Below are 56,923 nucleotides of genomic sequence, written 5' to 3' on the forward strand. Positions count from 1 at the left end.
GAGAAAACTGTTACCCATGTGGTGAGCACAAACTGTTACCCATGTTGCGGCTGAAGACCTTCGGGCACCTTCCCCCGCAAGCGGGGGAAGGTAAAAGATTAAGCCACCGCCACCCGTTTGGTGCCGATCAGGGCCAGGCGCAGGCGGGTCGAGATCCAGTCGATGATGGCGACGGCGATCAGCACCAGGACGATGATGAAGGCGACGTGCTGAAACTCCAGCACGCGGATCTGTTCGGCCAGATGCATGCCGATACCACCGGCGCCGACGATGCCGATGATGCTGGCCGAACGCGTGTTGGATTCGATGAAGTACAGTACCTGGCCTGCCATGACCGGCAGCACCTCGGGCAGAATGCCGAAGCGTACGCGGTGCACGGCGCCGCCGCCGGTCGACAGCACGCCCTCGACCGGCCGCTTGTCGGCAGCCTCGATCGCCTCGGAGAACAGCTTGCCGAACGAACCGATGTCGGACGTCATCAGGGCCAGCACACCGGCGAATGGCCCCAGCCCCACGACATTGATCCAGATCAGCGCCCACACCAGCACGTCGACGCCGCGCAGCGTGTCGAGCGAGCGGCGCGTCAGGAAATGCACGACGCGACCGACCGTGGCATTGCGCGCCGCCAGGAAACCGATGGGAAAGGCCAGCATGGCGCCCAGCAGGGTACCCAGGAAGGCGATCGCCAGCGTCTCGCCCAGCGCCTTCAGGTAGATGAAGGCGCGCTCGAGCGTACCCGGGTCGGGCGGCAGCATCATGCCGAACACCGAAAACAGCTTGCCCAGGCCCTCGATCATGCGGGGATGCAGGAAGCCCAGACTGGCCAGGCCATAGACCAGCAACGCCACAAGCCCGCCGACCACGACGATGCCGGCACGATTGCGTCGCCACGCCGGTGCGAAGATCTCGGGATGGCGCTGGCGCATCGTCTCGATGCTGACGGGCTGCAGGCTCATGACGACGTCCCCGCGTCGATCAACCGGTGGCGGATACGCTCGGTGATGAAATCGATCACGGCCACGGTGATGATGATCAGCACCAGAATCGCTGAGACATCGGCGTAGTAGAACTTGCGGATCGATTCGATCAGGTCCTGGCCGATGCCGCCGGCGCCGACGAAGCCCATCACCGACGCTTCGCGCACGTTGATCTCGAAGCGCAGCAAGGTGTAGCTGACGAAGTTGGACAGTACCTGCGGCACGGCGCCGAAGCGCACGACGGTGGGCCAGGCAGCGCCGCTGGCCGCCACGCCCTCGACCGGCTTCATGTCGATGTTCTCGATCACCTCGAAGAACAGCTTGCCCAGCGCACCCATGGTGTGGATGGCGATGGCCAGCACGCCGGGCAACGGCCCCAGGCCGAAGGCGATGACGAAGATCAGCGCGAAGACCAGGTTGGGAAAGGTGCGGCAGAACTCGAGATAGCGGCGGGTGACGGCGCGCACCACGGGATGCGGCGACAGGTTGGACGCCGCCAGGAATGCCAGCACGAAGCCGCCGGCGGCGCCCAGCGCCGTGCCGACATAGGCGATCAACAAGGTCTCGCCCAGCAGCGACAGCCAGTGACCGAGACCCCAGTACCACTCGACCGGGTCGGTCCATACCGGCTGGCCGTTCTCCAGCAGGAAGATGCGTCCGATGTAACTGGTGAACTTGCCGATGTTGGCGGTCAGCTTCCCGAGATCGACCTCGGCCGAGATACCCGACAGAAGGATGCCGATGAAGACGCAGGCGCCGATCAGCAGGGCGCGCGTGCGCCTGATGCGAACCGCCTCGCGATAGCCCCGCTCCAGCATGTCGAGGCGGGCACCATCGGCGCCAAGGGGAGAGGAGGACAAAAGGCTCTGCCGGCACAAATCGCCGGGCCCACCGCAGGCAGGCCCGGCAGGTGCTGCTGTCAGCTCTTGGTCTTACGCAGCTGGTCGACGAACTTGATCAGGTCGACCACCGGCTCGTAGAACTTGTGGTCGACGGTCTTGAACTCGCGATCCTTGCCGTCCGACAGCTTGTCGAACGCAGCCTTGGCCTTGGTCGGCGCCTCGGCGAATGCCTTGCGGATGGCGGCCTTCAGGTCATCCGGCAGATCGGCCATGTAGGCGAAGGGCGAGTTCGCGATCAGGTCCGATTTGAAGATGATGCGGTAGTCTTCCTTTTTCACCATGCCCTTGCTGGCCATGCGGGTGAGGTTGGAGTCGGTATCCGAGTTCAACCAGTTCGCCGCCACATCGACCGTGCCCTGCTGCAGGGCCAGCACCGCGTTCTCATGGCTGCCGGCGTAGATCACCTTGCCGAAATAATTGTCGGGGTTGATCTTCATCTTGTTGAGCGCGAACCGCGGCACGTTGTTGCCGGACGTCGAATTGGGATCGACCAGGCCGAGGTTCTTGCCCTTCAGATCGTCGATGCTCTTGTAGGGGCTGCTGGCCTTGACATAGAAGACCGAGAAGTAGCCGACCGAGCCGTCGGCGTTGACGGTGGTGGCGAACGGCTCGACCTTGACGCCGGTGACATAGGCGCGGGCATAGGACGCCGGGCCGTAGCCGCCGATATGGATGTTGCCCGAGCGCTGGCCTTCGATCACCGCGGCGTAGTCGTTGGCGACCCGCAGGGTGACTTTCGTGCCCAGCTCCTTGGACAGGTACTCGATGAACGGCGCATAGCGCTCGGTGACGCCCGAGGCGTTCTCCGCCGGCACCACGGCAAACACCAGCTCCGGATACTTCGCCTTCCACGACTGCGCGTGCGCGGCACCGGCAACGATGAACGCGGCAGCGGCGGATGTAGCGAGCAGGAATTGGCGTCGGTGGAACATCAGGATCTCCGTTGATGGCGAGGGGTTCAGGATCACTGCGCGGCGATGCTGGAGGCGGCGATGGTCAGGGGCACCGTCGGCGCGATATAGGCAGCCATCGGCGCTGGTTCCGGCTCACCGATGACGTCGCCCGCTTCCAGGCCGTACAGCTCGCGGGCACGGGCGCTGGAGAGCGCGTTGGGGGCCTCGTCCAGCACCAGGCGGCCGGCCACCAGGCCGATCAACCTGTCGCAGTATTCGCGGGCGAGATCCAGGCTGTGCAGGTTGCACATCACCGTGATGCCGAGGTCACGGTTGATCGCCTGCAGGGCATCCATCACCAGGCGCGTGTTGCGCGGATCAAGGGACGCCACCGGCTCGTCGGCCAGGATGATGTCGGGCTCCTGCACCAGGGCGCGCGCGATCGCCACGCGCTGCTGCTGGCCGCCCGACAAGGTATCGGCGCGCTGTGCCGCGAGATGGGCCATGTCGAAACGATCGAGCGCCGCCAGTGCCGCCGCCTTGTCCGCATCGCTCCACAGTTTCAGCAGCGAGCGGCCGGTCGACATGCTGTAGGACCGGCCGATCAGCACGTTGGTCAGCACGTCCAGCCGGCCGACCAGGTTGAATTGCTGGAAGATCATGGCGCAACGCGCGCGCCAGGCGCGCAGCTGCCGGCCGTTCAGGGCGCCGACGTCCGTCTGGTCGTAGAGAATCCGCCCTTCCGAGATGGCCTCCAGCCGGTTGATCATGCGCAGCAGGGTCGACTTGCCGGCGCCGGACCGGCCGATCACGCCGACAAGCTGGCCCTTGGGAACGGTCGCGGAGACGGCGTCCACCGCCCGCTTCTCTCCAAAGCGCTTCGTCACCTGCTGCAGGCGGAGCATCGGCACCCCCGGGTTCGAGTTCCGTCACCGGTACGCACCTTTCACTGCCGACCCGTGACGGAAAGATTGCAGACAGGTTTCAGTCCACAGGGGTCCGGGGGATGGCCTTGCGGGTCTTCAAGCCCTGCGGCGCAGCAAAACGGCCTGGATCAGGACAACGACAGCAGCGATCTGGGCCAACCCCACGGCCGGCCAGATCTGGCCGATCGAGGCATCGAGCCATTTGTGCGGGCCAAACGACACCAGGGCGAGAACGACCGCCAGCAGGGAAACGACGGCGCCGCTCCGCGTGGCGGTGCCGCCCAGCACCAAGGCCGCCACCGCCATCGCGATGGACGCGCTGATGAACGGCCCCAGGGCGAACGGCGCGATCGTCAGCGGTGGATGAGGAACGGTGCGCGTGTAGAGGGCAGCCAGCATGGCAACCTGCAGCACGACGAGAATCGCCAGGGCGGCGCGATCAATGACCTGCGAGTCGGTGCGTTGCATGACCTGGTCTCCATAAACCGTACATACATGTACGATTTGACATATCCGTAAACTCATGTACGGATCCTGTCAAGATCAGGGAGCCTTGGACATGCGCGCCGAAAAACAGGAGGCCCGCCGCCGCGAGATCGAACGGGCGGCCTACGCGGTGCTGGCGGAAAAGGGTTACGAGGCGGCCTCGATGCTGGCCATCGCCAAACGCGCCGGTGCGTCCAACGAAACCCTGTACAACTGGTACGGCAACAAGCAGACGCTGTTCCGCTCGCTGGTGCAGGCCAATGCGCAGCAAGTGGCGGACCTGCTGCGCGACAGCATTGCGTCCGGGCGCGATCCGCTCGACACGCTGGCCCGGCTCGGCCCCCTGCTCTTGCGACTGCTGGTGAGCGACAAGGCGATCGCGCTGAACCGCGCCGCTGTCGCTGATGCGGCCGGTTCCGGCCTGCTCGGCAAGGCGCTGGCGGAGGCCGGCCGCAACACGGTCGCGCCGCTGATCGCGCAGGTGTTCGAACAGGCGCACGCCAGCCGCCAGCTCACCGTCGAACATTCCGGCGAAGCCGCCGACATCTATGTCAGCCTGCTGGTCGGGGACCTGCAGATCCGACGCGCCATCGGTGTTCTGAAGGGCTTGCGCGATGTAGAGATCCAGCGCCGCGCCGACCGCGCGCTGCGGTTCATGAAGGTGATCTTCGCCCGCAGTGAGCGATAGTCACGCGACTCTCGACACTATTCGGAAGAGTGTCTAGGTTGCCCCACGCGGCACGGAAGATTGTCAGCGACAAAGAGAGATGTATCATAACGGTCGGTTCGCGCCATTCGAGGCTCGCCTTGAATGAAGGCAGAGGAGCAACGCAGCCCCAGCCTCTATTGGCTCCAGCAGCCGCCCGCCGACTGGCGGGCGCGCCTTGCTGATTTGTCGAAGTCAACCCCGGGTGAAGCAGCCTGGGCCGAGGCTGTAGCACTCGCCAACTATCGGCTCAATTTTCAACTGACCAATGCGCTGGCAACGACGGTGGCGCGGCTATTCCGCGATGCGCCCGATCAAATCCTGCAAACAAGACCCGAGCGCCTGGCGATACTGTCATCGTCGACGACAACGCATTTACACGCGAGCCTGCGGGTCGGCGCCCTGAGACGGGGGATTTGGCTCGATGTCTACGAGACCGAATACGACCAGTATCGCCAAGAACTGTTGGACATCACGTCGCCGCTTCATGCCTTTGCACCGAGCGCGATTCTTTTTGCGCTCGATGCACGGCATGTCACCCGCGGCGTTCAAGACTGCGGGACGCAGAGCCAAACGACGCAGGTTCTCGATGAACTTTGCGAGACCATGCAAAGCCTGTGGCGCATCGCGCAGGAACGTTTCGACTGCCCGGTAATACAGCAGACCGTTGTTCCCTCCCTATCGTCGCTGCTGGGCAACAACGAGCACCGGCATCCTGCATCGCCAGCAGCCTTCATCACAAAATTCAACAGCCGGCTACGTGATCTCAGCGAAGCCGCGGGGATTGATCTCCTCGCCCTCGATGCACGTATCGCGCACGATGGCCTGATGGCGTGGCAGAATCCGTCCCTCTGGCTTCATGCCAAACAGGAAATTGCGCTACCCGCAGCCCCCATGTACGGGGACCTGGTCGGACGCCTGCTCGCCGCGCGGCAGGGTCGCAGTGCCAAGTGCTGCGTCCTCGATCTGGACAACACGCTTTGGGGTGGCGTGATCGGGGACGATCAGATGGACGGGATCATTGTCGGCCAAGGCAGTGCGCTGGGTGAAGCGTTTGCCGGCGTCCAAAGCTACGCGCTGGCGTTGCGCCAACGCGGGATACTCCTGGCCGTTTGCTCCAAAAACGACGAGCGCGTCGCGCGTCAGCCCTTCGATGCACACCCCGATATGATCCTGAAGCACAACCATTTCGCCTGCTTCGTGGCGAACTGGGACGACAAGGCGACAAACATCCGCACGATTGCCCGGCAGCTGAACATCGGGCTCGATGCGCTCGTCTTCGTTGACGACAATCCGTTCGAACGTGAACTCGTTCGCCGCGAGTTGCCTATGGTTGCCGTACCGGAATTGCCGGAGGATCCGGCTCTCGTGCCACAGTGCCTGGCCGACGCCGGCTATTTCGAAACAGCAACACTTACGGATGAGGATTTTCAGCGCGCCGCGTTCTATCGCAGCGATGCGGGCCACAGCCATGACACGGCATCGGCGACCGACCTGAATGGCTATCTCGCCGGTCTGGCGATGGATCTGAGATGGGCTCGGGTCGACCAGACAAGTCTTGGTCGAACCGTCCAGCTCATCAACAAGACGAACCAGTTCAACCTGACCACCCGCCGCTATACGGAGGCACAGGTACGCGGATTCATGTCGCAACCGAATATTCTGAGCCTGCAGTTGCGTCTGGTCGATCGCTTTGGAGACAATGGTATCATTGCTGTCGTCATCGGCCGGCTGGACGAACAATCGACAGTCGAGATCGACACTTGGCTCATGAGTTGCCGTGTCCTTGGCCGACAGGTCGAAGAGGCGACCTTGAACATCGTGGTTGAAGCGGCCAGGCGAATCGGTGCGAAACGGCTCGTCGGCATCTATCGGCCAAGCCAAAAAAATGGAATGGTCAGCCGTCATTACGAACGGCTGGGGTTTACGCCCCAGGGCGAACGGTCCGACGGCGTTGCGAGCGTTCTCGATCTCGATTCTTTTGTTCCCCGTGAGACGTTCATCCAGCTCAGCGAGGTTTCAGCGTGATATCGGACCGCGAGATCTATGAGGGCCTGGCCGAGATTTTTGCCGATGTTTTCATGCGCGATGACATCCCGCTGTCCGCCGCGCTGAGCGCGGCCGACGTCGCGGATTGGGATTCGTTCAAGCAGATCGAGATCGTCATGGCGACCGAGGAACGCTTCGGCGTCAAATTCACATCGGCAGAGCTCGACAACATGCGGCAGCTCGGAGACCTCGTCCGCATCGTCGCGGCACGCGGAACGCCCCCTTCGTAGGCGCGTTCTGGCCGATCAGCGACGCGCAAACACCGAAAAACAGGGTTCGTGCGGTGTTGGCGTGGTTTCATGCGCGATTTCCAGAGACGAAAAACCCAGAGCCCTCAGCGCATCGAGAATCGACGATCGGATCATCCACCGCGGCTCGTTGTAGATGCCGCCGCAAAAGTCCGGGTTCAAATGGACCTGCTCGTAATCGCGCCGGTAGAGCGTTATCGTTTGGCCTCTGAAGGTTCGCGTCTCCCGCACGGCCTCCCATCGCTTCAGGGCGGGATCGCCAACAGGAAATGCCGTCGGATCGAGATAGGTCGTCCACAAATACAAGGCGTCGGTTCGAGCAGCGACGGCCTCCAGAAAACGCAGCGGATCGGCCATGTGATAGAGCACGCCGCACGCGACGATCAGATCGTATCGGTCCTCGGACTGCTCCAGAAACGGCACGCAGTCCCCGAGAAGAAACCTGGCTCTAGGAAGACCGACGATTTCCTTGGTCACCAGGCATTTCAGAAAGGCCGGCTTGCTGGCTTCGATGGCCGTGATGTTCGCTCCCGCCCGATCCAGCAGATAGGTCTGTGCGCCTTCCAGGGGACCAAGCTCCAGCACATTGGCGCTCGCGACGGAACCGAACTGCGCCATCGCCCAAATGATGCGATCATCAGCGAAATTGACCCGGTTGCCGGCAATCAAACCGTATTCCGGCGGAAACTGACTGTTCCACCCCGGTATCGCGTCGATCGCGTTTTGGGCGCTGGGCGGTCGCGCTTCGTAGGTATCAAAAGGGACTTTCGGCTGCGTGACAGCGCCTTTGCCCTTCTTCCAGAACATTCGCAAAATGGCGTCACTCCCTCGGTCGATGTCGACGGACTTGAGATTTACGCGGCAGCAGCCACGCTTGAAGCATCAACCAGGCTCCTCACCTTGCGGCAGATGGCGAGCCAGTCCTCGAAGGCAATGTCCCAATCATTACCTGCCGTAACACCGGGGCGACGCAAATAACCAACGAACAGACCGCGATCGATCGACACAACCTCTCCGGCGCGACCGTCGGGGAAGCCCGCCGCATCCGCGGTGACGACTCTGGTGTGAAGAAGCTTGACCGGGCCGAACGTTTCGAGTGCCGCGTGAAGGGCGCGCAGGCCATCCATAGTCAGCGACTGACCTGTGAACACGAAAACCTTCCGCCCCTCCGCAAGGTCCGACAATAATTTGTCCTTCAGGTATGCAATCCGACGACACAGCTTTTTGTAGAGAACGTCCGGGTCCTGTTGGCCCACGAAGAGAAACGTATGCATCGCCAGGCCCCACCGGCGATCCTGAATAAAGTATTCATTCATGAAGGGGACCATTTCGGTCGTGGCCGGCTCGCCCATATCCTGGAACTGGCTGGCCAGGGCCGTCAGCAGGCTGCCCAATTGAACGTTGTTGAAGCGCAACAAGCCGAGTGGTTCGGCGCCGAACCGGCGCTGCACCAAACCAAACTCACAATTTTCGCCAAGGCTCTCGAACCCCAGCAGAAGCGACCGCGCGTCCTCGTCTGCGACGACCTCAATTTTCTGTGGTGCCACCGGCCCGGCCGCTGCAGACGCGTCAGGCTCGCCAACTTTGCCGTCCGCGAGGGCGAGATCCCGGGCATGCAGTGTGCGGCCATAATGCTCCCAGCCCATCTTGTCGCGGGGATATCGCCTGCGAAATTCGCTCCATAGCGCCAACGCCTCGTCCCAACGTTGTTGCGACGCAGTGCGCATCGCCTGCAACGCGAGGAACCCGCGATGACGGCGATGGCGCCGGGGTGCGGATTTCATAAATTGATCGAATTCATCGAAACGACTGAGAACAAAAAGTGTCTGCGCATACGCTGACATGGTTGATGCCGATGCGATCGGACGGTCGACCGCGCGCCGCCAGAGCCGTTCGCTCGCCGCCCAATCTCCCCGCATCTCCGCGATGCGAGCGGCTTCCCCGAGGACCGCCGCGTTGTTCGGGAACAGGCGCTGGGCTTCACCGATCACTTCTGACGCGTGGTCGAATTGCCCAAGCTCGCGGCTCAATCGCGCAATGCGACAGGGAATCCGTGGATTGCGACGCTTTTCCTTCCAGACTGCCATCCATCGTGCAAGAGCATCAGAAAGCCGGCCGTCTCTCTGAGCGTTCCAGGCATGATCGACGAGCAGTCCGTAGTGGGTCGGCTGAATGGAAAGCCCGAACTGCAGAACGACGTCCGCATCAGCTCGGCGATTCTGTTTGATCAGAACTCTTGCCGCGCCGCGAAGCCGGTAGGTGGCATACCACTTGCTCATCTGATCGCCGATGACCCGACGCCATGCTCCCTCCACCATCGCAGAGCTTCGAGCCGGTATCGCGGCCAAGATATCGGCTGCGGACCAAGACTTCATTCGACCGACCTACCCCCGAAAAATACCATGTCGCGCAACGACACCAATCCTGTTCGCCTCTCTCACATCCCGCCCAGGATCTTGCCACCGCCAGCCAATTTGTTCTCTGGACGAGAAAAGAGCGGCAATTTTGCACTGTCTCCCTCAACGTTGCAATCAGGTGGTCGACGTCGCGCGCGTCGCGACTTGGCCCGCCTGAATCTCCCGGATAATCGCGACCATCAGGTCGATCGGATCGGCCATCCTTTCCTCCACCAGAGAGGCCGTCTGATCCGTCGGCAGCCTGGGCAACCGGCGCATGACGATTCGACCCGATCTTTCGAAAGCCTGCATATCAGCGCACAAGAGCTCCCCCGCCGCCTTTGCCATGGCGTACTCCGTCATGTCGCGGGGGCGGGTGTCGACATATATCGATGACGGATAGAACATCGAAAAATCGGTTCCGTACTTTTGCCGGAGCGCAGCGTGCAGATCATAAAATCCTGACACATAGAACGCCAAAAACTCGTCCAAATACTTCTGCTGGAACAGCGACCGGCTTTGTCTAAAAATCTGCGGCGTTGCCATATAGTAAATCTGGTCCGGCATCCTCTCCAGGGATTGCAGCTGTCCATCAGCGGCAGCACGAACATCGTACCGCATGATCTCACAGCGGCCACCATGGCCCGCTATTTGCGCCTGTACTCCGTGGGCATCGGCTTCGCCGACAGAATAGGTCAGCGTGAGGTCTGCTCCGCCCACCGCAAGGATCTTGCCAATCAATTCGCCCAGCCCGCGCGTTCCGCCGATGACCAGTGCGGACGTGCCGCGAAATTCATCCCCAACCACCTTCGTTGCGATCTCATCCATGGTTGGCTGTGACGTTGGCGGGGGCAACGCGTGGGCATCGAGAGAACCGTGCCATCCCGCTCCTGTAATGGCGAGTCGGACCAACCGAAAGCGCGGATCAGCGTGCGTGACGCTGAAATGCAGGCGATTGCCATCGGCGTTTGCGGGAGAGGTCGTGGCGAACTTGAGGCTGCGGTACATGGAATGGCGGCCGGGACAGATCATGCCAACAATGAAGCTTGAACACGCAAGCCCGGCAATTCTCTCTCCACCCAGTGCGCGCGCGGCGTAGGGAAAAAGCCGCACCACCGCCTCGGCCGGCGAAAAGAACGGCGCGCACCCCTGGTAATCGACCATGTCGTCAAAAGTCAGCGATATCGGTTCCCTGGGTTGAAACGCCTCTCCTCTGTCGCACGTCTCAGGGCTTGGCACCGGATGGCCAAAAACCAGACGTACGGTCACCGCCGTCCGCCCCTCACTCAACACGTCGAGACGTATGCCATCACGACTGCGATCGACCAGTACGGCGGACGTGCGCACGCCAAGATAAATCATCTTCTCAAATCTGACGCTGATCGAAGCGACAGCGGGAAGATCGGGAACCTGCTGATACAGGCCATCGAGGGACCACAGCAGCGCGTGGATACCATGAACGACCGGCTGTCCGGCCAATGTTCGGCGGGCCGCCACGACATCCATGTGAATGGGGTTTCGGTCGCCCGAAGCGGCGGCAAACCGTTCCTGGTCAACAACGGTAAAAGACTTATCTGCGATCAGTGGCGCAGCCACACCATGCTCCGAACGAGACACCATGAGACGGGGCACTATACGCCCCGACGGGCGCCTCCACCAACGGCTACGCTTTCACTCAAACCGCAGGTTATATGGTCGCAGGTCCATGAAATAGAACGTGTAGGGCCGCCACTTCACCTGCTTGCGCACGGCGTAGAACTCGGCCGGCTGGTAGAGGACGGTGCCGGGCGCTTCGTCTTCCCAGGCGTCGAGCATGCGGGCGAAGAATGCGCGGCGGCGGGCTGGATCGGTCTCGCCCTCAAGAGCCGTACCGGCAGCATTGAAGGCCGCCACCGAGGTCCACGCCTTGCGGCCCTGCAGTGGACCGCCCGGCCCCCAGGTGAGCCACAGCGCGCCCGCCGGGTCGGGCAGTCGCGTCGAGTTCGACCAGTTGCCGACCTGCGCGCCGGATGCCTGCATCTGGCTGAAATTCTCGACCACCTGCAGGTCGGCGTTGATGCCGACGGCCTTCCACATCTCGATCATCACCTGCGCCGCTTTCAGCGCATTGGTGTAGTAGTGCGGCATGGTGCGGTAGGTGATCTTCTCGCCCTTGTAAGCGGCCTCCTTCAACAGCCGCCTGGCCTCGGCCGGATCGTACCGCGTCTGGCGGTCGGGCAGGTACATGGCGCCAAATTCCGGGAAGTTGTGGCTGCGCGGCACCACGGCAGTGCCATCCCACAGCGTGTCGACCAGCAGCTGCCGGTCAATGGCCAGCGCAAGCGCCTGGCGGATGCGCTTATCGCCCATCGCCACGCCGCGCTCGTCGAACGTCAGCATGTGGACGTTGGCCAACACCACCGAGCGCACCTCGACCTCGGGCTTGCGTTTGAGGATGCCGACCTGGTCCGGTGGCACGTTGGTGATCATGTCGACATCGCCGCTCTGCAACGCGGCGATGCGCCCGGCCAGCTCCGGGATCTTGCGAAACGTCACGGCGCGCGCCGTCGGCTTGCCGTCCCAGTAGTCGTCGAAGGCGTCGAGCACGATGCGGTCATCGGTGCGCAATTCGCGCACCTTGTAGGGTCCCGTCCCCACCGGCGCCCGCGAGAAGCCATCAAAGCCCAGCGCCTCGTAGGCGCGCTTGTTGACGATCCAGGCGCACCACGACGCCAGCCGCTGCTCCAGCAGCACGTCGGGTACCCGCGTGCGGAATCGCACGGTATGGGGATCGATGGCCTCGACCGATTCCAGGGACGGAAAGTAGGTCCTGGCTTCCGGCATCCAAGGCTTGTCGCCGAACATGCGCTGCGAGGTGAACGTGTAGACGACGTCATCGGCGGTGAACACATCGCCGTTGTGGAAGCGCACGTCGGGTCGCAGGCTGACGATCAATTCCTGCGGGCTGACGCGGGTCCAGCTTTTGGCGAGACCGGGTACCAACGCAGCCCCGCCGCCGTCAGGCGCGCTCAGGAAGTCGCGCCGGATCAGGGTGTCGAAGATCGAATACGTGACGCGCGTGCCGACGTTGCTGAGCTCGCGCGCCGGCTCAAGCGTTGGTGGCAGGTCGGCGACACCGATGGTCAAGGTTGGGCGCGGATCGGCCGCGGCGGTGGTGCCGAACACGGCCGCCATGAGCAGCACACAGGCGGTCATCAAGGTTCGCAGCATGCTTGTCTCCGCGTTTTTCCTCCCCACCGCGTGAGCGAGGGCTATCGCAGCGTGGGATCCAGCCGATCGCGCAGCCAGTCGCCGACCAGGCTGATCGACAGGGTCGTGAGGATGATCACCGTTGCCGGCGCCAGCAGGATCCACGATGCGCGCTCGATGTACTCGCGGCCGTAGCCCACCATGTTGCCGAGGCTGGTGAGCGGCGGCTGCACGCCGAGCCCGAGGAACGAGAGACCGGCCTCCAGCAGGATGATCTCGGGGAAGCTCAACGTCACCGTCACGATCAGGGTGCTGGCGATGTTGGGCAGGATGTGCCGGCCGTAGACGCGCCACGGCGAGGCGCCGAGCTGGCGGATGGCCGCGGCGTAGCTCTGCTCGCCGGCGGCGATCGCAAGCCCGCGTGCGATACGGGCATAGCGCTCCCAGCCGTGCAGGCCCATCAGGCAGATGAACAGGGTGAGGCTGTTGCCGAAGAAGGCCAGTACCGCCAGCGCGATGATCATGAACGGCATCGAGGCCTGGAAGTCGATCAGCATCAGCACGACTTCCTCGACGACACGGCGAAAGTGCGCCGCCACGAAGCCCAGCAAGGTGCCGATCACCGCCCCGATCGCGGTGGCGGCGAAGGCGATCAGCAGGCTGGTGCGGATCGAGTAGATCAGGCGGCTGAGCACATCGCGGCCCAGCTCATCGGTGCCCAGCAGGTGCGCCGTCGTGCCGCCGAACAGCCAGGGCGGCGCCAGGCGGGCGCGCAGGTCCATGCGGACATAGTCGTAGGGCGCCAGCAGCTCGGCGCCCAAGGCCACCACCAGCATGGTGGCGATCCAGGCCATGCCCGCCACCACCAGCGGCGGATAGGCCTCGAGGAAGCGGCGCAAGCGTCCTGCCCTAGCCGGCGTATCGGCCGCCGGCGTGGCAAGAGGGCGAATGTCGCTCAAGTCGATCTGTGCCACGTCAGCCTCACGTCGAGCGGTTGCTGCCGCCCGACGTGCGCAGGCGCGGGTCGATCCAGCCGTAGAGCAGGTCGACGGTGAAATTGGCCGTCACCATGCAGGCCGCGACCAGCAGCAGGATGCACTGCACGATCGCAAGGTCGCGGTTGGCGACGGCGACGACCAGCATGCGGCCGACACCCGGCCACGAGAACACGCTCTCCACCACCACGGCACCGGCGATCAACGTGCCGACCATGAAGCCGATCACCGTCACAGTGGGGATCGCCGCGTTGGGCAGCGCGTGGCGCCACACCACGCGGTGCCACGGCACACCCTTGGCCATGGCCGCCCGCACATAGGGCTGTCCCAGCACTTCGAGCATGGCCGAGCGCGTGAAGCGAGCGATGACCGCGGCACCGGCAGCACCCAGGGTGACGACCGGCAGGATCGCGTGGCGCCAGGTGTCGCTGCCGCCGCTGGGCAGCCAGTTCAGCCGTACGGCAAAGATCAGCACCAGGATCAGTCCCAGCACAAAGCTCGGCACGGCGTGGCCCGCCACCGACGCCACCATGAGGGCGCGATCGCCGAACGAATTGCGGTGCAGCGCGGCATAGATGCCGGCGGGGATACCGATCGCGAGCTTGACGAGAAACGCCGGCACCGTGATCGCCAGGGTCTGCGGCACCCGCTCCAGCACCAGGTCGAGCGCCGGCCGGCCATCGCGCATGGAGCGGCCGAGCGTGCCTTCGAAGATGTTGAGGAAGTAGCGCAGATACTGCTCCCAGATCGGCTGATCCAGGCCCCAGGCGCGGCGGAACGCCTCGATCGCTTCCGGCGGCGCATCGGCCGACATGATCAGCAGCGCCGGGTCGCCCGACAGGCGCAAGATCGCGAACGCGAACGTCACCACGAAGATGATGGTGAGCAGCGCGCGCAGCGACTTGGTCGACAGGTAGCGGATCATGACACCTCCTGGGAGCGTGGGCGTCCCGCCCGCTCTTCTCTCGGCGCTGCGCGCCGATGCGGGCGGGACGCCCGCGCTCCCAGGTGTTCTCGGCCAAAACTCATGGCGTCACTCCCCTACGCCGCTTCCGTCGCGGGCAACCCCGCATCCCCGTGCGCCAGGTGGCAGGCGACGCGGTGGCCGTCGGGCAGCGCGCGCAGTTCAGGCGTCTGCGTACGGCAGGCCGGCATCGCCACGGGACAGCGTGTGTGGAAGGCGCAACCGGTGGGCACGTCGACGGGATTGGGCGGGTCGCCCGACAGCAGCAGGCGCTGGCGTGCGCGCGCGGGCGATGCGACCGGGATCGCCGAGACCAGCGCGCGCGTATAGGGATGCTCGGGCTGTCGGAACAGCCGATCTGGCGTACCGTGCTCGACGATGCGGCCGAGATACATCACCGCCACCGCGTGGCTGATCTGGCGCACGACCTTCAGGTCATGGCTGATGAAGAGGTAGGCGACGTTGAAGCGCTCCTGCAGGTCGATCAGCAGGTTGATCACCTGGGCCTGGATCGACACATCCAGCGCCGCGATCGGCTCGTCGCAGGCAATGAGCTGCGGCTTCAGAATCAACGCCCGCGCCAGCACCACGCGCTGGCGCTGGCCGCCTGACAGCTCGTGCGGATAGCGGTCGAACACATGCGGCTTCAGGCCCACTGCGTCGAGCAGCGCCATGCCCTGGGCGCGCTGCTCGGCGGGGCTGCCGATGCCGTGGATCTCCAGCGGCTCGATGATCTGGCGGCCGACCGCGATGCGCCGGTCGAGCGCGCCCATGGTGTCCTGGAACACCAGCTGCAGGCGCTGGCGCTGCAGGCGCCAGGCCGCATCGTATGTCGCACCGACCGGCTCGCCGGCGAAGCGCACGGCGCCGCCGCTCAGCGGCAGCAGTCCCAGCGCCAGGCGCGCCGTGGTCGACTTGCCGCAACCGCTCTCGCCGACCAGGCTCAAGGTGCGACCCGGCGCCACCTGGAACGAGACGCCGTCGACGGCCTTGAGCGTGGCACTGGCGCCGAACCAGCCGCTCCGGCGCACGCGGAAATGTCGGCGGATGTTGTCGGCTTCGAGGAGCGGGGTCTTTCCTGGGAGCGCGGGCGTCCCGCCCGCATCATGAGCGGGCGAGACGCCCGCGCTCCCAGCAGTCTCAAGTCCTGTCTCCATCATGCCACCTCGCGCAGGCGGGTGCCTTGCGGTGCCTGGTCCGAGACCAGTGCGCCGAAGCGAACACACGCAGCACTATGGCCGGCGGCGACGCGGCGCGGCGTCGGCATTGATGTACGGCACTCGCCGCGTGCGTGCAGGCAGCGCGGCTCGAAGGCGCAACCCGGCGGCAGGTTCCACGGCTCCGGCACGCTGCCGGGGATCGGCTCGAGCCGGCGCACCGGCCCTTCCATCTCAGGCAGCGCCGCCAGCAGGCCACGGGTGTAGGGATGCGCCGGGTGCGCGAACAGGTCGGCCACCGTCGCGGTCTCGACGATGCGGCCGCAGTACATCACCGCGATGCGCTGGCAGTTTTCGGCCACGACACCGAGATCGTGCGAGATCAGCACCAGCGCCATGCCGCCATCGTCCCGCAGGCTGCGCAGCAGATCGAGAATCTGTGCCTGGATGGTGGCATCGAGCGCCGTGGTGGGCTCGTCGGCAATCAGCACATCGGGCTCGCCGGCGAGAGCCATGGCGATCATCACGCGCTGGTTCATGCCGCCGGAGAGCTGGTGCGGATAGTCGTTGAGCCGCTGGGCGGCGTTGGCGATGCCGACGCGATCGAGCAGTCGGCGCGCTTCGGTCCACGCCGACCGATCGTTCATGCCGCGATGGAGCACCAGTGCCTCGGCGAGCTGGGTGCCGATGCGGTGGACGGGATTGAGCGAGCTGGTCGGGTCCTGGAAGATCATGGCGATGCGCCGCCCCCGCACGCGCTCGAGCTGGCGCGCATCAGCGCCCAGCAGCGGCATCCCTTCCAGGCGCACGTCACCTTGCACGCGGGCGCGCGGCCCCAGCAGGCCGAGCGCCGCCAACCATGTGACGCTCTTGCCGCAGCCGCTCTCGCCCACCAGGCCCAGCGACTCGCCGCGCTCGAGCGCCAGGTCAATCCCATGCAGCGCCCGCACGACGCGCTTGCCGGTGTCGAAGTCGACAACAAGGTCGCGGATTTCGATCAGGGGCATGTGGGGCCTCCTCGATGTTTACCTTCCCCCGCTTGCGGGGGAAGGTATCAACAGCGCACATCACGTGCTCACGGCGCGGAAGTTGCGGGCGCGGAAGTCCATGTACTGCAGCGCTGACGGCTTCCAGTCGATGGTCTTGCGCTTGCCGTAGAAGATGACGTTCTGGTGCAGCACCGTGAACGCCGGATCCTCGACCTCGGCGATCTGCAGCATGCGGCGGAAGACGGCACGGCGGCGGTCCATGTCGGTACTGGATTCCAATTCGTCCGACAGCTTGTTGAACTCCGGATTGGTCCATTCGCCGACCTGCTGCTGCTGGCCGGAGGGACCGTGCTGGTTGACGATGGAGCTGACCGGATCGCCGAACGGCGCCGAGTTGGACCAGTCGCGCACGGCGCGCGGCTCGTTCTTCTCGAAGATCTGCTGCCAGTTCTCCTTCATCTGGATGCGCACGTTCAGCCCGACGGCACGCCACATCTCGGTCAGGATCTGCGCCGTCGGCACCTGGTTGGTGTAGTAGTTGTTCAGCACCCGGAACGGGATGGGCTCGCCCTTGTAGCCGGCTTCCTTGACCAGCTTCGCCGCCTGATCAGGGTCGTAGGCCGGCTGCGGCCAGTCGGCCAGGAACATGCGGCCGTAGTATTCCCACTGCAGGCCGCGCGGGATCGCGGTGCGACCACCCCACAGCGTGTCGACGATCAGCTTGCGGTCGATCGCCAGCGCCATGGCGCGCCGGATGCGCGCATCGGCGAGCTGCGGGTGGTTCTTGTCGAAGCAGATCAGGCGGTGGTTGGTGATCGTGCCGCCGACCACGTGATGGCGCGGGCTCTTCTCGATGACGGCGATCTGGTCGGGCGGGATGTCGCAGGCGAAATCGTACTGGCCCGACAGCAGCCCGTTCACCCGGCTCGACACTTCAGGCACCACGGTGAACTTGATCTGCTTCGCCGGTGGCCGGCCGCCCCAGTAGTCGTCGAACGCCTCGAGCACCAGATGGGTATCGGGCTTGAACTCGGCGATACGGTAGGGGCCGGTGCCGACCGGACGGCGCGCCCAGGTCAGCCAGTCCGGCGCCTCGAGCAGCGCGCGCCTGCTGACAATCTCCGACCCGAAGCGGCCGATGCGACCCTCCAGCGTCACATCCGGCACGCCGTTGACGAAGCGTACCGTCTCCTTGTCGACGATCTCAACCCGCGCCAGCTTGGGCCACAGCCGACGCGCGATCGCCTGCACTTCCGGCGGCGCTTCCTTGCCAGCAGCGCCGGGCTGTGTCGCGAACATGGTACCGGACTGCTTCTTCGGATCGGGATTGCCGAACATGTGTTCGGGCCCGAAGCTGAAGAGCACGTCCTCGACCGTCATCGTGTCGCCGTTGTGGAACTTCACGCCGGACCGGACCTTGAGGTCGAGAGTCTTGTCGTCGACGCGGCGCCATTGCGTAGCCAGCCCTGGCTGCGGCGACAGGTCGGCCTGGTGCTTGGCGTCAATCAGCGGCTCGAGGAAGCTGTAGATCATGCGGGCGCCGACATTGCTCTGCTCGCGCAGCGGCGTCAGCGTGTTGGTGTTGGTGTTCTGTTGCACGGCGATGGTGATGGACGGCCGGTCGTCGGCCTGCGCGATGGCAAAACGCGGCAATGCGCTCGATGCGGCGACAGCACCGATGCCGGCCAAGGTGCGGCGGCGAGACGTCTTCATCGTTGAGTCCTCCTGTTTGATCGAATCGTCATCCCGAGCGCAGCGAGGGATCTCCTGGAAATGGAGTCTCCCATCGCGGGAGATCCCTCGCTGCGCTCGGGATGACGGTGTGGTCTCATCCGCGCCGCGACTGCAGCCCTTCGGGGCTGGCGCGGTAGCCGGTCAGCGTGCGTTCGGCGAACGACAGCCGCCAGTCGAGCATCTTCTGGCTGTAGGTGCGCACCAGGCTGGCATAGCCGGGATCCTCGGCGCGGTTCATGAACTGCCCGGGATCCTGCCGCAGGTCGAAGAACAGCGGCGGCAGGGCGGCGAAGTGCACGTACTTGTAGCGTTCGTCCTGCACCACCGCGAGGCTGGCGCGGTCCATATGCAGGCCCAGCGCCGACTCCGCCTTGGAGTAGTAGACGTCGCGGAAGTCGTACTCGTAGTGAACTTCCGTGCGCCAATCGCCGGGTGGCACGCCGTCGACGACGAAGGGCAGCAGCGAGCACCCGTCGACCTGCGGCGGGATCTCGGCGTCGAGCCAGTCGAGGATGGTGGGCAGCGTGTCGATGGTTTCGGTGAAGTGGTTGACGATACTGCCGCGCGTCGTCGCGGCCTGCGGCCGTGGATCGCGCACGATCATGGGGATATGGAACGACTGGTCGAAGTAGCCGACCTTGCCCAGCAGGTGGTGATCGCCCAGCTGCTCGCCGTGATCGCAGGTCAGCACGATCAGGGTGTCGTCCCACTGGCCCGATTCCTGAAGATAGGCGAACACGCGGCCCAGGTGGTGATCGATCTCGCTCATCAGGCCGCAATAGGCGGCGCGCATCTGGCGCACCTCGGCGTCGGTCATGGCGCTGCCCAGGCCGCTGCCACCGTGGAAGAAGCTCGATTGCTGGATGTCGTTGACGTAGAAATCCAGCAGCGGATGCTGCTGTGCCTCTTCCTGCGGCGAGGCCGCGCGGACCGGCGCCGGCATGGCGGCCGGATCGTACAGGCGGTTGAACGGATGCGGCGCGACGAAGGGCGGATGCGGCCGATAGTAGCCCAGGTGCAGGAACCAGGGATTGCTGCCGCGACCGCGCAGATAGGTCAGCGCCCGCTCGGTGAACCACGCGGTGTCGGAGAACTCGGCCGGCACCCGCGCCGCCGCCGTCGTCGGACCCGGCGCGCCTTCCTTCGGCAGCCAGATGTCGGCGCGCTGGGCCGGCACGTCGACGCCATTGGCCAGCAGCCAGGCGAAATAGGCTTCCATGTAGGGCTCGAACGCGCCGACCGGCCGGAAACCCTCCATCACGTCGCCCAGCACCTTGAAGCGCGGATCATCCGATGTCGTGGCGCGTGGATCGGGGGTGGTGGTCGTGTAGCCGACCAGCGCCGGGTCGTAGCCGATGCGGCGCAGCATCTTGCCGAGATTGTCGTGGCGGGCATCGAGCGGAATGGTGTTCTGCACCGCCCGATGGTTCATCTGGTAGAGGCCGGTCAGCAGGCTGGCCCGCGCCGGCCCGCAGGGTGCCGCCTGGGTGTAGTGGTTGCGGAACGTCACGCCCTCGCGGCACAGGCGCTCGATATTCGGCAGCTTCAGAAAGTCGGCGCCCAGGCACGGCAGCATGTCGCCGCGCCACTGGTCGACCACGATCAGCAGGACGTTCCTGCGCGTCATTGCTCTACTCCTACTCTGCGGCTTCTGCGGGGATCGCCTCGGCCTGCTGGTGGCCGGGATAGTCGGGATCGAGCACGAACGGATATGGGCCGGCGAAGTCGTTGACGTAGGCCGTGTGGCTGACCAGGCCGGTGTACGGCGACCAGACATGGAGCTGGTACGCCGGCGGCTCGAGGTTGAACATCGTCGGACTGTGGTCAGGCTGCAGATCGAGCACGACCTGGTGCGCGGTGCTGGGCGCCACCGATGCCAGGGTGCCGGCCCAGCGCGTCTGGATCGGCCGGTGATGGTGGCCGCACAGCACCCGCTCGACGTTGGGGAAGCGTGCCACGATGTCGGCCATCTGGTCGCCGCCGCGGCAGTTGATGCGGTCCATGTCGGTCAGGCCGGTCAGGAACGGCGGGTGATGCATGAAGATCACCGTCGGCTCGCCCGGCTCGCGCGCGAGTTGCTCCTCCAGCCAGGCGAGCCGCTGTGGGCACATCAGCCCGTAGCCTTCGCCAGGGATCACGGTGTCCAGGCCGATCAACCGCACCGGCTGATCGTCGATCACATAGTGCAGAAACGCGCCGTCAGCCGGCAGATAGCCGTCGGCGTAGAAGATGGCGCGCATGTTCTCGCGCCGGTCATGGTTGCCGGGCACCAGGTAGACCGGTATCGACAGCGGCGCGAGCAGCTCGCGCAAGGTCTCGTATTCCTCGAGCAAGCCGCAGTCGGTAAGGTCGCCCGACGCCAGCACGACATCGGGCCGGCGCTCCAGCTTCATCAGCGCCGCGACGGCAGCGCGCAGCATGGCATTGGTGTCGACCCGCTCATAGGCCAGGCGGCCCGGCGGACGGACATGCAGGTCGGTGATCTGGGCAATGATCATGAATCGCTCCCTTGCTTGGTTCCCGTCATCCCGAGTGCAGCGAGGGATCTCCTGGAAGCAGTGTCTCCCGTTGCGGGAGATTCCTCGCTTTGCTCGGAATGACGGCGTGCTCCTGCGGTCACGGCAGCTTCAATGCCGTCTGATCGATGTAGGGCCGCAGCAATTCGTCGGCCTTGCGCTGGGCGTCCTTGACGGCCTGCTCAGCCTTCTTCTTGCCGTTCATGACGGCTTGCATTTCGTCTTCCAGTGCCTTGCGCACAGCCACGGTCTGGTAGGTCGCGAACCACGGCTGCGCGTAGGCGAGCTGGTCGAGCGCCACCTTGGCGTCGGGGTTGCGGGTGATGAAGTCCTTCATCTCGGCCGTGTCGTAGGCCGATTTGCGCGGCGCGAAGTAGCCGGTGAAGCGGCTCCAGCCGCCCAGCACGTCGGTGGACGACAGCCAGCGCACGAACTTCCAGCCGGCCTGCTGGCTTGCCTCGCTCTGGCCCTTGAACATCACCAGCGAGGCACCGCCGATCGGCACCGCATTGCGCACGTTGCGCGGCACGAAGGCAACGTCGTACGGCGTCTTCATGTTCTCGCGGATGAAGGAGAGCGAGCCGGTCGACAGCAGCACCATAGACGCCTTGCCGGCGAAGAACGCGGTCGACACGCCGCCCGCCTCGATCACGCCCGAGGGCATCACCTTGTGCTTGTAGACCAGGTCCTCGACCAGCTTGGCGGCGCCCAGCATCGACGGCGTGTCGTAGTAGACCTCCCCGCCGTAGCTTTCATTGAAGTAGCGGCCGCCGTTGGACATCGACAGCGCGCTCATCAGCCAGCCGAGATAGTCGTAACCGCCGGGCATCATGAAGCCGTGGCGCTCGACCTTTTCGCCGTCGCGCTTGGTGAGCTTCTTGGCGGCGTCGACAAGCTCGACCCAGGTCCGGGGTGGCTTGGCCGGATCGAGGCCGGCCTCCTTGAAATGCGTCGCGTTGATATAGAGCAGCGGCGTCGAATTGTGGAACGGCACGCCGTAGAGTTCGCTGTCGACCGTGGCGTTGGCGTGCAGCGCCGGCCAGAAGTCACCGAGGAACTTCTCGCGCGTCGTGCCCTCGGCGGCGAGGAACGGTTCGAGCGAGAGGATGTCACCGGCCAGCTTGAGGTCGACGGTGAAATTGGCGCTCATCAGCACCACCGACGGTGGCTTGCCGGCCTTGGCCGCGGCCTGCGCCTTGAGCTTGGTCTCGTCGTAGCTGCCGGTGTAGACGGCGGTGACCTCGATGTCCTTCTGGCTATCGTTGAACTGCTTTACCAGCCGCGTCATCTCGCGCGCCAGCTTGCCCTCGACCGGCACCGGGAAGAAAAACTCGATCCTGGTCTGCGCCCAGGCCACGCTCGACGTCAGCACCAGCGCGGCGGCAAGTGCACCAGCGCCCAGCCTGCGAATGACGTGCATGCCTCTCTCCATTTGTTAACCTTTGATTCCGCTGAACACGAAGCTGTCGACAAAGCGGCGCTGGAAGGCGACGAAGACGACCGCCAGCGGCGCCATCACCAACAGGGTGCCGGCCGCCAGAACGCCCCACTCCTTGGCGCCCTCGGCACCCTTGGTGAAGGTGGCGAGCCCGATCGTGAGCGTGTGGTTGGCAGGATCGTTGATCACCATCAGCGGCCACAGGAACTCGTTCCAGTGCGCCGTCACCGACACGATGGCGAACGCGATCAGCCCGGGCCGCGCCATGGGCAGCAGGACGTGCCAGACGATCGCCCACCATGGTGCGCCGTCGATCGCGGCGGCTTCCTCGAAGTCCCGCGGGATGCCGCGGAACGTTTGGCGCATCAGGAAGGTGCCGAACGCCGAGGCGAAGTATGGCGCCATGACGCCGGCCAGCGTGTCGTACAGGCCAAGATCGACGGTCGTGCGCAGGTTGGGCACGATCAGCACCGCCGGCACCAGCATCAGCTGCACCAGGAAGACGTAGAACAGAACGTCGCGGCCGGGAAACTCCAGCCGCGCGAAGGCATAGCCGGCCAGGCTGATGGTGACCAACTGCACGCCCAGCACGCCGACCACGACGATGATCGTGTTGACGTAGTAGAGGCCGAACTCGCCGCTCTCCAGCGCCAGCCGGAAATTGGCCAGGGTCGGCGTGAAATCCGGCAGCAGCGATGCCATGCCGGCACTGCCGGCGCTCTCGTGCCGGAAGGCAGCGACGAGCGTCCACAGGAACGGCGTTACCCACACGAACGCGACGGCGGCGACGAGAGCCGCCAGCAGCGCCGGGCCGGCGTGGCGGTCAAGCCTCACGACGGCTTCCCGCTTCCATGCCGCGCAACGATCCCAGCGACACCAGCAGCAGTACGGCGACGCTGATCACCGTCGCCGCGGCGGCCTTGCCGGTATCGAAATTCTCGTGCGCTTCCTGAAAGATGTAGAACAGCAGCAGGTTGGTGGCGTTGCTGGGGCCGCCCTTGGTCAGCACCACCACGTGGTCCACCGCGGTCAGCATGTGGATCAACGCGATGGTGATGACGAACGCCGTGGTCGGCCGGAGCGCCGGCAGGATGACGTACCACAGCCGCTGCATGGCATTGGCGCCGTCCACCGTGGCCGCCTCGATGTGATCGCGCGGCACGTTCTGCAGGCCGGCGATATAGAAGAGCATGTAGTAGCCGGCGTTCTTCCACACTGTGAGGCCGACGATCGACCACAGCGCCACGTCGGTATCGCCGATCCAGTTGGGTCCACTGACGCCGAGCTTGGCGAGGTAGTAGTCGAGCAGCCCGACGCCGGGCAGGAAGATGAAGAAGAACAGCGACGCGGCAGCCACCAGCGGCACCAGCGACGGAAAGAACAGGATGGTGCGCACCACGGCGTTGAACCGGGTCGAGCGCCGCACCGCGAGCGCGAAGAGGAGCGCCAGCACCACGCTCGGTCCGACGGTGCCGACGGCATAGATCAGGTTGTTCAGTGCGGCCTGGCGGAAGGCCGCATCGCCCAGGACGCGCGCGAAGTTCTCCAGGCCAACGAAGCGGGTCGCCCCGCCGGCACCATGCGGCGTCACATGGAGCGCGTCGATCGCCACCCGCAGCACCGGCAGGTAGGTGAAGGCCGCCAACCCCAGCAACGAGGGCAGCAACAGCATGTAGGCCAGGCGCCACGAGGCGAACCGTCGTCGGCGAACCGTCCGGACCGGGCTGGATGGAACGTCCAGAACGTCGGCCGTGATGATGGCGTCGACCGTCACGCGTGCGTCGCTCCTGTCGTTGCAGGGCGATGCCTATGGTCCGGCGGTAAATGCCCGATGACGGATCCGCGACAGTTTGGTGACCATCATCTGCATGATGGGGAAAAATCTGCGGACCGGCGCAGACGGTGTCGACATGTGTGTCGGTTGTCTAAAATCGCGAGCCGCCTTGCAACACCTGCACGGCCGACCGCGCCCGTTCGCGCTAGACTGTCGCCGCGTGTTACAAGCCGGTGACCATGACCCTGACGTTCCGCAAGCTGCATCCCCTGTTCGGCGTTGAAATCGGCGGCGCCGACCTGACCCGGCCGGTGGATGCCGTCGTGTTCGGCGAAATCCGGGCCGCCTTCGAGGAGCACTCGGTCGTGCTGCTGCGCGACCAGCCGATCGACGATGCGCAGCAGGTCGCCTTCACCAGGCTGTTCGGTCCGTTGGAGACCACGGTCAGCGCCAATCCGGCCGGCGGCACCGCCTTTGCACGGCAATCGAACCTGGATATCAATACCGGCGTCGTGATCCCGCCCGAGGATCGGCGCATGATCTACCAGAAAGCCAATTATTTCTGGCACACCGACAGTTCGTTCAAGAAGGTGCCGGCGTTGTGCTCGCTGTTATCGGGACGCCTCTGCCCGCCCGAGGGCGGCGATACCGAATTCGCCAGCCTGCGTGCGGCCTATGCCGGCCTGTCGGAGGCGATGAAACAGAAGATCGAGACACTGGTGGCCGAACATTCGCTGGCCTATTCGCGCAGCCTGGTCGACCCGACCGTGCTCACCGAGGCGCAGAAGGCCGAGGTGCCGCCGGTCCAGCAGCGCCTGGTGCGGGTGAATCCGATTAACGGCCGCAAGGCCCTGTACGTCAGCTCGCACGCGTCGCATATCGTGGACCAACCGTTTGCCGAAGGCCGCGCCCTGCTCGACGAATTGACGGCGCATGCGACGCAGCCGGCGTTCTGCTGGTCGCATCAGTGGCGCCAAGGCGACCTCATCATCTGGGACAACCGTGCCGTCCTGCATCGCGCGACGCCCTACGACGCGGTGAAGTACAAGCGCCTGATGCAACGCACCACCGTTGCCGGCGATGCACCGACGGTGACGCCGTAACACCATGACAACGCTGCCGATCGATGCCGGCGACGGGTTGCCGACGCCGCGGCGCCATTGGGCCGTGGCCGCCATTGCCATCGGCCTCGCCATGACGGTGCTCAACGGGTCGCTGGCCAACGTTGCGCTGCCGGTGATCGCGCGGGACCTCGACACCACGGCCTCGCGCTCGGTCTGGATCGTCAATGCCTTCCAGATCGCGGTCGTCGTCACGCTGCTGCCGCTGTCGTCGCTGGGTGACGTGCTGGGCTATCGCAAGGTCTTCCGTGCCGGCGTGGTGGTGTTCACGCTGGCGTCGCTGGCCTGTGCGCTGTCGACCTCGCTGACCACGCTGGTCATCGCGCGGGCGATCCAGGGCATCGGCGCCGCCGGCATCATGGCCGTCAACCCGGCGTTGATCCGCTTCACCTATCCGCGCGAGGCGCTGGGCCGGGCCATGGGGCTCAATGCCATGGTGGTGGCGACCTCGGCGGCACTGGGGCCAACGGTGGCGGCCGCCATCCTGGCGCTGGGCCCCTGGCAGTGGCTGTTCGCGATCGCGGTGCCGCTGGGCGTGGTGGCGTTCCTGCTGTCGACCTCGACCCTGCCGGTGACGGAGCCCACGCCGCATCCGTTCGACCTGCCGAGCGCGCTGCTGTGCGCATTGACTTTCGGCCTGCTGCTGAGCGGCATCGACGGCATCGCGCACGGCCAAGGCGCCGTCGCCGTTGTCGTGCAGCTCGTGGCCGCGGTCGGGCTCGGTGTCGCCTTCGTCATGCGGCAGACGAACCTGCCGATCCCCATGCTGCCGGTCGACATCTTCCGCCGGCCGATCTTCTCGCTGTCGGTCTTGAGTTCGGTCTGCTCGTTCACGGCGCAGGGTGCTGCCTTCGTGGCGTTGCCGTTCTATCTGCAGGACGTGCTGGGCCTCACACAGGTCGATACCGGCCTGCTGATGACGCCCTGGCCGCTGGCCGTGGGCATCGCCGCACCGATCTCCGGCCGTCTTTCCGATCGCTATCCGGCCGGCCTGCTCGGCGCCCTGGGCCTTTCGATCCTGTGCGCCGGCCTGTTGCTGCTGGCATTCCTGCCGGCGCAGCCCGGCCACGCCGATATCGCCTGGCGCATGGCGGTCTGCGGGATCGGGTTTGGCCTCTTCCAGTCGCCCAACAACCGCATCCTGATCAACAGCGTGCCGCGCGAGCGCAGCGGCAGCGCCGGCGGCGTGCTGTCGACCGCCCGCGTCATGGGCCAGACCATGGGTGCCGCCCTGGTCGCGCTGGTGTTCGGCCTGGTGACCACGCACGCCGCCGGCCCCACGCTGGCGCTGCTGATCGGCGCGGGCTTCGCCGCCGTCGCGGTCTTCACCAGCAGCCTGCGGCTGGCCGGTTTCAGCCGCGATTCATAGCGATACGCCACCATCCTCCGACCGCGGCGACAGCCAACAGGCCCTGTGGCGAGATTGCGACACGCGTGCCCGGCGCGGAACCTCCGGTTTCTGACAGGCGTTTTTTCGGTATCTCGCGCGCACGCCGCGACGGAGGACCACATGAAGCTTGTGCATATCGCTGCCCTGGTCGGCCTGTCGGCTGCCGCAGCGCTGCCGGCATGGGCACAGGTCGATCGGTACGACAGGCCGTACGACAGACCCTATGATCGCCCGGCGGACGACCGGCCGTCCTACAGGCCGTATGATCGCCCGCCGGCCGACGTCTATCAGGGCATGCGAACGGACCCGGTCGAACGGCATCAGGGCGCCGTGACGTTCATCACCGGTGGCGTGGGCCGCGACGAGGCGGAAGCGTTCCGCGCCGCCCTGCCGCGCTACATGCTGGGGATGGAGTTTGCACGCGCCAACGTGCCGCGCGGCGACTTCCTGGCCAACGTCGACGTCAGCGTTACCGACACGCGCGGACAACCGGTGCTGCAGACCGTTTCGCAGGGCCCGTTCCTGCTCGCCAACCTGCCGGCCGGCCAATACACGGTCAGGGCCGCGAGCGAGGGCCGGGTGCAGACGCGCACCGTGACCGTCTCGCCGGGCCGCAGCCAGCATCTCGCCTTCACGTGGTAGCTTAGCGTGGCGGGATGGGCGGCGCCTGCCAGGGCCGCCCATCCCGCCGTCACATCAGGCCGCTGCCGAAACGGCCGGCGTCGATGATCGCGCCGCCGGTCGCAGCCGTCCCTCGCCGAGGAACAGCAGGATCGGCGCGGCGATGAACACCGATGAACTGGCGCCGACGACGATGCCGAACACCATGGGGATGGCGAAATTGTCGACGGCGCTGCCGCCGGCCAACGCCATCGGCAGCATCGACAGGAACGCCGTCGCCGAGGTGTAGATGCTGCGCGCCAAGGTGGCGTTGATGCTGAGGTCGATCAGCTCGCGCAGCTTCATCTTCTTGTACAGGCGCAAATTCTCGCGCATGCGGTCGTAGACCACGACCTTGTCGTTGACCGAATAGCCGATCAGGGTCAGCAGGGCCGCGATCGCTGTCAGGTTGAAGTCGAGCCCCGTCAGCGCGAACAGCCCCACGGTCTTGGTGACATCGAGCATCAGCGTGACGATGGCGCCGACCGCGAACTGCCACTCGAAGCGGATCCAGATGTAGACCAGCATCGCCAGGCACGCGAGGCCGACGGCGAGGAAGCCCGCCTCCATCAGCTCGCCGCTGACCTTGGGGCCGACGACCTCGACGCGTTCGATCGTCGAGCCGGGCGCGATCTCAGCCAGCTTGGCCTTGACCTTGTCGGTGGCGGCCGCCTGCGCCTGGTCATCGCCGGGCTGGCGTTCGATGCGCACCAGCACGTCCTTGGCCGAGCCCGCTTCCTGCAGCGCGATCTCGCCCAGGTCCAGGCCGCTCAGGGCCTGGCGCCAGGCATCGAGCTTGGCCGGTTCCTGCGTCTTGACCTCGACCAGCGTGCCGCCGACGAAATCGATGCCGTAGTTCAGGCCGGGGTGCACGAACAGCGCCAGCGACGACACCGACAGCACCGCCGACACCGCGATGCCGATGAACCGCCCGCGCATGAAGCGGAACGTGGTCTTGTCCGGGATCAGCGACAGGCCGAACAGCGGCCTGATCACGAACGCCGCGGGCCGGCGCCAGCCCACCCACAACGCCATGATCATGCGCACGACCGACACCGCGGTGAACATCGAGATGATGATGCCCAGGCCCATGGTGACGGCAAAACCGCGCACCGGGCCCGAGCCCAGGGCGAACAGCATCGTGGTGGCAATCAGGGTCGTGACGTTGGAGTCGATGATGGTGCTGTAGGCGCGCTTGAAGCCGGCATCGAGCGCCGCCATGGCGCCGCGGCCCAGTGCCGTCTCCTCACGGATACGTTCGTTGATCAGCACGTTGGCATCGACCGCCAGTCCTACGCCCAGGATGATGCCGGCGATGCCCGGCAACGTGAGTGTGGCGCCCAGCAGGCTCAACGCCGCGAAGGTCAAGGCGACGTTGATGCTGAGCGCCAGGTTGGCGACCAGCCCCCAGCGGCCGTACAGCAGCACCATGAAGGCGAACACCAGGCCAAAGCCGATCAGGCCGGTGAGCACACCCTGCTCGATCGCATCGGCGCCGAGATCGGCGCCGACGGTGCGCTCCTCGATCACCTTCATCGGTGCCGGCAGGGCGCCGGCCCGCAGCAGGACGGCGAGATCCTTGGCGCTCTGTACGGTGAAATTGCCGCTGATCTGCCCCGAGCCGCCCAGGATCGGTTCCTGGATCACCGGGGCGCTGAGCACGCGGCCATCGAGCACGATGGCGAACGGCTTGCCGACATTGTTGCGGGTGATGTCGGCGAACCGCTTGGCGCCCTGCGAATCGAAACGGAACTGCACGATCGGCTGCCCCGAGCGCTGATCGAAGCCGGTGCCGGCATCGACCAGGCGGTCGCCGTCCAGCATCACCCGCGATCGGACGCGGATCTGGCTGGAACCGCCCTCCAGCGGCAGCAGGGTGGTGCCCGCGACCCGGCCCTCGCCGCCCTCCTCGGCCACCATGTGGAAGCTCAGCCGCGCCGTGCTGCCCAGCAGCTCCTTGATGCGCGTTGGATCCTGCACGCCGGGCAGCTGCACCACGATGCGGTTGGCGCCCTGGCGCAGCACTGTCGGCTCGGCGATACCGGCCTGATCGATGCGCCGGCGCACGATCTCCAGGCTGTGATCGGCCGCCGCATTGATGCGCGCCGTGAGGTCGGCCTCGGTCGGCTTCAGCGTCACCGCACCGTCAGCGCCGGTCGTGATGTCCAGCGATGCCGGTCCGCTGCCGCCGAAGCGGGTTTCGACCGGCGTGTTCAGGGCGGCGAACGACCGCGCCGCGTCGCGGCCCTGGGCCGCATCCAGCGGCGTTACGCTGATCGCGCCATTGGCGATACGCACGCCGCTATGGCGAATGCCGGCGGTTTGCAGCGTGGCGGCGACCGAGTCACCGAGGCTGTCGAGACGATCCTTGCGCACGGCATCGCTGTCGATTTCCAGCAGCAGCTGCGAGCCGCCGCGCAGATCGAGCCCCAGGGTCACCTGTTGCTTGGGGATCCAGTCGGGCAGGTGTGCGAGCTGTTCGCGGGTGAAAAGATTGGGCAGCGCGGCGAGGATGCCGCAAAGGACGATGAGGGCGTAGGCCGTCACCTTCCAGGGAGACTGACGCATGGCATGAAGTCCTGGCGGGAATGAACAGGCGCCTCGCGCCCGTCATCGGCACAGGCTCATGCCATCATGCGTGGCCGAGCATCATGCGAGGAAAGCGCGAGCGGGTCGACGGTACGGACGCCTGTTCCGTCGGCGGGCCGCGCGGACGTTGTGTCCATCCTTCATCCTGCGGACGGACGTCGACGTGCATGGCCGGTGCAGCCTCGGCCACCCATCGTGGCGCCGGCAGGCTCGGCGCAACGCTGACAATGACGATGGAAGGATCGTGATCGAGCGCTGGACGCGATCCCCGCGCCTCGCCCACCACGCGAAGACTTGGTTTTGCCGGCAGGATGCCGCGATCGCCGCCGATTGCCCGATCGACCACGCCGTCGGCGGGCACGGGCGCACCGCCGCGCACGGGTGGCGTCTGGCCGACCAGCGCCAGCGTCACGGTCAACAGCGCGAAGGCAGCCAGCCGCACCCAACGCCGCCCGGCCGAACCGCCGGTGCCGGAACGATCTGCAAGGCGCGGGCGCGGGAAGTTCAAGCGGAAAGTGTCCCTGATGGGTATCGTGCCTATATGGTCGCAGCGCACGGCGAATGCAACGTGCGCTCGCGCTTATGTTTTCATCCGGGTTGCATCGCCGGTGAACGAAACATGGGCCGCGACGATGCGCCAGCCGTCCGGCGTGCGCATCCAGGTGTGGCTCTGCCGGCCCAGGCGCGGATCGCCGTGGCGGCGGAATTCGCAGTTGGCGGTGCCGAAGTCGCGGCCGTAGGTGATCACCCACAGCTTTACGAGGTCGCGATCGACCACGAACTTCGGATCGCGGCCCGATCGGTACGCCGCGATCTGGTCATGGCCATAGAGCTGTTCGCCAATGCCGTAGCGCAGGGTATGCGGACTGTCCCAGAACAGCTCGTCGAGCGTCGCCACATCGTTTTTGTTGAGCGCCGCTTCGTAACGATGAAAGGCTGCGGTCACTTCCTGCACGATTTCCGGAATGTTGATCTCAAGGCTCATGGTGTTTCCTTTCATGCCGCCGGCGCGGCGCAGATGCCCCGGCGCTCCAGCCAGTGCGCTGTCCGCAATGCGGCCTGTTCGTCAAATGGCTTGGCGATCAATTGCACGGCGATGGGCAGACCGCCGGATTGCTGCAGGGGCGCAGCCACGGCCGGCAGGCCGATGAACGAGAACGGCTGGGTGAAGAGGCCGAGGATGGCGCGCACCGGCATCTCGACGCCTGATATGGTTGTCGTGATCTGATCCAGCCGCGGCGCCGTCATCGGTGTGGCCGGCGCGATCAGCACATCGACATCCTGCAGGGCTTCCAGCACGCGCTGCCGGTACTGGCGGCGAAAGCGCTGCGCCTGGATGTACCAGGCAGCCGGCGTGAGCGCGCCGGCCATGAAGCGCTCGCGTGTGTCGGGATCGAAATCCGCGGCGCGCGTGCGCAGGCGCGACAGGTGCAGGGTGCCGCCCTCGGCCGTCGTGATCAGGGAGGCACAGCCACGGGCGCGTGCCGTGCCGGGCAACGCGACCTTGTGGGTGGCGCCCAGTGCCTTGGCGACGGTTGCCACCGCGGTCGCTGCCACCGGCTCGAGCGGATGCTCGAAATCGTCGCCGGCGATGGCAATGCGCAGGCCCGCGATACCGTCGTCCAACCGCGACAGCGTGGGCTCGGGCGGCCGCTCGGTGCAGACAGGATCGGCCGCATCGGGTCCCTGCATGACATCGAATGACGCCGCAAGATCGCGCACCGAGCGCGCCAGCGGCCCCAGATGATCCAGGCTGTCGCAGAACAGGAAGGCGCCGGTGCGACTCAGCCGGCCGTAGGTCGGCTTCAGGCCGAACGTGCCGCACAACGACGACGGCACGCGGATCGAACCGTTGGTATCGGAGCCCAGCGCCAGCGGTACCAGGCCGCCGGCCACGGCGGCACCGGAACCACCGGAAGAACCGCCGGTCATGCGTGTCGGATCACGCGGGTTGCATGACGGGCCGACATGCGCGTTGCGGCCGGTGAAATCGTAGGCGTACTCGCCCATGTTGAGGCCACCGACCAGGATCGCGCCGGCAGCCTCCAGGCGCTGCACCAAGGTGGCATCGCGCGCGGCGGGTGGATTGTCGGCGTTGATCCGGGAGCCGGCCAGGGTCGGCAAGCCGGCGATGTCGATCAGGTTCTTCACCGCGAACGGCACGCCTGTCAGGGGGCCGACCGCCTTGCCGGCCGCAATGGCGGCGTCGATGGCCGCCGCCTTCTGGCGGGCGCGGCCGGCGACTACGGCTGTGAAGGCGTTGTAGGTCTCGTCCAGGGTGTCGATGCGCTGCAGCACGTGCTCGACCACGGCCGCCGCCGTTGCCTTGCCAGCGGACACCGCCGACGCGATGGCGGCCGCCGTCGTGTCCTTGTCGATGGCGCTCACGGCCGGAACACCGGTGCACTGATCAGGTCATCGGGCAACTCTTCGCCCAACGCCAGCGCCGCCATTTGTGCCGTGCGCTCGAAGTTGGCGATCACCGAGTCGCGATACTGCGGATCGATGGGTACACCGACCACCTGCGCCATGGCATCGACATAGGCGGCAACATTCGGCTTTTTGGGATCGCTCATGTGACTTTCCTCCGGCTGACAGTACGGTGAGCGTAGCGCATCGAGGCGCCCTGACCTAGTCACGGCATCGGGTGGTCGTTGCCGATCCGCTTGAACAGGTCCGCCACGACACGCCGGGCGAACGCCTCGTCGACGGCGGCATGCCCCAGCAGCAGGCGATACCAGATCGCACCGAACACAAAGTCGAGGGTGATATCGATATCGGTATTCCGGCGGACTTCACCGGTCTTCACGCCGTGCTCGAGAAGCCGACGTCCGTCCTCGCGCCGCGGCTGGATGACCTTGTCCCGCACGAGGCGAGCCAGTGCCGGGTCGTTCTGGGCTTCGGCGACGAGGCTGCGCAGCGTGTTGCTCCAGCCGGCGTCTTTCAGGCGTTCGACGGTCTGACTGAGATAGGCAGCAAACGCCTGACGCACCTTCCGCCCGCCAGGCTCCAGTGCCGTGGGCGCCAGCCCCTCCATGTAGAGATCCAGCAGCAGCGCACCCTTGCTCGGCCAGCGCCGGTAGATCGACGTCTTGGCGACGCCGGCGCGCTGCGCCACGCCCTCGATCGAAAAGCCGCCGTAGCCAGCTTCATGCAGCAGGCGGTTGGCGGCGCGCAGGATCGCACGATGCGTGGCTTCGTCACGCGGCCTGCCGGGCCGGGCCGCGGGCTTGGTGTCCATCCAGATCCCCTTCGCAATCGCGGCAAGACTAGCCCGATTGACAACCGGATCGTATCGCCTTCTTATTATCGATACGCATCGTATCGTTTATCTGTGCCCCGGAATGCCGCCATGACCATCCTCGAAGCGATCAAGCAGGATCACGGTGCCCTGACGGCGATCCGCCGCGACCTGCACGCCCATCCCGAACTCGGCTACGAAGAGGTACGAACGTCGGCCATCGTCGCCGATCAGTTGCGGGCACTGGGCCTCGAGGTCCACACCGGCATCGGCCGCACCGGCGTCGTCGGTGTCTTGCGCGGACAACGATGCGACAGCAATCGGGCCATCGGCCTGCGCGCCGACATGGACGCCCTGCCGATTGCCGAGGCGAACGGATTCGACCACAAATCACGGCATGCCGGCCGGATGCATGGCTGTGGACATGATGGGCACACCACGATGCTGCTGGGTGCCGCACGCCACCTGGCGGCCACGCGAGCGTTCGACGGCACCGTCGTTTTCATCTTCCAGCCCGGCGAAGAGGGCCACGCCGGGGCACGCGCCATGATCGAGGATGGGCTCTTCATCCGTTTTCCCGTCGATGCGGTGTTCGCGCTGCACAACTGGCCGTCGATGCCACCCGGCACGGTCGGGCTGACCCGCGGCCCGATGATGGCCGGCATCGACCGCTTCGAGCTCACCGTCGAAGGCGTCGGCGGCCACGGTGCCCACCCGCACCAGGCGAATGACCCGATCATCGTGGCGAGCCAGCTCATTGCGGCGCTGCAGACCATCGTCAGCCGCAACGTCAATCCGCTGCAGAGCGCCGTTGTGAGCCTGCATTCGCTGCAGGCCGGCGCACCGTCGGCGCTGAGCGTGATCCCGGCCGAGGTACGGATGTCGGGCATGGTGAAATGGTACGCGCCTGCGGTGCAGGAAACGCTCCAGCGCCGGCTGACCGACATCGCCCACGGGATCGGCCTCGCCTTCGGCACCACGGCACGGCTCGACTACACGGCACTCTATCCCCCGACCATCAATACGCCCATCGAGGCGGAAGCCGTCATGCGGGTCGCGACGCGCATCCTCGGGCCCGAGCATGTCGTGCAGGACCTGGAGCCCAGCATGGGCTCCGAAGACTTCGCCTTCATGCTGCGCGAAAGGCCCGGCGCCTACTTCCGGCTCGGCCAGGGTGGCGCGGACGGCTGCTTCCTGCACAGCCCGACCTACGACTTCAACGATGATGTGCTGCCGATCGGCGCCGCGATGTTCGCCGGCCTCGTCGAGGATCAGATGCCGTTGTGAATTCCTCGTCGTCCTGAGCACAGCGAAGGACCTTGCGATGGATCGCTCATATATCGCCGACCCTGGCGATCATCAGCGCCAATCGTGTTTGATGGCGCCAGCGCAGGATCCTTCGCTGCGCTCAGGATGACGGCGGGCGAAATCTAGAGCGCAGCCTCCAGCACCGTGAGTGCGGCATCGAGTGCCTCCAAGCCTTCGTCGAGTTCGTCGCGCCCGATGGTGAGCGGCGGTGCGACCATGGCGATGTTGTAGCGGCCATAGGCATGAACGCCGCGGCGCATCAGCTCGCCGTAGAACAGACGCATCGGCGTCGAACCCGACGGCTGATGCCACGCCACCAGGGGTTCCCTGGTGGTGTGATCCTTGACCAGCTCCAACCCGAAAAACGCACCCAATCCGCGGACGTCGCCCACGACAGCGTGACGGTCCTGCAGTTCCCCCAGTCCCGCGCGCAGCCAGCCTTCGATCTCCAGCGCCCGATCGAACAGGCCCTCCTCCTGATAGACCTTCAACGCCGCCAGTCCCGCGGCGACGGAGAGGACGTGGCCGGCGTGGGTGTGTCCGACGTCGAACAGGTTGTCGTCGAAGAAAGCGGCAACGGACTCGCGCACCATCACGCCGCCCAGCGGGGTGTAGGACGAGCTGGCGCCCTTGGCGAAGCTCAGCAGATCGGGCGCGACGCCCAGCCGGATGGCGGCGAACGGCCGGCCGACCCGCCCGAAGCCGGTCATCACCTCGTCGAACACCAGCAGGATGCCGTACCGGTCGCAGATGCGGCGCAGGCCGGCGAGATATCCGTCGGGATAGACCACCAGTCCGCTGGAGCCGGTGACGGGCTCGACGATGATCGCCGCCACGTTCTGCGCCCCCTCGTGCGAGAGGACGTGTTCGATATGCTCCAGCGCACGCTCGGTCTCCTGCTCGGGCGTCTGGGCGTAGAACGGCGAACGGTATGGATAGGGTGCGAAGAAACGCACCACGCCCGGGATGCCGGGGAACGGATCGCGCCAACGGTCCACCCCGGTGAGCGCGCTGCCACCGATCGTGCTGCCGTGGTACGAGCGATAGGCGCTCATCACCTTGGGCCGACGCGTCACCAGGCGCGCGATCTTGATCGTGTCGTCGTTGGCTTCCGCGCCGCCGCAGGCGTAGTGGATGCGTGCACCCTCGGCCCAGGGCGCGATTCGCGACAGCGCTTCGGCATACTCGGCCCGCACGTCGTTGAAGTAGCTTGATGCGGTCCAACACAGACGGTCGGCCTGTGCCTTCAATGCCTCGATGACCTTGGGATGACCGTGGCCCAGCGAGACGGCGACGAAACCGCTGGCGAGATCGAGGTATCGCCTCCCCTCGCTGTCGTAGAAGTAGCTGCCGGCGGCGCGCACGATGACCGGCGGGTTGAGGCCGCCCTGGACGGACCAGGGAACCAGCACCTTGCGAAAAGCCGGCGGGACTTCCGCCTGCGAAAGACCATGGACCTGCAGATCCATGGGTGGCCTCCATGACATGCTGCGATGCAGCTTATTACAATACGATCCGTATCGTTTTGTAAATAGACATCACCATTCGGCAGCAGGAAACCGGGTTTCGCCTAGGGTTCCTTCATGCCGGCGGTGGCAACGATCTCGCCCCATTTCGCCGTCTCGCGCGCCTGGAAGGCGGCGAGGTCTTCGGGCGATCCCGGAAACGGCATGCCTGACGTGGTGCGGGTCAGGTTGAGGTAGGTCTCCGACGCCATAGCCTTGCGGATCAATCCATTCAGGCGATCGATGATCGGCCGCGGCGTGCCGGCGGGCGCGTAGCATGCCGTCCACGCCCACATCTCGTAGCCCGGCACGCCACTCTCATGGACCGTGGGATACGGCAGGCCCGCCAGCCGGTCTCGGCTGGTCACCGCCAGGCCGCGTGCCCGGCCATCGCGCACCGGCGGCAGGCCGGTAATGAAATCCGAGAAGATGACGTCGATGCGGCCGCCCAGCAGATCGCCGATGGCCTGCGGCTGGGTCTTGTACGGCACGCCCAGCAGATCGACCTTGGCCATGATCTTGAACAGCTCGGCACCGCCGCGGCTGGAGCCGTTGCCGCTGCCGAAACTCAGCTTGCCAGGTTGCGCGCGGGCCAGCGCGATCAACTCGGTGACCGACGTCGCCGGCAGGTCGTTGCGCACCATCACGATCTGGGCACCGAGCGACAGGCCGATCACCGGTGCGAAGCTCTTGACCGGATCATAGGGCAGCGACTTGTAGACGTGGATGTTGGTCGCCTGCGTGGTCTGCGTGGTGATGAACAGGGTGTAACCGTCGGGTGGCGCGCTGGCGGCAGCCTGTGCGCCGATCTGCCCCTCCGCACCGGGCTTGTTGTCGATGATCACCGACTGTCCGGTGCGCGCCGACAGCTCGGCGCCGACGGCGCGCGCCACGGTATCGGTCGCCGTCCCCGGACCGAACGGCACCACGATGCGGATCGGCCGGTCGGGATACGCTTGCGCCTCGGCCGGTGCCGCGATCCCAGCCAGTGCCATGCCGGCCACAAAAGAGCGTCGCAGCATGATTCGCGTTCCTACATGCCGTAGAGTTCGGCTTTCTTGATGGTGTTGCGCAGGATGCGGATCGAGGCGACGTCGATCATGACGCCGTCGATGGTGATGGCGCCCAGGCCCTTGGCTTCAGCCTCGGCATAGGCTTTCTCGAACGTACGTGCCCGCTCGATGTCCTCCTTCCTCGGCGAATAGACATCGAGCGCAATATCGATCTGTGACGGATGGATCGCCCATTTGCCGACGCAGCCCAGCAGCATCGCGCGCGTGCATTCCTGGCGGTAACCCTCGGGGTTCTTGAAGTCGGCATAGGGACCATCGACCGGGTCGATGCCGGCGGCACGGCAGGCCATCACCAGGCGGAAGCGCGCATAGTGCCAGATGTCACCGGGGTAGGCCGAGTCACCGCCGATGGCGTGGTTGGCGACCCCCATCGCGGCCGAGAAGTCGCCCATGCCGAACACCAGGCATTCCAGCCGCGGCGTCGCGCGCGCGATGGCCTCGATATTCTGCATGCCCTCGACTTCCTCGATCAGCGCTTCGAGCCCAATGCGGTGTTTGAGCTTCAGCTTCTTCTCGAGCTGGTGCAGCAGCTTGTCGGCGAACAGGATGTCGGCCGCCGTCATGACCTTGGTCATCATGATGGTGTCGAGATGCTCACCGGCGCCCTCGACCACCTCAATGATGTCCTCGAAGGCGTACTCGGTGGTGAGGTCATTGATGCGCACGCAGCGCGTCTTCTTGCCCCAGTCGAGCTCCTTCAGTGCCGCCACGATCTTCTGGCGCGCGGCGCGCTTCTGGCTCGGCGCCACCGCATCCTCGAGGTCGAGGAACACGTGGTCGGCGGCCGACGCCGCCGCCTTCTGCATCATCTTCTCGCTCGATCCCGGGGTGGAGAGCTGCACACGGCGGGGGCGACGGGGACGGTCGGTCATGGGCATTCCTCTCGCATCTCACATGATGATCTTGCTGTCGCGATGCTGCGCGATCTCGTCAGCCGACAGGCCAGCCGCCGCCAGCACGCGATCGGTGTGCTCACCCAGCATCGGTGCGCGGAAGCGCACGCTGCCCGGCGTCTCGCTCATCTTCACCGGAATGCCGGCGATCCTGACCGGCGCCGCACAGCCCGGGTGTTCGACCTCGACCACCATGTCGCGCACCTGGAAGTGCGGGTCGGCAATGATCTCGCCGACATGGTAGACCGGCCCGAACGGCACCTTGCCGCCAAGAACGCCGAGCAATTCCTGTTTGGTGTGCCGTCGGGTGAATGCCGACACGACCTCCAGGATGATCGCCTGGTGGGCGCGGCGATCCTGGACGCTGGCGAAGCGCGCATCATCAAGCATGTGCTCCAGGCCGATCAGCCGACAGAGAATCGGCCAGTGTACGTCGGAGTGCGCCGCGATGGTGACGGCACCGTCCTTGGCCGGGAACATGCCGAAGGGACACAGGAACGGGTGATGATTGCCTTCCGGCACCGCGACGGCATCGAGGAAGGCGTGCTGGTGCACGATGCGCTCGCACAGCGACAGGACCGAATCGACCATGGCGACGTCGACGAACTGGCCCTGGCCGGTACGGCTGGCATGCAGGATGGCGCTCACGATGCCGAAGGCGCTCATCACCGCCGGCATCAGGTCGCCGATGCCGGGCCCGACCTTCATCGGCGTGTCCTTGTCGGGGCCGGTGATGCCCATGACGCCGCCCATCGCCTGGGCCACGACATCGAAGGCCGGCCACGCGACATAGGGGCTGCGGCCGGTGCGCGGATCGCCGAAGCCGCGGATCGCGGCATAGACCAGCTTCGGGTTGCGCGCGCGCAGGGTCTCGTACGACAGGCCCAGCCGGTCCATCACCCCGGTGCGGAAGTTCTCGACCACCGCATCGGCGCTGTCGGTGAGACGCAGCAGCAGGGCGCGCCCCTCCGGTGTCTTCAGGTCGATCGCCACCGACAGCTTGTTGCGGTTGACCGACGCGAAGTAGCCGCCATAGGCCCGCAGTGTGTCGTCGGCGCGGTACGGGCCCACGATGCGCGTCTGGTCGCCCTCGATCGGCTCGACCTTGATCACCTCGGCGCCCTGGTCGGCCAGCATCTGCGTGCAATACGGGCCCGCCAGCATCTGCGTCAGGTCGACGATGCGCACGCCGTCGAGTGCGCCGGTGGAGGTAGTGGTCATCGGTTTGTTTCGGACCGCGGGCGTCCACGCCCGCATCGGCGCGCCAGCGCCGACCATGCTGTCTGTCGCCCTCCGCTTTCGCTTCGGGCGAGTGCGCGCGTGGACGCGCGCGGTCCGAAACAAGTCATCACTTGTCCGCCCAGTGGCTGCGGCGCTTCAGCAGGACGGTGCGTTCGCCTTCGAACACGACCTTGTCGTCCTGGTTCACGCCGTAGTGCTTGAAGCGCACGACGCCGCCGTCCGGCCGGTCGGCGGCGCGGGTTTCCAGCACCTCGCTGTAGGCGTAGAGCGTGTCGCCATGGAACACCGGCGACTTCAGGCGGATCCTGTCGAGCCCCAGCTCCATCAGGGCGTTCTCGGCGGTGTCCTGCGCGGCAAGCCCGATCACCAGCGAAATGGTGACGCCGCCGAACCCCAGACGCTTGCCCCAGGGCGACGTGCTCATGAGGTGCTCGTTGAAATGGCCCTCGGCGGTGTTCATCGTGACGTTGGTGGTCCACACCTGCTCGAGCGGCTCGACGGTCTTGCCGCGGGCATGACGCAGTACGTCGCCGACCGCGAAGTCCTCGAAGTAGTTGGCATCGCCGGTGAGCGCCGACACTTTCATCAATTCCTCCCCAGCAGGCGGTCGGAGATGATGCGCTTCTGGATCTCCGAGGTGCCCTCGAAGATCTTGGTGAGCCGCGCGTCGCGCCAGTAGCGCTCGACAGCATGCAGCTTGGTGTAGCCGGCGCCGCCGAAGATCTGGATGCCCTCGCTGGTGACGCGCTCGGCCATCTCCGAGGCGAACAGCTTGACCATCGAGGCTTCCTTGTCGCAGCGCTGGCCGGTGTCGATCTGGTCGCACACGAAATACATGAGCTGCCGCGCCGCCTCGATCTGGGTCGCCATGTCGGCGAGCTTGAAGCGGATCGCCTGGAACTCGGCGATGGCGCGGTCGAATTGCCGGCGCTCCTGGGCGTACTGCGTGGCGTCCTCCAGCGCACCGCGCGCCAGACCGATGGCGCGTGCCGCGGTGTGCGCCCGCGCGTTCTCCAGGCCGCGCGTGGCATAGTAGAAGGCCTGGCCTTCCTCGCCGATCAGGTTCTCGGCCGGCACGCGGCAATTGTCGAAGGCAAGCTCCCAGGTCTTCCAGCCGAAGTAGCCGATCTTGGGGATCGGCGCGCCCGAGCAGCCGGCCGGCAGCTCGCCGCGCTTCTTCTCGATCAGGAACATCGAGATGCCCTTGTGGCGCTTCTTGGGGTCCATCTCCGAGGTGCGGGCCATCACGATCAGGAAGTCGGCGCCGTCGGCGAAGGTGCACCAGTACTTGTTGCCGGTGATCAGATAGCTGGCGCCGTCCTTCTTGGCGCGGCAGGTCATGCTGGCGACATCCGAGCCGGTGTTGGGCTCCGACATCGAAAAGGCGCCCAGGAACTCGCCCTTCACCATGCGAGAGAGATAGCGCGAACGCTGCTCCTCGTTCATGGCGTGCGAACCGATCATGCCGTTGCCGCGCGCGATCAGCGACGCCACGCTCATCCAGCCGCGCGACAGCTCCTCCGTCACCAGGCAGTACTCGAAGCTGCCCAGACCCGAGCCGCCGTACTGTTCGGGAATGAGGATGCCGAAGTAGCCCATCTCGGCCAGCTTGTCGCGCAGCGACATCGGGATGTCGCCCTGCTCCGGGTCGAGCTTGTTGGCGACCGGCAGCACTTCGTTCATGGTGAATTCGCGCGCCGCTTCCTGCAGCATGCGACGCTCTTCGGTCATGTAGCTCACGATACCCTCCGCAGGCGCACGAGGTTGGTGCGCTTGAAATCGATGACGCGTTCATCCTTCTGGTTGAAGCCTTCGGTGTGCCAGGTGACGATACCGAAATCCTTCATCGAATCGCTGAGCCGCTTGTCGAGCACGACCGAGCGCGCCACCAGCGTGTCGCCGGGATAGACCGGCTGATGAAAACTGAGCTCGTTGACGCCGAGGAACGGGCCACCGCCTTCGCTAAGGTCTTCCACCGACAAGCCGAACACGGTGGTGAAGACCAGCAGCGGGTTGGCGACGAGGCCGGGGTGACCGTGCGCCTGGGCATAGGCCGCGTTGTAGTAGTGCGGGTTGAAATGCAGGGTGAGCGTCGAGAACTGGACCGACTCGGCCTCGGTGATCGTGCGGCCCCAGTGATGGTGGAACACGCGGCCCGGCGTGAAATCGTCGAACGTATGGCCCTTGGGGACGAGCCTGGCCCGCGCCCGGAAGTCTTCGCTCGTCTGCACCATACGGGGTCCTCCTGCGTCTCGCCGCGTTCGACATGACAGAAAGAATCGCGCTCTGACAGCAACGGATGATACCGAGACGTCACATATCACGTATGTGATGGGTCTGCATCGCGCCGCCAGTGGGCGATTTCCCGACGCAGCAGCGCCGCGAGGGCGCCGACCTGCGGCTGCAGCCGCTCGACCGGCGCGCCGATGCCCAGCGCCATCGCCGGCGCATGGCCGATACCGGGCAACGCCATCGCAATGACGCTGGCGCCGGGCGTCACGGAGCCGTCGGAGACCGCGTAGCCATCGCGTCGACATTGGTTGATGGCCGCCATCAAGATCGCCGCCTTCATGCGCTTGGCCGCATCGCGCTCCTCGGCGTTGCCGCGGCGCAGGATGGCGAGGACCTCGCGATCGGGCAGAGCGGCCAGCAGAGCGACACCGGTGGCGCCACGGTAGATCGGCCGGCGCAGGCCGCGGTGCAGCACGAAACGGATCGGGTTCCGGCCTTCCAGCATGCGGATGTACTGCACATGCACGCCCTGGCGCTGGCCCAGGATGATCGTCTCGCCGGTGGCATCGTGCAGGCGGCGCATCAGCCGCGCGATGGCATCGGTCGCGACGTCCTGGCCCTCGAGCCAATCGCCGAGAAACGCCACGCGCATGGTGGGCAGGTACGTCCGCTGCACGCGGTCCTGCGTGAGATAGCCCAGCGCCACCAGGCTCTGCAGCAGGACCGAGGTACTCGACTGCGGATAGGCGAGCGCCTCGGCGATCTCGCCGACGGACAGCGGGCCGCGATGCTCGGCGAACAGCTCCAGTACTTCCAGCACCCGGCGCGCCGACTTCACCGTGCGCTCGGTGAGCGGCGTGCCCGGCGTCACCATGGTCGGTCCGGCCGGCGCCGGCCGCGTTTTTCGTCTTCGGGCCGGTTGTGCCGCCATGGGCCCGATCAGCGCACCGCGTGCGCCAGCAGATCGTCGATGCTGTCGAGCGCCTCCAGGCGCTGAACGGCAGACAGCAGCGCCTCGGCCTTGGCCTCGCCCAGCACCGGCGTTGCCAGCGACCGGTACTTGGCCACGAGCTTGTCGCCCTGCCTAGACACGTCGCTCTCGGGCACGCCCGAATCATGGCGTGCTTCGAAATGCCGGCCATCCGTCAGCTCGATACTCATCTCGGCCTGGGTGTGCGGCCAGCCGGACTGGAAGTCGATCGCGACCTTGTCGCGCAGCCGCGCCAGCCGCGCATTGCCGGCATTGGCGGCGCTGTAGCTGCTCAGCGCCGCCGTATCGACGCCGGCCAGCGCGAACGCGGTCGTGAGCTTCAGCGAGAACTTGGCCTCCAGGCCGGATGTCGGCTGCTGGATGTTGCAGACCTTGTCGGTCTCGCCGTCGATCTTGAGCCGGATGGCGCGCACGTCCTCGGGCTGGATGGCATGGTTCAGCCGCAGCGCCTTCACGCATTCGATCGGCGCGTGGGTGAGGTAACAGGCGGCGTGATACTTGAAGAGGTTGTTGCGGATGTGGAAGTCGTTGGGCGGCGCCCCCAGGGCCCGTTCGGGATTGAAGTCGGCGCTGTGCGTGGCGGCAAATCCCTGGGCACACTCCAGGATATCGCCGCGCGAGGTGAAGCCCTTGGCCGCCCACCGCGCCGCCGACAGCCCGGCGCGCGCCGCCATGCCGGCATGCAGCGGCTTGCACATGGTGCCGAACACCGACTTCAGGCCGGCCGCCTGCGTGCCGGCGATGCCGAAAGCCGTCGCCGTGCGCTCGGCATCGAGCCCCAGCAGGCGGGCGCAGGCGGCCGCCGCAGCGAAGGCACCGATGGTGGCGGTGGCGTGAAAGCCGCGGGCGTAGTGCCCGGGCGCCACCAGCCAGCCAGCCCGGCCGGCGGTCTCGTAGCCGGCGATGAAGGCTTCGATGAAGGCACGGCCGCTGACGCGGTTGCCCTCGGCCTGAGCCAGCAGCGCCGGCGTGAAGGTCACGGTGGGATGACCGCTCATCCACATGTTGACGTCGTCGTAGTCCAGCGCATGGCTGGCGGCGCCGTTGATCAGCGCCGCCTGCAGCCGCGCCACCCTGGTGCCGAGCCCCACCAAGGTCGCCAGTGGTTTGCCGCCCTCTTCCTCGGCGTCCGACGCCAGGATGCGCACCAGGGGATCATCCGCGGCGGCGAGCGTGACGGCGAACCAGTCGAGCAGGCATTGCTTGGCCAGCTCGACCACATCGGCGGGCAACGCATCGAACCTGTACGCCAGCGCCTGCTGCGCCAAGGTGGCGGTGGGCGGCGGCGTGTTGGTCGCCGGCCGCGCGATGGCAGCCGATCCGGTCATGGCGTTTCTCCTGCAACAGGGCGTGTGATGGTTGCTGCTACGATGGCACGCAGCCGCGGCGGTGGTCAAAGGCGCCACGGCGAATGGCTCCCATGCGGGGCGGATTCTGTCATTCCGAGCGTAGCGAGGAATCTCCCGCGAATGGAGACTCCCTTTCCAGGAGATGTCTCGCTACGCTCGACATGACAGACTGACTCGACATGACAGACTGACCCGATAAGGAAAGATCATGAAGCATGTTCCGCTCGGCCGTTCCGGCCTGATGGTGAGCCGCGTTTGCCTCGGCGGCAACTCCTGGGGTGCCAAGGGCCGCCGCGGCTGGGGCAAGTTCGACACCGACGAGGCGCCGGCCTATTTCAAGCGGGCGCTGGACGTCGGCATCACCTTCTTCGATACCGCCGACACCTACAACGCCGGCGTCAGCGAAGAGATCATGGGCGCCACCCTGCTGAAGATGGTGCCGCGCGACGACATCGTGATCTCGACCAAGGTCGGCATCCGCATGAGCGACAAGCCCAACGACGTCGGCACCGGCCGCAAGCATCTCGCGAGCTCGATCGACGCGCAGCTCAAGCGGCTGGGCACCGACCATATCGATGTCTACCAGGTACACCGGCTCGATCCGCACACGCCGCTGGAAGAGACGATGTATTCGCTCGACCAGCTCGTGCGGTCGGGCAAGGTGCGCTACATCGGCGGCTCGACCATGCCGGCCTACAAGTTCGCGCAGATGCTGATGATCGCCGACTGGAAGGGCTATGCGCGGCCGATCGCGATGCAGAACCTCTACAACCTGATCCAGCGCGAGGAAGAGCGCGAGATGAACCAGCTCTGTGCCGAGCAGGGCGTCGGGCTGATCCCCTACAGCCCGCTGGCACGTGGCTTCCTGGCCGGCAACCGTGAGCGTGACGGCGGCGGCGCCACCGAGCGCTCCAAGAGCGATACCGTGGTCAAGGCCGGCACCTACCGCGACTGCGACTGGACGATCGTCGACCGATTGAAGGGGATCGCGGCGGCGCGCGGCATCAAGCCGACGCAGGCGGCGCTGCTGTGGTTGTGGTCCAAGAGCTACATGGCGGCCCCCATCATCGGCGCCACCAGCCTCGACCAGCTCGACGACGCCGCCAAGGCCACCGCGTTCGCGCCATTGACGGCCGAGGAAGCGGCCTCGTTGGAATCGCCCTACCAGTTCCGGGTGGTGGAGTGATTTTCACGCTCCTGTCATTCCGAGCGCAGCGAGGAATCTTGTCAGGCCGAGACAACCAGACAGAAAGATCCCTCGCTACGCTCGGGATGACAGCTGGAGATAACCCTGCATCATGACATCCGGCGACACACCTGCCTCCCTGCCGGAAATCGCACCGGCGCTGGAACGCACGGCAGCGCAGTACGATGCGATTCCCTACCAGTCGAAACCTTTTCCATCGACCCACCCGGCGCGGTTGGCGGCGATCGGCAAGCTGTTCGACCTGACGCCGCCACCTCTGCGCACCGCGCGCATCCTGGAGATCGGCTGCGCCGCCGGCGGCAACATCATTCCCCTGGCGGCCCACCTGCCCGACGCCACGTGCCTGGGCATCGACCTGTCGGGCGTGCAGATCGAGCAGGGCCAGCGGCGCGCCGAGAGCATGGGCCTGGGCAACGTCACGCTGCGGCAACAGAGCGTCACCGAGATCGGGCCCGATGACGGACCGTTCGACTACATCATCTGCCATGGCGTCTACAGCTGGGTACCGGCCACGGTGCGCGAAGCGATCCTGCGGGTGTGCGGCGAGCGCCTGAGCGACAACGGCATGGCCATCGTCAGCTACAACGTGATGCCGGGCTGGCACATGAAGCTGGTGGTCCGCGACTCGATGATCGCCCATGCGGCGCACATACCGGATCCGTCGCAGAAGGCAGCCCAGGCACGCTGGTTCATCGACCTCCTGAAGGACCGCGTGTCCAAGGAAACGCCGTACGGCAACGCGCTGCGCACCGAGCTGGAGCATATTGCCGACCTGCGCGACGACTACGTGATGCACGAGTTCCTCGAGGACGAGAACAACCCCTGCACCGTCACCGAGTTCGTGCGCGCCGCCGAGCGGGCCCGGCTGAGCTACCTCGGCGATACGCAGCTGCACACCATGATCGCCGACGGCTATGGCGAGGCGACGGCGGCGGCGCTGCAGCAGCTGTCGCGCAATCGCCTGCTGGCGCATGAGCAGTACATCGACATCATCACCGGCCGCACCTTCCGGCAATCGATCCTGGTGAAGGCCGCCACCATGGGCCCGGTACAGCGTCCCCTCAACCCGCGACGCTTGATGGACCTGCATGTCGCGGCCCAGCTCACGATGACACCGGGACCGGAGGGCAGCGGCAAGCGTACCTACCGCGACCGCACCGCTCGTACGCTCACGACCGACAGCGCCACGGTGCATGCCGCGCTGGATGCGTTGATGGCGCGCTACCCGGGTACCGTGACGCCGGCCGAGTTGATCGAGGCCGCCGCCCCGGCGGAGGCAGCCCGGCACGACACCGCCGTGTTCGATGCGCTGGGCGAGATGATGAATGCCGGGATGCTGGACTTCTACATCGAGCCCTTGCGCGTCGGTTCCGCCGATACCCGGCGTCCGACGGCCATTGCGCTGGCCCGTTTCGATGCCGCGCACGGCGCGTCGTTGACCGCCAACCTGCGGCACGAGGAGGTATCCCTCGACATCTCGGGGCAGCTGCTGGTGCCCTTGCTCGACGGTACGCGCGACCGCGAGGCCCTGTGCACCGATCTGCTGCAGGCCATGGCCGGCCGCGACATGCAGCTCAAGCAGGACGACGCGCCGATCACCGAGCCTGACGCGCAGCGCGACGCCGCGTTGCAGCTGATCGACTTTCTGTTGACATCGCTGGCGGCCGGCGCCCTGCTGCAGGCCGATTCGGCGTGAGATACCAGCAATTCGCGCTATCATCCCGAGCGTCTGTCCCCTTCCTTCGTACGAGTTCGCCTTGCCATGACGTCCGCCGACACGCCCACCCTCTCGCCTGAAGTCGCGCCGGCACTGGCGCGCACGGCAGCGCAATACGACGAGGTGCCCTACCAGTCGCACCCCTTCCCGCTGACCCATCCGGCACGGCTGGCGGCCATCGCCGCCCTGTTCGGCCTGTCGCCGCCTGAAGTGCGCACCGCGCGCATCCTGGAGATCGGCTGCGCCGCCGGCGGCAACATCATCCCGATGGCCATGCACCTGCCGGACTCGACGTGCCTGGGCATCGACCTGTCGGGCGTGCAGATCGAGCAGGCGCAGCGGCGCGCCGATGGCCTTGATTTGCGCAACCTCACGCTGCGGCGCCAGAGCGTCACGGAGATCGGCCCCGATGACGGGCCGTTCGATTACATCATCTGCCATGGCGTCTACAGCTGGGTGCCGGCCACGGTACGCGAGGCGATCCTGCGGGTGTGCGCCGAGCGCCTGAGCGACGACGGCGTCGCCATCGTCAGCTACAACGTGATGCCCGGCTGGCACATGAAGCGCGTGGTGCGCGACTCGATGATCGCCCATGCCGCCCACATTCCCGACCCGTCGCAGAAGATTGCCCAGGCGCGCTGGTTCATCGAGTTCCTGAAGGACCGCGTGCCGCAGCAGACGCCGTACGGCAACGCCCTGCGCACCGAGGCCGGCTTTCTCGCCAACCAGCGCGACGATTACGTGCTGCACGAGTTCCTCGAGGACGAGAACAACCCGTGCACCGTCACCGAGTTCGTGCTGGGCGCCGAGAAACTGGGCCTGGGCTACCTCGGCGAAACCGAGCTGCACACCATGATCGCCGAGACCTACGGCCAGGAGATCGCGGTGGCGCTGCGCCAGCTGTCGGACAACCGCCTGCTGCCGCTGGAGCAATACATCGACATCCTGACCGGCCGCACCTTCCGGCAGTCGGTCCTGGCCAAGGCGGCGACCGCCGCCCGGGCCCAGCGGGCACTCGATACCCATCGGCTGCAGCAGCTGCATGTCGCCGGCCGCTTCACGCCCGACAGCGCGACCGGCAAGAATGGCGCCCGGGTGTTCCGCGACAGCAGCGGCCGCACGCTGACGTCCGACAGCCCTGGCGTGGCCGTTGCCGTGGAAATGCTGAGCGCCCGCTATCCGGCGACGGCGACGCCGGCCGAGCTCGCCGCCACGGCCGGCCGCTGGGCCGCATCGCCCGCGGCGCAGGAGGCGGCGGTCATCGACGCGCTCTACCGTATGCTGAACGCCGGCATGCTCGACTACTACATCGAGCCGGTCCGCACCGGCAGTGCCAGCGCCGCGCGACCGCAGGCCACGGCGTTGGCGCGCTACGACGCGGCACAACGCGTGACCTGGACCGCCAACCTGCGGCACGAGCCGGCGGCGATCGCGCCCGCCGGTCACCTGCTGCTGCCGCTGATGGATGGCACGCGCGACCGCGACGCGCTGTGCACCGGCCTTCTGCAGGCCCTGGCTGACAGCGGCACCAACCTGCAGCGCGACGGCCAGCCCATCTCCGGCGACGACGAGCGCCGACGCGCCGCCCTGGAGCTGATCGAGACGACACTGCAGACCTTGGAGAAGACCGCGCTGCTGGAGCCGGACGCAGGGTGAGAGAGTATGTCGTCCTGAGCGCAGCAAAAGGCCCAGTGATGATGCGACCAGTCCGTCATGTCGAGCGCAGCGAGACATCTCCTGGAAAGGGAGTCTCCGTTTCCTGGAGATCCTTCGCTGCGCTCGGGATGACCGTTTGACCGCACGGCCGCAAACTGGCGGAGAGATGCAGAGACCATGGCTGACGTGTGGTACTTCGCCTACGGATCCAACATGGATCCGGCTCGGCTCAAGATGCGCTGCACCGACAAGGGTGCACCGGTGCTCGAGCGCGTCGCGGGTCGACTGGACGGTTGGCGGCTGGCGTTCAACAAGCAACGGCTGAACCGGCCGGGCGAAGGCGCCGCCAACGTGATGGAAGACCCCGCCGGCGCGGTCGAGGGAACATTGAATCGCATGCCCGCGTTGGGCCTTGATCTGCTCGATGTCGATGAGGGCGTCGCGCGGGGTCAGTACGCCCGCCACGCCGTGCGCGTGCTTCGCCTCGATACCGGTGCGACGGTCGATGCCGTCATGTACGTCGCCCTGCCGGCAGTCGTCGCCCGTGACCTGCGGCCGCCGCGCTGGTATCTCGATCACCTGCTTGCCGGCCGCGACCTGCTGTCGGCGCCGTACCACGCTGCGCTCGCCGCGACGGTTGTGATCGATTGAAGGAGGGACGTGATGGCCGAAGCGAAGACCTATGCCGGCGGATGCCACTGCGGCGCCGTGCGCTACGAAGCGACGACCGATCTGGCACCGCTCATTGCATGCAACTGCTCGATCTGCACCAAGCACGGCCTGTTGTTGACCTTCGTGTCGGAGCAGGCGTTCAAGCTGGTGTCCGGCAAGGACGACGTGAAGGAATATCTGTTCAACAAGAAGCATATCCATCACCAGTTCTGTCCGACGTGCGGCGTCGAGTCGTTTGCCCGCGGCACCAAGCCCGACGGCACGCCGATGGTGGCCGTCAATGTGCGCTGCCTGGAGGGCGTCGACATCGGCAGCCTGACGCCGACGCCGTTCAACGGCCGCGATCTGTAGGAATTTCTCCTCCAACCACGTGGAGGGACAGCCATGGTCACGTCGGTTCGGCCTTTTCTCATGTTCGAGGGCAAAGCCCAGGAAGCGATGGACTTCTATGTCTCGCTGATCCCCGGCAGCGAGATCATCGATGTCGCCCGCTACGGGCCGGGCGAACCCGGTCCCGAAGGCTCGGTCAAGGTCGCGAGCTTCACCGTCGGCGGCCAGACGGTGATGTGCATCGACAGCCATGTGAAGCACGCCTTCACGTTCACGCCGTCGTTCTCGTTTTTCATCACCTGCGAGTCGGACGACGAGATCCGGCGGCTGTCGGAGGCCCTGGTCGTCGGCGGCAGCTATCTCATGCCGCCCAACAACTATGGCTTCAGCCGCTGGTTCGCCTGGCTCAACGACCGCTACGGCGTGTCCTGGCAGCTGAATCTGCCGTGAGTGCCCTCCCCACGCGGTGGGGAGGGATAGGTCAGCACACCGTGACGTAGCGTTCGCGCACGGTGCGCAGGACCTCGTCGGGATCGCGCTTCCACCAGTTGCCGGCCGAGAAGATCTCGACCTCGACGCAGTCGCTGTAGCCTGTGGCCTCGACCCAGCGGCGGATGCGAGGGATGTCGATGACGCCGTCGCCCATCATGCCGCGGTCGAGCAGCATGTCGGATGTCGGCACCAGCCAGTCGCAGACATGGAAGCCCAGGATGCGCCGGCCGGCGCGCGCGATCTCGCGCTCGAGCGCCGGGTCCCACCAGACGTGATAGACGTCGACCGCGACGCCGACACCCTCGCCCAGCGAGTCGCAGAGATCGTTGGCCTGCGCCAGCGTGTTCACGCAGGCACGGTCGGCGGCATACATCGGATGCAGCGGCTCGATCGCCAGCGGCAGCTTCTGCGGATGCGCATAGTCGCGCAGCGCCGCGATGCCGTCCTTCACCTGCTGGCGGGCACCCGCGATATCCTTGGAACCGGCCGGCAGGCCGCCCACCACCAGGATCAGGCACTCGGCGCCCAATGCCAGCGCCTCGTCGACAGCGCGGCGGTTGTCCTCGGACGCCCGGGCGCGGCCGGCGGCATCGGCGGCGGGAAACATGCCGCCGCGGCAGTAGCCGTTGACGCGCAGGCCGTGGGTGCGGATCAGCCTGGCCGCTGTGTCGAGGCCGCAGGCGGCAACCTGGTCACGCCACGGCGCGATGGCGCGGACTTCGTGGCGCGCGCAGCCCTCGATGATCTGCGGCAGGGTCCAGCGCTCGCGCACCGTGGCAGTGTTCAGCGACAGCAGATCGGGGTTGGCGGCGAGGTCGCGCATGTCTTGACCCTTACCTTCCCCCGCTTGCGGGGGAAGGTGCCCCGAAGGGGCGGATGGGGGATCGTCGAAGCGTTGCGTTGCTGCGGATAAGCACCGATCGAGTCCTCAAATCAGACAATTCCTTGGTTGCACGGCACCCCATCCGCCCTTCGGGCACCTTCCCCCGCGAAGCGGGGGAAGGTAAGGGTTGTCAGTTCGCCAGCCCGTGCACGGCGAGCACGCGGCGCATGCGGGCAACCGCGTCGTCGGGGTCCTTCAGCAGGCCGGCGGCGTCGGCGAGGCGGAACAGGTCGGACAGGTGCAGCAGGGAGCGCGCGCTCTGCTGGCCGCCCACCATCACGAAATGCTCCTGCAGGCCATTGAGGTAGGCCATGAACACCACGCCCGTCTTGTAGAAGCGGGTGGGTGCGCGGAAGATGTGGCGCGACAGCGGCACCGTGGGCGCCAGGATGTCGTGGAACATGTTGCTGTCGCCGCGCGCCAGGGCGCCCAGCGCCGCCGACGCCGCCGGCGCGATGGCATCGAAGATGCCCAGCAGCGCATCGGAATGGCCCTGCGCGTCGCCCGCGATCAGCTCGGCGTAGCTGAAATCATCGCCGGTATACATGCGCACGCCTGACGGCAGGCGGCGGCGCATCACGATCTCCTTGTCCTTGTCGAGCAGCGAGATCTTGATGCCGTCGACCTTGCCGGCGTTGGCGGCCATCGCGGCGAGGCACGTCTCCATCGCCTGCCAATGGTCCTTGTGGCCCCAGTAGCCGTCGAGCGCAGGGTCGAACATCTCGCCCAGCCAGTGGATCAGCGCCGGCTCCTTCACCTGGCGCAGGATGCGGTCATAGACCTTCAGGTAGTCGTCGGGCGATTTCGCGCAGGCGGCAAGCGCGCGCGAGGCCATCAGGATGATCTGGCCGCCGGCCGCCTCGACCGCCTCGCACTGCTCCTCGTAGGCGCGGATCACGTCGTCGATGGTGAGGTCGGGTGACGGCGCCAGATGATCGGTGCCGGCGCCGGAGCGGATCAGGCCGCCTTCGGCCTTGGCCAGCGCCGTGCTGCGGCGGATCAGCTCCAGACTGGTCGGCCAGTCGAGCCCCATGCCGCGCTGCGCCGTATCCATCGACTCGGCCACGCCCAGGCCCAGCGACCACACGTAGCGGCGGAACTTCAGCGTGGTTTCCCAGTCGATCGCCGGCGTCAGCCATGGGTCGTGATCGGCGAACGGATCGGCCACGACATGCACCGCCGAATAGGCGATGCGGTTGAACGGGCGATCGGCCTTGGGGAACACCCGCGGGGCACGGGTGGTGAAGGCTTCGGTGCGGCCGTCACGGGTGGGAAGATGGATGGTGGGCATTACGGCCTCATGCTGCTTCTACGTCATTCCGAGCGCAGCGAGGAATCTCCTGCGAAAAGAGTCCCTGCTTCCGGAAGATCCCTCGCTGCGCTCGGGATGACAGACCGAACGAACGGCACAAAAATTAAACCTCCAGCGCCGGGACGTCGATCCACCGGCGCTCCTTCCAACTCTGCATCGCGAGCTCGGCCAGCTGCACGCCCTTGGCGCCCTCGAACAGGGTCCATTTGAACGGCGCGTCCTCGCAGACGTGGCGGATGAACATCTCCCACTCGGTCTTGAAGCCGTTGTCGTAGGCGACGTTGTCCGGCACCTCCTGCCAGCCGGCGAAGAAATCGATGCTCTGCTTGACGTCGGGGTTCCACACCGGGCGCGGCGTGGCCACGCGCGCTTGCGCCCGGCAGCTTTGCAGGCCGGCCACCGCCGAGCCCAGGGTGCCGTCGACATGGAAGGTCACCAGATCGTCGCGGCGCACGCGCGTGCACCAGGAGCTGTTGATGTGGCACACCACGCCACCCTCGAGCTGGAAGGTGGCGTAGCAGGCATCGTCGGTGTCGGCGGCGTACTTCTTGTCGGCCTCGTCCCAGCGTTCGGGAATGTGGGTGGCCCCCAGGCAGCTCACCGACTTCACGGCGCCGAACAGGTTGTCCATCACGTAGCGCCAGTGGCAGACCATATCGAGGATGATGCCGCCGCCTTCGGCCTTCTTGTAGTTCCATGACGGCCGCTGGGCCTGCTGCCAGTCGCCCTCGAACACCCAGTAGCCGAACTCGCCGCGCACCGAGAGCATGCGGCCGAAGAAACCAGAGTCGCGCAGCATCTTCAGTTTCAGCAGCCCGGGCAGGAACAGCTTGTCCTGCACCACGCCGTGCTTGATGCCGGCGGCCTTGGCCTTCTTGGCCACCGCCAGCGCGTGATGCAGGGTGTCGGCCACCGGCTTTTCGCAATAGATGTGCTTGCCGGCATCGATCGCCTGGGCCAGCAGGCCGGCGCGCATCTGGGTCGTGGCAGCGTCGAAGAAGACCTCGTCGTTGCGGTTGTGCAGCGCGGCGTCGAGGTCGGTGGTCCAGCGTTCGATGCCATGTGCCTTGGCCAGGCGTTCGGTCTTCTCGGCGTTGCGGCCGACCAGGATGGGATCGGGCATCACGCGATCGCCGTTGGCCAGCGCCACGCCACCCTGCTGGCGAATGGCCACGATGGAGCGCACCAGGTGCTGGTTGGTCCCCATGCGCCCGGTCACGCCGTTCATGATGATGCCGAGGCGACGTGTTGGCATGACGTCAGATCCTTCAGTGAGTGTCCCTCCCCCAGCATAGCTGGGGGAGGTGGCCGAAGGCCGGAGGGGGAGCCGACGTGGTCCCAGTTACCAAGATCACCACGGCTCCCCTCCGCCCCTTCGGGGCACCTCCCCAGCTTCGCTGGGGAGGCGTTTTTTATCTACCCCCGCCATCTTGCCAGGTTCGCGGCGACGAAGGCGTCGTCGGTGAGCTCGGGATAGGTCGCGTACAGGCGGTCGATCTCCTGCGTCTGGCCGGGGCTCAGCACCTCGTGCGGGTCCAGGCAGTGCACGGTGCGCAGCAGGCCCTGGCGGCGCAGGATCTCGTGGCAGCCGGGGATGCAGCCGCGGAAGTCGTTGGCGACGTCGAACACCACGGCATTGCAGTCGGTGACCTGCGAGTCGAGTGCCAGCACGTCGAGCGGCACGCTGCCGCTGTCGACCGCCGCATGCACGCGCGCCAGCAGGTCGACGGCGGCGCGCGTCCACACGCTCCAGTGCCCCAGCAGGCCACCACGGAAACGTACGCTGACCTCGCGGTTGCCGGTGCGCACGGCAAACGGCGTCAGCAGGTCGGCCACGATGTGGTCGTCGTTGCCGGTATAGAGCGTGACGCGGTCCTCGGCACCAGCGGTCGCGACGCCGACGGCGACGTCGAGCGTCTTGTAGCGGTTGAACGGCGCCACCTTGATGGCCACGACATTGTCGATGGCGGCGAAGCGGGTCCAGAAGGCGCGCGACAGCGGGATGCCGCCGACGGCGGCCTGCAGGTAGAAGCCGATCACCGGCATCTCGCGCGCCACCGCGGCGCAGTGCTCGACCAGTTCGTCCTCGCTGGCGCCCTTGAGCGCACCCAGGCCCAGGAGCACCGCGTGATAGCCGAGCGCGCGGGCGGTGCGCGCCTCCTCCACCGCCTGCGCGGTCTTGCCGATGACGCCCGCGATCATCACCAGCGGCCGGTCGGTCCACTCCTGCGCGGTCTGCTGCGCCAGCTCCAGCACCGGGCGATAGAGACCGACGTCGCGGATCTGGAACTGCGTGGCGTGCACGCCCACCGCCAGGCCGCCCGAGCCGGCATCGATGTAGTAGCGCGCCAGCGCGCGCTGCGACTCGCGGTCGAAGTCGCGCGCATCGTCCAGCGCCAGCGGATGCGCCGGCAGCACGGCGCCGCCCCGCAGCACGGCCAGGACCGGGGCCGGAATGTCGGACCAATGCAGGCCGCCGTTGGCCGCCATCATGTTCTCCCGCTCAAGTAACCATCCGGTTACAACCGTGACGCATCCGGCGCAATGCTGTCAACGGGTCGCATGGCTCTGCACCGGCCGGCAGAAAGGGCAGATACGGCCAGAAAGTCGGACCGGGGTTTGATTTCAAGAACTTGGAGGACATTGCCGCATACGGCCAGTCGACGGCAGAAAGCGGCCAGTTACGGCCAGAAAGTCGCGCGCCGCGCACAGACCATTTCGTGATGTGTGCGCAAGGCTCGCGGGGTCGGGCGCACTCATGAAACCCTCGATCGGGAACGCTGTTGTTGCCAGACATAGTTCAAGCGCCGGGTGCCGACAATCGGAACGAAATTGAAAATTTCGACCGCAGGGTGATGCGCGCGCGCACCCGGCCATCGCCGCGCTGTGCGATGGTCCCTATGATACCCGGGCACCGCCACCGCATCCCTGCTTCAGGCTGCCATGAACGTGAGACCGCCCGATCCATCGCCGACCCTGCACGATCTGCTGGCTGCCGCGCCGCGTGACAGCGTTGCCGTGATCGCTGACGACGGCGCCACCGCCATCACCTACGGCCAGCTCGTCGACGCCAGCGCACGGGTGGCCGCCGGCTTGCGCCAGCTGGGCGTCGGCGCCGGTGACCGGGTCGCCATCTGGCTGCCCAACGTCGATGCGTGGCTCGCCACATTCTTCGGCTGCGCGCGCATCGGCGCCATCGCGGTGGCCGTGAACACGCGGTTCCGCAGCAGCGAGCTGGGCGACATCCTGGGCCGCTCACAGGCCAAGATCCTGGTGTTCTGGCCGGCCTTCAAGCAGATCGACCTCGCCGGCATCCTGGGCGATTGCGAACCGCAGGCGCTGGTTCACCTCACCGCGTTTGTCACCTACGGCGATGCGGCGGGCGCCGGCAGCGAAATACTGCTGGGCCGCCCGGCCGTGGCGTACGCTGCCCTGGCGAGCCACGCGCCGCTGCCGGACCATCCGGGGGCGGGCGACGACGGCTGCGCCCTATTCACGACGTCGGGCACCTCCAGCCGCCCCAAGTTCGTGCTGCACGACCAACGCACGCTGATGAGCCACGCGCGCAACGTGGTGCGGGCCTGGGGGTTGTCGGCCGACAGCACCACGCTGCTGGTGCCGCCGCTGTGCGGCGTGTTCGGGTTGGCCACGACCTTGGCCAGCCTGGCCGGCGGCGGGCGGCTCATCATGTCGCCGGTCTGGAGCGCGCAAAGCGACGGCGACGCGATCGTGCGCCACGGCGTCACGCACATGTACGCCAGCGATACGGCCCTGGCGCAGCTGCTGCAGCTGCCGCAGGCGACCGCGTTCGCGCGATCGCTGCAGCATGTCGGCTACGCGGCCTTCTCGCCCGGCGAGGGCGATATCGTGGCCCGGGCCGAGGCCGCGGGCATCCGCATCGCGGGGCTGTACGGATCGAGCGAACTGCAGGCGCTGCTGGCGGCACAGGACGCGGCGGCACCGGTGGCGGACCGCAGTTGCGGCGGCGGTTCCTTCGTCAGCCCGGCAGCACACGTGCGCGTGCGCGATCCGCAGTCGCAGGCGCTGATGGCGCATGGCGAGACCGGGGAGCTGGAGTTCCGCGCGCCGCAGAGCGTCATGCGCGGCTACTTCGGCAATCCCGAAGCCACGGCCCAGGCCTTCACCGAGGACGGCTACTTCCGCAGCGGCGACCTCGGCTTCACGCGGCCCGACGGCAGCTTCGTGTACCTGGCGCGCATGGGCGATACGCTGCGCCTGGGCGGCTACCTAGTGAGCCCGGCCGAGATCGAAGCCATCGTGCAGCAATGCGCCGGCGTGGCCGAGTGCCAGGTCGTGGGCGTGCCGCTGAAGGGTGAATTGCGGCCGGTGGCCTGCGTGATCGCCGATGCCGGCGCGGCGCCGGACGAGGCCGCCATCATCCGCCACGCCGCCCACCGGCTGGCACGGCACAAGGTACCGGTGCGCGTGCTGGTGATCGACGCCTTCCCGGTCACGTCGAGCGCCAACGGCACCAAAATCCAGAAGGCGAAGCTGCGCGAGATCGCCCAGACCCGCATCGAGCAAGGGGGAGGCTGAAGATCGCAGTCACGACAAGACCATCTGCGACGGGAACGGCCCAGACCGTGACGCAGGACGAGCGATACGGGCGTTGCCTCCGGCGGCATGGGCGCCTTGTGACGTGAGGCCGAACCGGCCACTCGATGCCGGACGCAGGCAGACTACACGTTGACCTCGCCGTA

The 56,923-nt window shown here is 66.3% G+C and carries 52 protein-coding genes; 14 read left to right on the forward strand and 38 right to left on the reverse strand.

Translation table 11 applies throughout. From position 1 onward, the window contains the following. Positions 1–98 precede the first annotated feature (98 nt). The 5 genes from phnE (FQU96_RS36095) to FQU96_RS36115 all read right to left on the reverse strand — a co-directional run bounded on the left by phnE (FQU96_RS36095) (position 99) and on the right by FQU96_RS36115 (position 4,166). The gene (gene phnE / locus FQU96_RS36095) at positions 99–956 is read right to left on the reverse strand and encodes a phosphonate ABC transporter, permease protein PhnE (RefSeq protein ID WP_146546268.1); all 858 of its coding nucleotides are present in this window, start codon (positions 954–956) and stop codon (positions 99–101) included. Then, positions 953–1,795, reverse strand: coding sequence for a phosphonate ABC transporter, permease protein PhnE (gene phnE / locus FQU96_RS36100; RefSeq protein ID WP_146546348.1), 843 nt, complete (start codon positions 1,793–1,795; stop codon positions 953–955). The genes phnE (FQU96_RS36095) and phnE (FQU96_RS36100) overlap by 4 nt, the downstream gene beginning before the upstream one ends. A gap of 101 nt (positions 1,796–1,896) precedes the next feature. Next, entirely contained in the window at positions 1,897–2,811 is a 915-nt protein-coding gene (gene phnD / locus FQU96_RS36105; RefSeq protein ID WP_146546269.1) for a phosphonate ABC transporter substrate-binding protein, read from the reverse strand. Between the two features lie 32 nt (positions 2,812–2,843). Continuing rightward, positions 2,844–3,677 (reverse strand): phosphonate ABC transporter ATP-binding protein, encoded by an 834-nt coding sequence (phnC, locus tag FQU96_RS36110; protein ID WP_146546270.1) that lies wholly within the window; start codon positions 3,675–3,677, stop codon positions 2,844–2,846. A 117-nt stretch (positions 3,678–3,794) separates the two neighbouring features. Beyond that, positions 3,795–4,166 (reverse strand): hypothetical protein, encoded by a 372-nt coding sequence (locus tag FQU96_RS36115; RefSeq protein ID WP_146546271.1) that lies wholly within the window; start codon positions 4,164–4,166, stop codon positions 3,795–3,797. Positions 4,167–4,257: 91 nt separating this feature from the next. Here FQU96_RS36115 and FQU96_RS36120 point away from each other — a divergent pair, with 91 nt between their 5' ends. The 3 genes from FQU96_RS36120 (at position 4,258) to FQU96_RS36130 (ending at position 7,169) form a co-directional block, all read left to right on the forward strand. After that, on the forward strand, positions 4,258–4,872 hold the full coding sequence (locus FQU96_RS36120; protein ID WP_146546349.1) for a TetR/AcrR family transcriptional regulator: 615 nt from the start codon (positions 4,258–4,260) through the stop codon (positions 4,870–4,872). A 123-nt stretch (positions 4,873–4,995) separates the two neighbouring features. Then, positions 4,996–6,918 carry an HAD family hydrolase gene (locus tag FQU96_RS36125; RefSeq protein WP_146546272.1) on the forward strand — a complete coding sequence of 641 codons (1,923 nt, stop codon included), beginning with the start codon at positions 4,996–4,998 and terminating at the stop codon, positions 6,916–6,918. Then, entirely contained in the window at positions 6,915–7,169 is a 255-nt protein-coding gene (locus tag FQU96_RS36130; RefSeq protein WP_255468762.1) for an acyl carrier protein, read from the forward strand. The genes FQU96_RS36125 and FQU96_RS36130 overlap by 4 nt, the downstream gene beginning before the upstream one ends. A 15-nt stretch (positions 7,170–7,184) precedes the next feature. On the opposite strand, the gene FQU96_RS36135 is transcribed toward FQU96_RS36130, so the two are convergent. From FQU96_RS36135 to FQU96_RS36200, 14 genes are all read right to left on the reverse strand, one after another. Next, positions 7,185–7,994, reverse strand: a complete 810-nt coding sequence (locus FQU96_RS36135; RefSeq protein ID WP_146546273.1) for a bifunctional 2-polyprenyl-6-hydroxyphenol methylase/3-demethylubiquinol 3-O-methyltransferase UbiG — start codon at positions 7,992–7,994, stop codon at positions 7,185–7,187. A 47-nt stretch (positions 7,995–8,041) separates the two neighbouring features. Next, positions 8,042–9,466 (reverse strand): lipopolysaccharide assembly protein LapB, encoded by a 1,425-nt coding sequence (locus FQU96_RS36140; protein ID WP_146546274.1) that lies wholly within the window; start codon positions 9,464–9,466, stop codon positions 8,042–8,044. 252 nt (positions 9,467–9,718) lie between these two features. After that, on the reverse strand, positions 9,719–11,179 hold the full coding sequence (locus tag FQU96_RS36145; protein ID WP_178130983.1) for a MaoC/PaaZ C-terminal domain-containing protein: 1,461 nt from the start codon (positions 11,177–11,179) through the stop codon (positions 9,719–9,721). Between the two features lie 75 nt (positions 11,180–11,254). Beyond that, a complete protein-coding gene (locus FQU96_RS36150; RefSeq protein WP_146546276.1) occupies positions 11,255–12,793 on the reverse strand; it encodes an ABC transporter substrate-binding protein in 1,539 nt (512 codons plus the stop codon). A gap of 41 nt (positions 12,794–12,834) precedes the next feature. Then, positions 12,835–13,746 carry an ABC transporter permease gene (locus tag FQU96_RS36155; RefSeq protein WP_370461637.1) on the reverse strand — a complete coding sequence of 304 codons (912 nt, stop codon included), beginning with the start codon at positions 13,744–13,746 and terminating at the stop codon, positions 12,835–12,837. A 7-nt stretch (positions 13,747–13,753) separates the two neighbouring features. Continuing rightward, positions 13,754–14,692 carry an ABC transporter permease gene (locus tag FQU96_RS36160; RefSeq protein WP_146546278.1) on the reverse strand — a complete coding sequence of 313 codons (939 nt, stop codon included), beginning with the start codon at positions 14,690–14,692 and terminating at the stop codon, positions 13,754–13,756. Positions 14,693–14,808: 116 nt separating this feature from the next. Further along, complete coding sequence (locus FQU96_RS36165) at positions 14,809–15,762, reverse strand: ABC transporter ATP-binding protein (protein ID WP_255468763.1); 954 nt, start codon at positions 15,760–15,762, stop codon at positions 14,809–14,811. A 125-nt stretch (positions 15,763–15,887) separates the two neighbouring features. After that, entirely contained in the window at positions 15,888–16,895 is a 1,008-nt protein-coding gene (locus FQU96_RS36170) for an ABC transporter ATP-binding protein (RefSeq protein ID WP_146546279.1), read from the reverse strand. A 60-nt stretch (positions 16,896–16,955) separates the two neighbouring features. Beyond that, complete coding sequence (locus tag FQU96_RS36175) at positions 16,956–18,590, reverse strand: ABC transporter substrate-binding protein (RefSeq protein ID WP_146546280.1); 1,635 nt, start codon at positions 18,588–18,590, stop codon at positions 16,956–16,958. Between the two features lie 115 nt (positions 18,591–18,705). Beyond that, positions 18,706–20,238, reverse strand: a complete 1,533-nt coding sequence (pehA, locus tag FQU96_RS36180; protein WP_146546281.1) for a phosphoric/sulfuric ester hydrolase PehA — start codon at positions 20,236–20,238, stop codon at positions 18,706–18,708. A 10-nt stretch (positions 20,239–20,248) separates the two neighbouring features. Beyond that, on the reverse strand, positions 20,249–21,109 hold the full coding sequence (locus FQU96_RS36185; RefSeq protein WP_146546282.1) for a phosphodiesterase: 861 nt from the start codon (positions 21,107–21,109) through the stop codon (positions 20,249–20,251). A 118-nt stretch (positions 21,110–21,227) separates the two neighbouring features. Then, the gene (locus FQU96_RS36190) at positions 21,228–22,547 is read right to left on the reverse strand and encodes an ABC transporter substrate-binding protein (protein ID WP_178130985.1); all 1,320 of its coding nucleotides are present in this window, start codon (positions 22,545–22,547) and stop codon (positions 21,228–21,230) included. A gap of 15 nt (positions 22,548–22,562) precedes the next feature. After that, positions 22,563–23,399: a carbohydrate ABC transporter permease gene (locus FQU96_RS36195; protein WP_255468764.1), complete on the reverse strand. Its 837-nt coding sequence runs from the start codon at positions 23,397–23,399 to the stop codon at positions 22,563–22,565. Beyond that, positions 23,389–24,339 carry a carbohydrate ABC transporter permease gene (locus FQU96_RS36200; protein ID WP_255468765.1) on the reverse strand — a complete coding sequence of 317 codons (951 nt, stop codon included), beginning with the start codon at positions 24,337–24,339 and terminating at the stop codon, positions 23,389–23,391. Before FQU96_RS36200 ends, FQU96_RS36195 begins: the two co-directional genes overlap by 11 nt. Before the next feature lie 239 nt (positions 24,340–24,578). Between FQU96_RS36200 and FQU96_RS36205 the strand changes: the two genes are divergently transcribed. The 3 genes from FQU96_RS36205 to FQU96_RS36215 all read left to right on the forward strand — a co-directional run bounded on the left by FQU96_RS36205 (position 24,579) and on the right by FQU96_RS36215 (position 27,492). After that, positions 24,579–25,442 (forward strand): TauD/TfdA family dioxygenase, encoded by an 864-nt coding sequence (locus FQU96_RS36205; RefSeq protein WP_146546284.1) that lies wholly within the window; start codon positions 24,579–24,581, stop codon positions 25,440–25,442. 4 nt (positions 25,443–25,446) lie between these two features. Beyond that, positions 25,447–26,829 (forward strand): MFS transporter, encoded by a 1,383-nt coding sequence (locus tag FQU96_RS36210; protein ID WP_218575011.1) that lies wholly within the window; start codon positions 25,447–25,449, stop codon positions 26,827–26,829. Positions 26,830–26,970: 141 nt separating this feature from the next. Then, a complete protein-coding gene (locus FQU96_RS36215; RefSeq protein ID WP_146546285.1) occupies positions 26,971–27,492 on the forward strand; it encodes a carboxypeptidase-like regulatory domain-containing protein in 522 nt (173 codons plus the stop codon). A 54-nt stretch (positions 27,493–27,546) separates the two neighbouring features. Here the strand turns inward: FQU96_RS36215 and secD are convergent, their stop codons facing one another. The 6 genes from secD to FQU96_RS36245 all read right to left on the reverse strand — a co-directional run bounded on the left by secD (position 27,547) and on the right by FQU96_RS36245 (position 33,340). Further along, entirely contained in the window at positions 27,547–30,078 is a 2,532-nt protein-coding gene (gene secD, locus FQU96_RS36220) for a protein translocase subunit SecD (RefSeq protein ID WP_146546286.1), read from the reverse strand. Positions 30,079–30,142: 64 nt separating this feature from the next. Then, a complete protein-coding gene (locus FQU96_RS36225; protein WP_146546287.1) occupies positions 30,143–30,607 on the reverse strand; it encodes a hypothetical protein in 465 nt (154 codons plus the stop codon). A 72-nt stretch (positions 30,608–30,679) separates the two neighbouring features. Continuing rightward, complete coding sequence (gene hpxZ / locus FQU96_RS36230; RefSeq protein WP_146546288.1) at positions 30,680–31,084, reverse strand: oxalurate catabolism protein HpxZ; 405 nt, start codon at positions 31,082–31,084, stop codon at positions 30,680–30,682. An 11-nt stretch (positions 31,085–31,095) separates the two neighbouring features. Beyond that, a complete protein-coding gene (locus FQU96_RS36235; RefSeq protein WP_146546289.1) occupies positions 31,096–32,487 on the reverse strand; it encodes an AtzE family amidohydrolase in 1,392 nt (463 codons plus the stop codon). After that, on the reverse strand, positions 32,484–32,675 hold the full coding sequence (locus FQU96_RS36240; protein WP_146546290.1) for a DUF4089 domain-containing protein: 192 nt from the start codon (positions 32,673–32,675) through the stop codon (positions 32,484–32,486). The genes FQU96_RS36235 and FQU96_RS36240 overlap by 4 nt, the downstream gene beginning before the upstream one ends. Positions 32,676–32,734: 59 nt before the next feature. Beyond that, complete coding sequence (locus FQU96_RS36245; RefSeq protein WP_146546291.1) at positions 32,735–33,340, reverse strand: TetR/AcrR family transcriptional regulator; 606 nt, start codon at positions 33,338–33,340, stop codon at positions 32,735–32,737. A gap of 111 nt (positions 33,341–33,451) precedes the next feature. On the opposite strand from FQU96_RS36245, the gene FQU96_RS36250 reads away from it, so the two are divergent. Beyond that, positions 33,452–34,627 (forward strand): M20 aminoacylase family protein, encoded by a 1,176-nt coding sequence (locus FQU96_RS36250; protein WP_146546292.1) that lies wholly within the window; start codon positions 33,452–33,454, stop codon positions 34,625–34,627. 143 nt (positions 34,628–34,770) lie between these two features. Here the strand turns inward: FQU96_RS36250 and FQU96_RS36255 are convergent, their stop codons facing one another. The 9 genes from FQU96_RS36255 to FQU96_RS36295 all read right to left on the reverse strand — a co-directional run bounded on the left by FQU96_RS36255 (position 34,771) and on the right by FQU96_RS36295 (position 43,912). Next, complete coding sequence (locus FQU96_RS36255; RefSeq protein WP_146546293.1) at positions 34,771–36,117, reverse strand: aminotransferase class III-fold pyridoxal phosphate-dependent enzyme; 1,347 nt, start codon at positions 36,115–36,117, stop codon at positions 34,771–34,773. Positions 36,118–36,218: 101 nt separating this feature from the next. Further along, a complete protein-coding gene (locus FQU96_RS36260; protein WP_146546294.1) occupies positions 36,219–37,175 on the reverse strand; it encodes a tripartite tricarboxylate transporter substrate binding protein in 957 nt (318 codons plus the stop codon). An 11-nt stretch (positions 37,176–37,186) separates the two neighbouring features. After that, on the reverse strand, positions 37,187–38,098 hold the full coding sequence (locus FQU96_RS36265) for a CoA ester lyase (protein ID WP_146546295.1): 912 nt from the start codon (positions 38,096–38,098) through the stop codon (positions 37,187–37,189). Positions 38,099–38,116: 18 nt separating this feature from the next. After that, on the reverse strand, positions 38,117–39,340 hold the full coding sequence (locus FQU96_RS36270; RefSeq protein ID WP_218575013.1) for a CaiB/BaiF CoA-transferase family protein: 1,224 nt from the start codon (positions 39,338–39,340) through the stop codon (positions 38,117–38,119). A gap of 127 nt (positions 39,341–39,467) precedes the next feature. Beyond that, entirely contained in the window at positions 39,468–39,947 is a 480-nt protein-coding gene (locus FQU96_RS36275; protein ID WP_178130987.1) for a MaoC family dehydratase, read from the reverse strand. After that, positions 39,947–41,092 carry an acyl-CoA dehydrogenase family protein gene (locus FQU96_RS36280; RefSeq protein WP_218575016.1) on the reverse strand — a complete coding sequence of 382 codons (1,146 nt, stop codon included), beginning with the start codon at positions 41,090–41,092 and terminating at the stop codon, positions 39,947–39,949. Before FQU96_RS36280 ends, FQU96_RS36275 begins: the two co-directional genes overlap by 1 nt. Before the next feature lie 5 nt (positions 41,093–41,097). Continuing rightward, the gene (locus FQU96_RS36285; protein ID WP_146546297.1) at positions 41,098–41,595 is read right to left on the reverse strand and encodes a MaoC family dehydratase; all 498 of its coding nucleotides are present in this window, start codon (positions 41,593–41,595) and stop codon (positions 41,098–41,100) included. A gap of 86 nt (positions 41,596–41,681) precedes the next feature. Beyond that, a complete protein-coding gene (locus FQU96_RS36290) occupies positions 41,682–42,524 on the reverse strand; it encodes an IclR family transcriptional regulator (protein WP_146546298.1) in 843 nt (280 codons plus the stop codon). A gap of 8 nt (positions 42,525–42,532) precedes the next feature. Next, positions 42,533–43,912 carry an MmgE/PrpD family protein gene (locus tag FQU96_RS36295; RefSeq protein ID WP_146546299.1) on the reverse strand — a complete coding sequence of 460 codons (1,380 nt, stop codon included), beginning with the start codon at positions 43,910–43,912 and terminating at the stop codon, positions 42,533–42,535. A gap of 229 nt (positions 43,913–44,141) precedes the next feature. Between FQU96_RS36295 and FQU96_RS36300 the strand changes: the two genes are divergently transcribed. The 6 genes from FQU96_RS36300 (at position 44,142) to FQU96_RS36325 (ending at position 49,965) form a co-directional block, all read left to right on the forward strand. Continuing rightward, the gene (locus FQU96_RS36300; RefSeq protein ID WP_146546300.1) at positions 44,142–45,119 is read left to right on the forward strand and encodes an aldo/keto reductase; all 978 of its coding nucleotides are present in this window, start codon (positions 44,142–44,144) and stop codon (positions 45,117–45,119) included. A 112-nt stretch (positions 45,120–45,231) separates the two neighbouring features. Continuing rightward, entirely contained in the window at positions 45,232–46,836 is a 1,605-nt protein-coding gene (locus FQU96_RS36305; protein ID WP_146546301.1) for a methyltransferase regulatory domain-containing protein, read from the forward strand. Between the two features lie 66 nt (positions 46,837–46,902). Continuing rightward, positions 46,903–48,513, forward strand: coding sequence for a class I SAM-dependent methyltransferase (locus tag FQU96_RS36310; RefSeq protein ID WP_146546302.1), 1,611 nt, complete (start codon positions 46,903–46,905; stop codon positions 48,511–48,513). A 177-nt stretch (positions 48,514–48,690) separates the two neighbouring features. After that, entirely contained in the window at positions 48,691–49,164 is a 474-nt protein-coding gene (locus FQU96_RS36315) for a gamma-glutamylcyclotransferase family protein (RefSeq protein WP_146546303.1), read from the forward strand. A gap of 12 nt (positions 49,165–49,176) precedes the next feature. Next, positions 49,177–49,536, forward strand: coding sequence for a GFA family protein (locus FQU96_RS36320; RefSeq protein WP_146546304.1), 360 nt, complete (start codon positions 49,177–49,179; stop codon positions 49,534–49,536). 33 nt (positions 49,537–49,569) lie between these two features. Continuing rightward, a complete protein-coding gene (locus tag FQU96_RS36325; RefSeq protein WP_146546305.1) occupies positions 49,570–49,965 on the forward strand; it encodes a VOC family protein in 396 nt (131 codons plus the stop codon). Positions 49,966–49,996: 31 nt separating this feature from the next. Here the strand turns inward: FQU96_RS36325 and FQU96_RS36330 are convergent, their stop codons facing one another. The 4 genes from FQU96_RS36330 to FQU96_RS36345 form a co-directional block, all read right to left on the reverse strand. Continuing rightward, the gene (locus FQU96_RS36330; RefSeq protein WP_146546306.1) at positions 49,997–50,830 is read right to left on the reverse strand and encodes a sugar phosphate isomerase/epimerase; all 834 of its coding nucleotides are present in this window, start codon (positions 50,828–50,830) and stop codon (positions 49,997–49,999) included. A 190-nt stretch (positions 50,831–51,020) separates the two neighbouring features. Further along, positions 51,021–52,181, reverse strand: a complete 1,161-nt coding sequence (locus tag FQU96_RS36335; RefSeq protein WP_146546307.1) for a dihydrodipicolinate synthase family protein — start codon at positions 52,179–52,181, stop codon at positions 51,021–51,023. Positions 52,182–52,305: 124 nt separating this feature from the next. Next, complete coding sequence (locus FQU96_RS36340) at positions 52,306–53,457, reverse strand: Gfo/Idh/MocA family protein (RefSeq protein ID WP_146546308.1); 1,152 nt, start codon at positions 53,455–53,457, stop codon at positions 52,306–52,308. Between the two features lie 161 nt (positions 53,458–53,618). Continuing rightward, the gene (locus FQU96_RS36345) at positions 53,619–54,692 is read right to left on the reverse strand and encodes a dihydrodipicolinate synthase family protein (RefSeq protein ID WP_146546309.1); all 1,074 of its coding nucleotides are present in this window, start codon (positions 54,690–54,692) and stop codon (positions 53,619–53,621) included. 453 nt (positions 54,693–55,145) lie between these two features. Here FQU96_RS36345 and FQU96_RS36350 point away from each other — a divergent pair, with 453 nt between their 5' ends. Further along, complete coding sequence (locus tag FQU96_RS36350) at positions 55,146–56,759, forward strand: AMP-binding protein (RefSeq protein WP_146546310.1); 1,614 nt, start codon at positions 55,146–55,148, stop codon at positions 56,757–56,759. Positions 56,760–56,923: the final 164 nt, after the last annotated feature.

The sequence above is a fragment of the Reyranella sp. CPCC 100927 genome (genome assembly GCF_007859315.1).
Taxonomy (GTDB): Bacteria; Pseudomonadota; Alphaproteobacteria; order Reyranellales; family Reyranellaceae; genus Vineibacter.

What these genes read in the sequence shown, in the direction of transcription:
- phnE (WP_146546268.1), bottom strand. Translation starts at nt 956, where the DNA reads ATGAGCCTGCAGCCCGTCAGCATCGAGACGATGCGCCAGCGCCATCCC.
- phnE (WP_146546348.1), bottom strand. Translation starts at nt 1,795, where the DNA reads ATGCTGGAGCGGGGCTATCGCGAGGCGGTTCGCATCAGGCGCACGCGC.
- phnD (WP_146546269.1), bottom strand. Translation starts at nt 2,811, where the DNA reads ATGTTCCACCGACGCCAATTCCTGCTCGCTACATCCGCCGCTGCCGCG.
- phnC (WP_146546270.1), bottom strand. Translation starts at nt 3,677, where the DNA reads ATGCTCCGCCTGCAGCAGGTGACGAAGCGCTTTGGAGAGAAGCGGGCG.
- FQU96_RS36115 (WP_146546271.1), bottom strand. Translation starts at nt 4,166, where the DNA reads ATGCAACGCACCGACTCGCAGGTCATTGATCGCGCCGCCCTGGCGATT.
- FQU96_RS36120 (WP_146546349.1), top strand. Translation starts at nt 4,258, where the DNA reads ATGCGCGCCGAAAAACAGGAGGCCCGCCGCCGCGAGATCGAACGGGCG.
- FQU96_RS36125 (WP_146546272.1), top strand. Translation starts at nt 4,996, where the DNA reads ATGAAGGCAGAGGAGCAACGCAGCCCCAGCCTCTATTGGCTCCAGCAG.
- FQU96_RS36135 (WP_146546273.1), bottom strand. Translation starts at nt 7,994, where the DNA reads ATGTTCTGGAAGAAGGGCAAAGGCGCTGTCACGCAGCCGAAAGTCCCT.
- FQU96_RS36140 (WP_146546274.1), bottom strand. Translation starts at nt 9,466, where the DNA reads ATGAGCAAGTGGTATGCCACCTACCGGCTTCGCGGCGCGGCAAGAGTT.
- FQU96_RS36150 (WP_146546276.1), bottom strand. Translation starts at nt 12,793, where the DNA reads ATGCTGCGAACCTTGATGACCGCCTGTGTGCTGCTCATGGCGGCCGTG.
- FQU96_RS36160 (WP_146546278.1), bottom strand. Translation starts at nt 14,692, where the DNA reads ATGATCCGCTACCTGTCGACCAAGTCGCTGCGCGCGCTGCTCACCATC.
- FQU96_RS36170 (WP_146546279.1), bottom strand. Translation starts at nt 16,895, where the DNA reads ATGCCCCTGATCGAAATCCGCGACCTTGTTGTCGACTTCGACACCGGC.
- FQU96_RS36175 (WP_146546280.1), bottom strand. Translation starts at nt 18,590, where the DNA reads ATGAAGACGTCTCGCCGCCGCACCTTGGCCGGCATCGGTGCTGTCGCC.
- pehA (WP_146546281.1), bottom strand. Translation starts at nt 20,238, where the DNA reads ATGACGCGCAGGAACGTCCTGCTGATCGTGGTCGACCAGTGGCGCGGC.
- FQU96_RS36185 (WP_146546282.1), bottom strand. Translation starts at nt 21,109, where the DNA reads ATGATCATTGCCCAGATCACCGACCTGCATGTCCGTCCGCCGGGCCGC.
- FQU96_RS36190 (WP_178130985.1), bottom strand. Translation starts at nt 22,547, where the DNA reads ATGCACGTCATTCGCAGGCTGGGCGCTGGTGCACTTGCCGCCGCGCTG.
- FQU96_RS36205 (WP_146546284.1), top strand. Translation starts at nt 24,579, where the DNA reads ATGACCCTGACGTTCCGCAAGCTGCATCCCCTGTTCGGCGTTGAAATC.
- FQU96_RS36210 (WP_218575011.1), top strand. Translation starts at nt 25,447, where the DNA reads ATGACAACGCTGCCGATCGATGCCGGCGACGGGTTGCCGACGCCGCGG.
- FQU96_RS36215 (WP_146546285.1), top strand. Translation starts at nt 26,971, where the DNA reads ATGAAGCTTGTGCATATCGCTGCCCTGGTCGGCCTGTCGGCTGCCGCA.
- secD (WP_146546286.1), bottom strand. Translation starts at nt 30,078, where the DNA reads ATGCGTCAGTCTCCCTGGAAGGTGACGGCCTACGCCCTCATCGTCCTT.
- hpxZ (WP_146546288.1), bottom strand. Translation starts at nt 31,084, where the DNA reads ATGAGCCTTGAGATCAACATTCCGGAAATCGTGCAGGAAGTGACCGCA.
- FQU96_RS36240 (WP_146546290.1), bottom strand. Translation starts at nt 32,675, where the DNA reads ATGAGCGATCCCAAAAAGCCGAATGTTGCCGCCTATGTCGATGCCATG.
- FQU96_RS36245 (WP_146546291.1), bottom strand. Translation starts at nt 33,340, where the DNA reads ATGGACACCAAGCCCGCGGCCCGGCCCGGCAGGCCGCGTGACGAAGCC.
- FQU96_RS36250 (WP_146546292.1), top strand. Translation starts at nt 33,452, where the DNA reads ATGACCATCCTCGAAGCGATCAAGCAGGATCACGGTGCCCTGACGGCG.
- FQU96_RS36255 (WP_146546293.1), bottom strand. Translation starts at nt 36,117, where the DNA reads ATGGATCTGCAGGTCCATGGTCTTTCGCAGGCGGAAGTCCCGCCGGCT.
- FQU96_RS36260 (WP_146546294.1), bottom strand. Translation starts at nt 37,175, where the DNA reads ATGCTGCGACGCTCTTTTGTGGCCGGCATGGCACTGGCTGGGATCGCG.
- FQU96_RS36265 (WP_146546295.1), bottom strand. Translation starts at nt 38,098, where the DNA reads ATGACCGACCGTCCCCGTCGCCCCCGCCGTGTGCAGCTCTCCACCCCG.
- FQU96_RS36270 (WP_218575013.1), bottom strand. Translation starts at nt 39,340, where the DNA reads ATGACCACTACCTCCACCGGCGCACTCGACGGCGTGCGCATCGTCGAC.
- FQU96_RS36275 (WP_178130987.1), bottom strand. Translation starts at nt 39,947, where the DNA reads ATGAAAGTGTCGGCGCTCACCGGCGATGCCAACTACTTCGAGGACTTC.
- FQU96_RS36280 (WP_218575016.1), bottom strand. Translation starts at nt 41,092, where the DNA reads ATGACCGAAGAGCGTCGCATGCTGCAGGAAGCGGCGCGCGAATTCACC.
- FQU96_RS36285 (WP_146546297.1), bottom strand. Translation starts at nt 41,595, where the DNA reads ATGGTGCAGACGAGCGAAGACTTCCGGGCGCGGGCCAGGCTCGTCCCC.
- FQU96_RS36290 (WP_146546298.1), bottom strand. Translation starts at nt 42,524, where the DNA reads ATGGCGGCACAACCGGCCCGAAGACGAAAAACGCGGCCGGCGCCGGCC.
- FQU96_RS36295 (WP_146546299.1), bottom strand. Translation starts at nt 43,912, where the DNA reads ATGACCGGATCGGCTGCCATCGCGCGGCCGGCGACCAACACGCCGCCG.
- FQU96_RS36300 (WP_146546300.1), top strand. Translation starts at nt 44,142, where the DNA reads ATGAAGCATGTTCCGCTCGGCCGTTCCGGCCTGATGGTGAGCCGCGTT.
- FQU96_RS36305 (WP_146546301.1), top strand. Translation starts at nt 45,232, where the DNA reads ATGACATCCGGCGACACACCTGCCTCCCTGCCGGAAATCGCACCGGCG.
- FQU96_RS36310 (WP_146546302.1), top strand. Translation starts at nt 46,903, where the DNA reads ATGACGTCCGCCGACACGCCCACCCTCTCGCCTGAAGTCGCGCCGGCA.
- FQU96_RS36315 (WP_146546303.1), top strand. Translation starts at nt 48,691, where the DNA reads ATGGCTGACGTGTGGTACTTCGCCTACGGATCCAACATGGATCCGGCT.
- FQU96_RS36320 (WP_146546304.1), top strand. Translation starts at nt 49,177, where the DNA reads ATGGCCGAAGCGAAGACCTATGCCGGCGGATGCCACTGCGGCGCCGTG.
- FQU96_RS36325 (WP_146546305.1), top strand. Translation starts at nt 49,570, where the DNA reads ATGGTCACGTCGGTTCGGCCTTTTCTCATGTTCGAGGGCAAAGCCCAG.
- FQU96_RS36330 (WP_146546306.1), bottom strand. Translation starts at nt 50,830, where the DNA reads ATGCGCGACCTCGCCGCCAACCCCGATCTGCTGTCGCTGAACACTGCC.
- FQU96_RS36335 (WP_146546307.1), bottom strand. Translation starts at nt 52,181, where the DNA reads ATGCCCACCATCCATCTTCCCACCCGTGACGGCCGCACCGAAGCCTTC.
- FQU96_RS36340 (WP_146546308.1), bottom strand. Translation starts at nt 53,457, where the DNA reads ATGCCAACACGTCGCCTCGGCATCATCATGAACGGCGTGACCGGGCGC.
- FQU96_RS36345 (WP_146546309.1), bottom strand. Translation starts at nt 54,692, where the DNA reads ATGGCGGCCAACGGCGGCCTGCATTGGTCCGACATTCCGGCCCCGGTC.
- FQU96_RS36350 (WP_146546310.1), top strand. Translation starts at nt 55,146, where the DNA reads ATGAACGTGAGACCGCCCGATCCATCGCCGACCCTGCACGATCTGCTG.